General features: G+C 70.3%; 51 protein-coding genes, 1 tRNA gene and 2 pseudogenes (1 of these 54 running past the window's edge). 17 read left to right on the top strand and 37 right to left on the bottom strand.

What is annotated here, in order from left to right; all coding sequences use genetic code 11:
* The first annotated feature begins 139 nt into the window (after positions 1-139).
* Positions 140-213 (top strand) — tRNA-Arg (locus GUY59_RS08350).
* A gap of 202 nt (positions 214-415) precedes the next feature.
* Here GUY59_RS08350 and GUY59_RS50605 read toward each other — a convergent pair.
* Positions 416-1,516 carry an integrase core domain-containing protein gene (locus GUY59_RS50605; protein WP_138206441.1) on the bottom strand — a complete coding sequence of 367 codons (1,101 nt, stop codon included), beginning with the start codon at positions 1,514-1,516 and terminating at the stop codon, positions 416-418.
* Positions 1,517-1,718: 202 nt separating this feature from the next.
* Here GUY59_RS50605 and GUY59_RS08360 point away from each other — a divergent pair, with 202 nt between their 5' ends.
* Positions 1,719-2,018 carry a hypothetical protein gene (locus GUY59_RS08360; RefSeq protein WP_201760629.1) on the top strand — a complete coding sequence of 100 codons (300 nt, stop codon included), beginning with the start codon at positions 1,719-1,721 and terminating at the stop codon, positions 2,016-2,018.
* A gap of 10 nt (positions 2,019-2,028) precedes the next feature.
* Here the strand turns inward: GUY59_RS08360 and GUY59_RS08365 are convergent, their stop codons facing one another.
* The 3 genes from GUY59_RS08365 to metX are packed head-to-tail and all read right to left on the bottom strand — an operon-like array spanning position 2,029 to position 5,035.
* On the bottom strand, positions 2,029-2,511 hold the full coding sequence (locus GUY59_RS08365; RefSeq protein WP_138206443.1) for a CoA-binding protein: 483 nt from the start codon (positions 2,509-2,511) through the stop codon (positions 2,029-2,031).
* Positions 2,508-3,830, bottom strand: a complete 1,323-nt coding sequence (locus tag GUY59_RS08370) for an O-acetylhomoserine aminocarboxypropyltransferase/cysteine synthase family protein (protein WP_138206445.1) — start codon at positions 3,828-3,830, stop codon at positions 2,508-2,510. Before GUY59_RS08370 ends, GUY59_RS08365 begins: the two co-directional genes overlap by 4 nt.
* A gap of 11 nt (positions 3,831-3,841) precedes the next feature.
* Positions 3,842-5,035, bottom strand: a complete 1,194-nt coding sequence (gene metX, locus GUY59_RS08375) for a homoserine O-acetyltransferase MetX (RefSeq protein ID WP_138206447.1) — start codon at positions 5,033-5,035, stop codon at positions 3,842-3,844.
* A 74-nt stretch (positions 5,036-5,109) separates the two neighbouring features.
* Here metX and GUY59_RS08380 point away from each other — a divergent pair, with 74 nt between their 5' ends.
* From GUY59_RS08380 to GUY59_RS08390, 3 genes are all read left to right on the top strand, one after another.
* Positions 5,110-5,658 carry an OsmC family protein gene (locus tag GUY59_RS08380; RefSeq protein WP_138206449.1) on the top strand — a complete coding sequence of 183 codons (549 nt, stop codon included), beginning with the start codon at positions 5,110-5,112 and terminating at the stop codon, positions 5,656-5,658.
* A gap of 39 nt (positions 5,659-5,697) precedes the next feature.
* Entirely contained in the window at positions 5,698-6,906 is a 1,209-nt protein-coding gene (locus GUY59_RS08385; protein WP_138206451.1) for an NAD(P)-binding domain-containing protein, read from the top strand.
* A 178-nt stretch (positions 6,907-7,084) separates the two neighbouring features.
* A complete protein-coding gene (locus GUY59_RS08390) occupies positions 7,085-7,258 on the top strand; it encodes a hypothetical protein (protein ID WP_161714450.1) in 174 nt (57 codons plus the stop codon).
* Between the two features lie 42 nt (positions 7,259-7,300).
* On the opposite strand, the gene GUY59_RS08395 is transcribed toward GUY59_RS08390, so the two are convergent.
* From GUY59_RS08395 to GUY59_RS08435, 9 genes are read right to left on the bottom strand one after another with little or no spacing between them, the layout of a single operon-like run.
* Positions 7,301-8,437 carry an LLM class flavin-dependent oxidoreductase gene (locus GUY59_RS08395; protein ID WP_138206453.1) on the bottom strand — a complete coding sequence of 379 codons (1,137 nt, stop codon included), beginning with the start codon at positions 8,435-8,437 and terminating at the stop codon, positions 7,301-7,303.
* 25 nt (positions 8,438-8,462) lie between these two features.
* Positions 8,463-9,392 carry a pseudouridine-5'-phosphate glycosidase gene (locus GUY59_RS08400; protein ID WP_138206455.1) on the bottom strand — a complete coding sequence of 310 codons (930 nt, stop codon included), beginning with the start codon at positions 9,390-9,392 and terminating at the stop codon, positions 8,463-8,465.
* Positions 9,389-9,619: a tautomerase family protein gene (locus GUY59_RS08405; RefSeq protein ID WP_138206457.1), complete on the bottom strand. Its 231-nt coding sequence runs from the start codon at positions 9,617-9,619 to the stop codon at positions 9,389-9,391. Before GUY59_RS08405 ends, GUY59_RS08400 begins: the two co-directional genes overlap by 4 nt.
* Positions 9,619-13,413 carry a non-ribosomal peptide synthetase family protein gene (locus tag GUY59_RS08410; protein ID WP_138206459.1) on the bottom strand — a complete coding sequence of 1,265 codons (3,795 nt, stop codon included), beginning with the start codon at positions 13,411-13,413 and terminating at the stop codon, positions 9,619-9,621. The genes GUY59_RS08405 and GUY59_RS08410 overlap by 1 nt, the downstream gene beginning before the upstream one ends.
* A complete protein-coding gene (upp, locus tag GUY59_RS08415) occupies positions 13,413-14,072 on the bottom strand; it encodes a uracil phosphoribosyltransferase (RefSeq protein WP_138206461.1) in 660 nt (219 codons plus the stop codon). The genes GUY59_RS08410 and upp overlap by 1 nt, the downstream gene beginning before the upstream one ends.
* Before the next feature lie 10 nt (positions 14,073-14,082).
* Positions 14,083-15,249: a questin oxidase family protein gene (locus GUY59_RS08420; protein WP_138206463.1), complete on the bottom strand. Its 1,167-nt coding sequence runs from the start codon at positions 15,247-15,249 to the stop codon at positions 14,083-14,085.
* Positions 15,228-15,689, bottom strand: coding sequence for a DMT family transporter (locus GUY59_RS08425; protein WP_138206465.1), 462 nt, complete (start codon positions 15,687-15,689; stop codon positions 15,228-15,230). Before GUY59_RS08425 ends, GUY59_RS08420 begins: the two co-directional genes overlap by 22 nt.
* 2 nt (positions 15,690-15,691) lie before the next feature.
* On the bottom strand, positions 15,692-16,156 hold the full coding sequence (locus GUY59_RS08430) for a DMT family transporter (RefSeq protein ID WP_138206467.1): 465 nt from the start codon (positions 16,154-16,156) through the stop codon (positions 15,692-15,694).
* Positions 16,153-16,875: an HAD family hydrolase gene (locus tag GUY59_RS08435; protein ID WP_138206469.1), complete on the bottom strand. Its 723-nt coding sequence runs from the start codon at positions 16,873-16,875 to the stop codon at positions 16,153-16,155. Before GUY59_RS08435 ends, GUY59_RS08430 begins: the two co-directional genes overlap by 4 nt.
* Positions 16,876-17,110: 235 nt before the next feature.
* Between GUY59_RS08435 and GUY59_RS08440 the strand changes: the two genes are divergently transcribed.
* Genes GUY59_RS08440 through GUY59_RS08455 form a run of 4 tightly spaced genes read left to right on the top strand, consistent with a single transcriptional unit; the run spans position 17,111 to position 20,486 of the window.
* On the top strand, positions 17,111-17,881 hold the full coding sequence (locus GUY59_RS08440; protein ID WP_138206471.1) for a GNAT family N-acetyltransferase: 771 nt from the start codon (positions 17,111-17,113) through the stop codon (positions 17,879-17,881).
* Entirely contained in the window at positions 17,878-18,744 is an 867-nt protein-coding gene (locus GUY59_RS08445) for an amino acid ABC transporter permease (RefSeq protein ID WP_236666958.1), read from the top strand. Before GUY59_RS08440 ends, GUY59_RS08445 begins: the two co-directional genes overlap by 4 nt.
* Entirely contained in the window at positions 18,741-19,502 is a 762-nt protein-coding gene (locus tag GUY59_RS08450; RefSeq protein WP_330849148.1) for an amino acid ABC transporter ATP-binding protein, read from the top strand. Before GUY59_RS08445 ends, GUY59_RS08450 begins: the two co-directional genes overlap by 4 nt.
* Positions 19,503-19,520: 18 nt before the next feature.
* Positions 19,521-20,486, top strand: a complete 966-nt coding sequence (locus GUY59_RS08455) for an ABC transporter substrate-binding protein (RefSeq protein WP_138200223.1) — start codon at positions 19,521-19,523, stop codon at positions 20,484-20,486.
* Positions 20,487-21,092: 606 nt separating this feature from the next.
* Here the strand turns inward: GUY59_RS08455 and GUY59_RS08465 are convergent.
* From GUY59_RS08465 to GUY59_RS08475, 3 genes and pseudogenes are all read right to left on the bottom strand, one after another.
* A pseudogene (locus tag GUY59_RS08465) lies at positions 21,093-21,295 on the bottom strand (IS630 family transposase); the annotation flags it as partial.
* Between the two features lie 20 nt (positions 21,296-21,315).
* Positions 21,316-21,900 carry a GNAT family N-acetyltransferase gene (locus GUY59_RS08470; RefSeq protein ID WP_138200222.1) on the bottom strand — a complete coding sequence of 195 codons (585 nt, stop codon included), beginning with the start codon at positions 21,898-21,900 and terminating at the stop codon, positions 21,316-21,318.
* Complete coding sequence (locus tag GUY59_RS08475; RefSeq protein ID WP_138200221.1) at positions 21,897-22,505, bottom strand: TetR/AcrR family transcriptional regulator; 609 nt, start codon at positions 22,503-22,505, stop codon at positions 21,897-21,899. Before GUY59_RS08475 ends, GUY59_RS08470 begins: the two co-directional genes overlap by 4 nt.
* Before the next feature lie 190 nt (positions 22,506-22,695).
* On the opposite strand from GUY59_RS08475, the pseudogene GUY59_RS08480 reads away from it, so the two are divergent.
* Positions 22,696-22,896 (top strand): annotated as a pseudogene (locus tag GUY59_RS08480) (IS256 family transposase); the annotation flags it as partial.
* Positions 22,897-23,209: 313 nt separating this feature from the next.
* Here the strand turns inward: GUY59_RS08480 and lepB are convergent.
* The 5 genes from lepB to GUY59_RS08505 form a co-directional block, all read right to left on the bottom strand.
* Positions 23,210-23,566: a signal peptidase I gene (gene lepB, locus GUY59_RS08485; protein WP_201760630.1), complete on the bottom strand. Its 357-nt coding sequence runs from the start codon at positions 23,564-23,566 to the stop codon at positions 23,210-23,212.
* Positions 23,563-25,362 carry an ABC transporter ATP-binding protein gene (locus tag GUY59_RS08490; RefSeq protein ID WP_201760631.1) on the bottom strand — a complete coding sequence of 600 codons (1,800 nt, stop codon included), beginning with the start codon at positions 25,360-25,362 and terminating at the stop codon, positions 23,563-23,565. Before GUY59_RS08490 ends, lepB begins: the two co-directional genes overlap by 4 nt.
* Positions 25,359-25,898 (bottom strand): TlpA family protein disulfide reductase, encoded by a 540-nt coding sequence (locus GUY59_RS08495; RefSeq protein WP_138200219.1) that lies wholly within the window; start codon positions 25,896-25,898, stop codon positions 25,359-25,361. Before GUY59_RS08495 ends, GUY59_RS08490 begins: the two co-directional genes overlap by 4 nt.
* Positions 25,895-26,410: a MauE/DoxX family redox-associated membrane protein gene (locus GUY59_RS08500; protein ID WP_138200218.1), complete on the bottom strand. Its 516-nt coding sequence runs from the start codon at positions 26,408-26,410 to the stop codon at positions 25,895-25,897. The genes GUY59_RS08495 and GUY59_RS08500 overlap by 4 nt, the downstream gene beginning before the upstream one ends.
* Before the next feature lie 76 nt (positions 26,411-26,486).
* A complete protein-coding gene (locus GUY59_RS08505; RefSeq protein ID WP_161714451.1) occupies positions 26,487-26,642 on the bottom strand; it encodes a hypothetical protein in 156 nt (51 codons plus the stop codon).
* 1,275 nt (positions 26,643-27,917) lie between these two features.
* On the opposite strand from GUY59_RS08505, the gene GUY59_RS08510 reads away from it, so the two are divergent.
* Complete coding sequence (locus tag GUY59_RS08510) at positions 27,918-28,271, top strand: hypothetical protein (RefSeq protein WP_138200217.1); 354 nt, start codon at positions 27,918-27,920, stop codon at positions 28,269-28,271.
* A 738-nt stretch (positions 28,272-29,009) separates the two neighbouring features.
* Here the strand turns inward: GUY59_RS08510 and GUY59_RS08515 are convergent.
* From GUY59_RS08515 to GUY59_RS08525, 3 genes are all read right to left on the bottom strand, one after another.
* Positions 29,010-29,426, bottom strand: coding sequence for a Dabb family protein (locus GUY59_RS08515; RefSeq protein WP_138200216.1), 417 nt, complete (start codon positions 29,424-29,426; stop codon positions 29,010-29,012).
* A 36-nt stretch (positions 29,427-29,462) separates the two neighbouring features.
* The gene (locus GUY59_RS08520) at positions 29,463-30,317 is read right to left on the bottom strand and encodes an NmrA family NAD(P)-binding protein (protein WP_138200215.1); all 855 of its coding nucleotides are present in this window, start codon (positions 30,315-30,317) and stop codon (positions 29,463-29,465) included.
* Positions 30,318-30,379: 62 nt separating this feature from the next.
* Positions 30,380-31,798 (bottom strand): MFS transporter, encoded by a 1,419-nt coding sequence (locus GUY59_RS08525; protein ID WP_201760632.1) that lies wholly within the window; start codon positions 31,796-31,798, stop codon positions 30,380-30,382.
* A gap of 150 nt (positions 31,799-31,948) precedes the next feature.
* Here GUY59_RS08525 and GUY59_RS08530 point away from each other — a divergent pair, with 150 nt between their 5' ends.
* Positions 31,949-32,641 (top strand): TetR/AcrR family transcriptional regulator, encoded by a 693-nt coding sequence (locus tag GUY59_RS08530; RefSeq protein WP_138200214.1) that lies wholly within the window; start codon positions 31,949-31,951, stop codon positions 32,639-32,641.
* Positions 32,642-33,228: 587 nt separating this feature from the next.
* Here the strand turns inward: GUY59_RS08530 and GUY59_RS08535 are convergent.
* Positions 33,229-33,822 carry a TetR/AcrR family transcriptional regulator gene (locus GUY59_RS08535; RefSeq protein ID WP_138200213.1) on the bottom strand — a complete coding sequence of 198 codons (594 nt, stop codon included), beginning with the start codon at positions 33,820-33,822 and terminating at the stop codon, positions 33,229-33,231.
* Positions 33,819-35,915, bottom strand: coding sequence for a molybdopterin-dependent oxidoreductase (locus tag GUY59_RS08540; protein ID WP_138200212.1), 2,097 nt, complete (start codon positions 35,913-35,915; stop codon positions 33,819-33,821). Before GUY59_RS08540 ends, GUY59_RS08535 begins: the two co-directional genes overlap by 4 nt.
* 99 nt (positions 35,916-36,014) lie before the next feature.
* Between GUY59_RS08540 and GUY59_RS08545 the strand changes: the two genes are divergently transcribed.
* Positions 36,015-36,368 carry a hypothetical protein gene (locus GUY59_RS08545; RefSeq protein WP_138200211.1) on the top strand — a complete coding sequence of 118 codons (354 nt, stop codon included), beginning with the start codon at positions 36,015-36,017 and terminating at the stop codon, positions 36,366-36,368.
* A gap of 490 nt (positions 36,369-36,858) precedes the next feature.
* Here the strand turns inward: GUY59_RS08545 and GUY59_RS08550 are convergent, their stop codons facing one another.
* The 3 genes from GUY59_RS08550 to GUY59_RS08560 all read right to left on the bottom strand — a co-directional run bounded on the left by GUY59_RS08550 (position 36,859) and on the right by GUY59_RS08560 (position 39,405).
* A complete protein-coding gene (locus GUY59_RS08550; protein WP_138200210.1) occupies positions 36,859-38,157 on the bottom strand; it encodes an alkyl sulfatase dimerization domain-containing protein in 1,299 nt (432 codons plus the stop codon).
* On the bottom strand, positions 38,154-38,369 hold the full coding sequence (locus tag GUY59_RS08555; RefSeq protein WP_138200209.1) for a hypothetical protein: 216 nt from the start codon (positions 38,367-38,369) through the stop codon (positions 38,154-38,156). Before GUY59_RS08555 ends, GUY59_RS08550 begins: the two co-directional genes overlap by 4 nt.
* A gap of 133 nt (positions 38,370-38,502) precedes the next feature.
* The gene (locus tag GUY59_RS08560) at positions 38,503-39,405 is read right to left on the bottom strand and encodes a LysR family transcriptional regulator (RefSeq protein WP_138200208.1); all 903 of its coding nucleotides are present in this window, start codon (positions 39,403-39,405) and stop codon (positions 38,503-38,505) included.
* 139 nt (positions 39,406-39,544) lie between these two features.
* On the opposite strand from GUY59_RS08560, the gene GUY59_RS08565 reads away from it, so the two are divergent.
* Positions 39,545-40,558, top strand: a complete 1,014-nt coding sequence (locus GUY59_RS08565) for an alpha/beta hydrolase (RefSeq protein WP_201760633.1) — start codon at positions 39,545-39,547, stop codon at positions 40,556-40,558.
* Positions 40,559-40,650: 92 nt separating this feature from the next.
* On the opposite strand, the gene GUY59_RS08570 is transcribed toward GUY59_RS08565, so the two are convergent.
* Positions 40,651-41,502: a helix-turn-helix domain-containing protein gene (locus GUY59_RS08570; protein ID WP_132337904.1), complete on the bottom strand. Its 852-nt coding sequence runs from the start codon at positions 41,500-41,502 to the stop codon at positions 40,651-40,653.
* A 137-nt stretch (positions 41,503-41,639) separates the two neighbouring features.
* Here GUY59_RS08570 and GUY59_RS08575 point away from each other — a divergent pair, with 137 nt between their 5' ends.
* Positions 41,640-42,365 carry an alpha/beta fold hydrolase gene (locus GUY59_RS08575; protein WP_138200207.1) on the top strand — a complete coding sequence of 242 codons (726 nt, stop codon included), beginning with the start codon at positions 41,640-41,642 and terminating at the stop codon, positions 42,363-42,365.
* On the opposite strand, the gene GUY59_RS08580 is transcribed toward GUY59_RS08575, so the two are convergent.
* From GUY59_RS08580 to GUY59_RS08590, 3 genes are all read right to left on the bottom strand, one after another.
* Positions 42,352-43,389 carry an alpha/beta hydrolase family protein gene (locus GUY59_RS08580; protein ID WP_201760634.1) on the bottom strand — a complete coding sequence of 346 codons (1,038 nt, stop codon included), beginning with the start codon at positions 43,387-43,389 and terminating at the stop codon, positions 42,352-42,354. The two genes, GUY59_RS08575 and GUY59_RS08580, sit on opposite strands and share 14 nt — an antisense overlap.
* A 122-nt stretch (positions 43,390-43,511) precedes the next feature.
* On the bottom strand, positions 43,512-44,048 hold the full coding sequence (locus GUY59_RS08585; protein WP_161714452.1) for a DUF3887 domain-containing protein: 537 nt from the start codon (positions 44,046-44,048) through the stop codon (positions 43,512-43,514).
* Between the two features lie 359 nt (positions 44,049-44,407).
* Positions 44,408-44,980 (bottom strand): TetR/AcrR family transcriptional regulator, encoded by a 573-nt coding sequence (locus GUY59_RS08590; RefSeq protein WP_138200205.1) that lies wholly within the window; start codon positions 44,978-44,980, stop codon positions 44,408-44,410.
* Between the two features lie 92 nt (positions 44,981-45,072).
* Here GUY59_RS08590 and GUY59_RS08595 point away from each other — a divergent pair, with 92 nt between their 5' ends.
* On the top strand, positions 45,073-45,981 hold the full coding sequence (locus GUY59_RS08595) for an NmrA/HSCARG family protein (protein WP_138200204.1): 909 nt from the start codon (positions 45,073-45,075) through the stop codon (positions 45,979-45,981).
* 32 nt (positions 45,982-46,013) lie between these two features.
* On the opposite strand, the gene GUY59_RS08600 is transcribed toward GUY59_RS08595, so the two are convergent.
* The 3 genes from GUY59_RS08600 to GUY59_RS08610 form a co-directional block, all read right to left on the bottom strand.
* Positions 46,014-46,589, bottom strand: coding sequence for an NADPH-dependent FMN reductase (locus tag GUY59_RS08600; RefSeq protein WP_138200203.1), 576 nt, complete (start codon positions 46,587-46,589; stop codon positions 46,014-46,016).
* Between the two features lie 128 nt (positions 46,590-46,717).
* A complete protein-coding gene (locus GUY59_RS08605; protein WP_138200202.1) occupies positions 46,718-47,185 on the bottom strand; it encodes a cupin domain-containing protein in 468 nt (155 codons plus the stop codon).
* Between the two features lie 10 nt (positions 47,186-47,195).
* Positions 47,196-48,071, bottom strand: a complete 876-nt coding sequence (locus GUY59_RS08610) for an alpha/beta fold hydrolase (RefSeq protein WP_138200201.1) — start codon at positions 48,069-48,071, stop codon at positions 47,196-47,198.
* Positions 48,072-48,254: 183 nt separating this feature from the next.
* On the opposite strand from GUY59_RS08610, the gene GUY59_RS08615 reads away from it, so the two are divergent.
* Positions 48,255-48,743, top strand: coding sequence for a MarR family winged helix-turn-helix transcriptional regulator (locus GUY59_RS08615; protein ID WP_252374885.1), 489 nt, complete (start codon positions 48,255-48,257; stop codon positions 48,741-48,743).
* Positions 48,744-49,659: 916 nt separating this feature from the next.
* On the opposite strand, the gene GUY59_RS08620 is transcribed toward GUY59_RS08615, so the two are convergent.
* Positions 49,660-56,228, bottom strand: the 3' portion of a protein-coding gene (locus GUY59_RS08620; protein ID WP_138200200.1) for a metallophosphoesterase. It continues 274 nt past the right edge of the window; the window shows 6,569 of its 6,843 coding nt (coding positions 275-6,843); its start codon lies off the right edge, out of view; it ends in the stop codon at positions 49,660-49,662.

Genomic DNA, 56,228 nt, shown 5'->3' on the forward strand with positions numbered 1-56,228 from the left:
CCGATATCCTCCCTGAGGCCTGCACGACCAGAAAGGCCACCAGTCGGTCCTGTTCGTGTGGGGTGTGATCGGGTTGACAGACTGACACGGGGAAAACCTGTGCGTGACATGTCGCCGGATCATGCACAATAAGGCGGGAGCGCCCTTAGCTCAGCTGGATAGAGCACCGGACTTCTAATCCGACGGTCGCAGGTTCGAATCCTGCAGGGCGCGCTTTGGTCATGGTCTGACCTGCGGTTATGTGGCGTCGGATGAGTTCTAGAATTTTCGTCTAGCGGTTGCGTGCTCCGTGCGTGCTCGGTTGCACCAACCCTGCACACACCATGATCATCCGTCGCCCGGTGCCTATGTCTCAAAAGCAGTGGCCCCGCCGCGACGCGAGCAGTGCGCCTGCCGAAAATTCCATCCATGCTGGTCAAGCGGCATGTGTGTACTCGTGGAGGACGCCGCCGAGCCGGTCTCGTCGGCGTACATTCAGGTCGGTAATTCGTGTCGGATGCGTGATCGAATCGGGGACGGTACGCAGCGGCGCTGCTTGGTCCAGGGATTGATGGGCTCGGTGCTGGTTGTAGAAGTCTTCGTACTCGCGCAGGGCGTGCCGCAGGTGGTGTTCGTTCCAGATGAGGCAGCGGTTGAGAAGCTCGTGTCGGCACGACTGCACCCACCACTCCATGATCGAGTTCATGCGCGGCATCCGGATGCCGGTGAGCACGGTCTTGATGCCGGCCTCGGCGAGGATTGTGTCCATGAGGGCGGGGAACTTCCCGTCTCGATCTCGGATCAGATAGCGCGCCCGGCAGCCCGCATCCTCCAGATCCATCACCAGGTTCCTGATCGTCTGGGTGACCCAGCCGGCGGTCGGGTGAGCGGTGGTGCCGAGCACACGGACGCGTCTGGTGGCCTGCTCGATGACCGCCAGGATGTACTGGCGTTGCCCGCTGAGAGTGACAGTCTCGATGAAGTCGCAGGCCAGTAGGGCGTCGGCTTGCGAGCGCAGGAAGTCGGCCCAGGTGGTGGACGCCCGCTCGGGCGCCGGATCGAGCCCCTCCTGCTTGAGGATCTCCCAGACGGTGGACGGCGCGACCTTGATGCCCAACGTGGTGAGCTCTCCGTGAACCCGCCGGTAGCCCCAGCCGGGGTTCTCCCGGACCAGGCGCAGAATGAGGGCGCGGATGGAGCGGACCGTGGGTGGGCGGCCGGGCCGCTTCGGCCAGCAGGTACGGGAATGGCGCCGTCGCAGCAGATCGCGGTGCCAGCGCAGGACCGTGTCCGGCCGGACGAGGAGCCGCAGTCGGCGTAGGACCTCGCGGGGCAGCGAGGTCAGGAGTGCGGCGAGAAGGGCCCGGTCTTCGGGGGCGAATCTCACTCTGGTGTCAGCACCGAGTTGGCGTTCAAGGACGGTGATCTGGTGACGCAGGACGAGAATCTCCACGTCCTTGTCCCGATCGCCCATGGGAAGCAATCGCAGTGCGGCGAACGTGTTCGTGACGGTCAGGTAGGCCAGGCGAAGGAGCACGATTGATCATCGTGCCGCACGCGTTCCGTCTCCTGGGTGGCCGGAGTTCGCACCGCCACGCGAAGTCCTCACATGGTCATGACCTGGGCGGAGGTAATTTTCGGCAGGCGCAGAGCTGATCGATGACATCGTGGCCCGCGGCGGCGACTTTACCGAGCGCGCCGTCCGCCCCCTGGTGGGGCGCGGCCTGAGGGTGCGTGACGTGCTGGAGTCCGTCGGCCGCATCGGGCAGGGCCCGTTCTTCGTGGCCGGCACCCCGGAACGGGTCGCGGACGAGATCGAGCGCTGGGCCGACGAGACGGGGGCGACGGGATTCAACCTCATGCAGTACCTGTCGCCAGGCACGGCCGAGGACTTCATCGAGCTGGTCGTGCCCGAGCTGCAGCGCCGGGGCCGTTACCGCACTTCCTACGAGGACTCGACGCTGCGCGAGCGGCTGCTCGGCCCGGGCCTCGAACGGCTGCCCGCCACCCATCCGGGGGCCGCCCACCGCCGGGGGTGACGGATCGGGGTCACTGGAGCCCGGCGCGGACAGAGGTGATGCGCCGGGTGTTGAACCCGAGCCAGTGCATCCGGCCCACGTAGCGCGCGTGCTCGACCTTGAGACACCGGTCCATGACCACGCTCACGCCGCCGTCCTCGGCGATCCGCGCGCCCTCCTCGTTGATCACGCCGAACTGGCACCACAGGGCCGCGGCACCGATCGCCGCCGTTTCCCGTGCGATCTCCGGCAGCGCGTCCGGGGCGCGGAAGACGTTCACCAGGTCCACCGGAACGGGCACGTCGCGCAGGCTCGCGTAACTGCGCTCGCCGAGGATCTCGTGCTCCCGAGGGTTCACCGGGATGATCCGGTAGCCATGCCGCTTGAGGTAGTAGCCGACGAAGTGGCTGGCCCGCAGCTCATTGCCCGACAGGCCGACGATCGCGATCGTCCTGGTCGTGTGCAGGACGCGCTGGATCGTCAGCGCGTCCTGGTAGCGGTCGAGTCCGGTCATGCCGCGGCCACCTCTCCGACGCGAGCGAAGGCCTGTTCCAGGTCCCAGATCAGGTCCTCGACGGTCTCGGTGCCGACCGACAGCCGTACCGTGCCGGGGCCGACCCCTGCCGCCTGCAGCTCGTCGTCGCCGAGCTGGCGGTGCGTCGTGCTGGCGGGGTGGATGACCAGGCTCTTGGCGTCGCCGACGTTCGCCAGGTGGGACCAGAGCGTCAGCCCGCCGATGAACGCCTGCCCGCCCGTCCGGCCGCCGGCGCAGTCGAAGGAGAATACCGCGCCGGCGCCGCGCGGCAGGTACTTGTCCACCAGCGGCCGGTAACCGCTCTCCGGCAGGCCGGGGTAGGTCACGCCGGAGGCCAGCTCGTGCGACTGGAGGAAGGCCGCGACCGCCAGCGCGTTGCCGACGTGGCGGTCCATGCGCAGCGACAGCGTCTCCAGCCCCTGCAGGAACAGGAAGGCGTTGAACGGCGACAGCGCCGCGCCGAGGTCGCGCAGGGTCTCGGCACGCAGCTTCATCAGGTAGCCGTACTCGCCGAACGTCTCGTGGAAACGCAGCCCGTGGTAGGCCGGCGACGGATCCGCGACCACCGGGAAGCGCCCGTTCGACCAGTCGAACGTGCCCGCCTCCACGACGACGCCGCCGATGCTCGTGCCGTGGCCGCCGATGAACTTGGTCGCCGAGTGGATCACGATGTCGGCGCCCCACTCGATCGGCCGGCACAGGTAGGGGGTCGCGAACGTGTTGTCCACGACCAGCGGCAGCTCGTGCTCGTGCGCGATGGCCGCCACGGTCTCGATGTCCAGCACGTTCCCGGCGGGGTTGCCGATCGTCTCGCCGAAGAACGCCTTCGTGTTCGGCTGGACGGCCTTGCGCCAGGCGTCCGGATCGTCGGGGTGGACCCACGACAGCTCCACGCCCAGCTTGCGCAGCAGATGCTTGAGCTGGTTCACCGTCCCGCCGTACAGCGCCGATGACGACACCACGTGGTCGCCGGGCTGCAGCAGCGTGAACAGCGCCGCCGCCTGCGCGGCGATTCCGCTGGCGAACGCCACCGCGCCGGCGCCGCCCTCCAGGTTCGCCACCCGCTCCTCGAACACCGCGACGGTCGGGTTCATGATGCGCGAGTACGTGTTCCCGTACTCCTGGAGGTTGAAGTACGCCGCCGCGGACTCCGGGTCCTCGAAGACGTAGCTGGTCGTCTGGAAGATCGGCACCGCGCGGGCGCCCGTGTTCGGGTCCGGCCGTTGACCGGCGTGCAGCTGCCGGGTCTCGAACCCGAACTCGCGGGCCTGTTCCGCGCGGGGGAGCTGGTCGGTCACATGAGCCTCTCTCAGACGGGCTGGGCCAGGAACCGGCGGATGATGGGCGTCTGTCGCGCCTCTTCCAGCAGGAAGCAGTCGTGGCCGTACGGAGCCTCGATCACCTGCAGCTCGACGGGTTTGCCGAGGGCGCGCAGCGCCTGCTCGATCTCCTGCGACGCCGCCGGCGGGTACAGCCAGTCGGAGCTGAAGGCGATCAGCAGCGTGCGCGCCGATACGCCTTCGAGCGCCCGCTCGAGCGATCCGCCGCCGTGCTGCCGGGCGAGGTCGAAGTACGTCAGCGCGCGGGACGTGTAGAGGTAGGTGTTGGCGTCGAAGCGCTTGACGAACGAGTCGGCCTGGTGGCGCAGGTAGCTCTCCACCTCGAACTCCGGCTCGGTGAGCGTGTAGCGCAGATCGTCGGAGGACTGCAGCCGCCGGCCGAACTTGGCCTCCAGCGCGGGCGCGGACAGGTACGTGATGTGGCCGACCATCCGCCCGATGCCCATGCCGGCGTCGGGCGCGCGGCCCGTGCCGTAGTAGCGGCCGCCCTGCCAGGCCGGGTCGCGCATGATCGAGTCGCGCGCGATCGCGTTCCAGGCCACGCCCTGTGGGTGCAGCGCGTGCGTGCTGGCGATGGGGATGACGGCGTCGACCTGGCCGGGGAACAGGACCGCCCACTGCAGCGCCTGCATCCCGCCGAGCGAGCCCCCGGCCACCGCCGCGAGCCGTTCGATGCCCAGGACGTCCAGGAACGCGCGCTGCGTGCGCACCATGTCCGCGACGGTGATCACCGGGAAGTCCGGCCCGCACGGCGCGCCCGTCGCCGGGTCGATCGACGACGGCCCGGTCGTCCCGCGGCAACCACCGAGCAGGTTCGTGGAGATGACGAAGAAGCGGTCGGTGTCGAACGCCTTGCCGGGGCCGATCATCCCGTCCCACCAGCCGAGCCCCTTGCCCTGCTCTTCGGCCCCGAAGCCGTCGCGGGTGCTCTCCTCCGGCGGCACCTTGGACAGGCCCGCGGCGTGGGCGTCGCCGCTGAGCGCGTGGCACACCAGGATCACGTTGTCGCGCCGGGGCGACAGGGTGCCGTAGGTCTCGTACGCCACCCGGACCGGGTGCAACTCCCGGCCGCAGTCGAGGTGAACCGGCTCCGGCAGGTCGAGGTGCCGGGTCTCCACGGTGCCGACACTGCCGGCCGCGAGCGTGGTGGCTGGCTGCGACATGGCACTTATGGTAGCCGCCACGGGACGTGTATGGTCAAATACCTACTGGAAATACAGGGAGAGGGTGGTTGGGTATGACCACGGTCGCCAACGGAGTGAACGTACAGGCGCTGCTGGAGGCGCGCGAGGTGCTGAAGGGCGCGCCCGAGGCCGCCCGGTTCGTCTGGCGGGCCTCGTCGACGTGGCGCAACGGCGTGCACAGCACCACGACCGTCAAGAAGTTCTTCGGCCTCGGGGAGGAGCGCAGCCACAAGAGGGAAGCGGTGTTCGAGGCCGACCACCCCGAGGTGTTCGCGGCGGAGGACAACGGCATCACGCCGATCGAGTACCTGCTCGTCGGCCTGGCGAGCTGCCTGACGGCAGGCGTCGCGTCGGTCGCGCAGAACCGCGGCATCCAGCTCCGCTCGGTCGAGGCGACCCTGGAAGGCAGGCACGACATCCGCGGGATACTCGGCGCCGACGCCGACGTGCGCAACGGCTTCAACGACATCAAGGTGACGTTCCACATCGACGCGGACGCCTCCAGGCAGGACATCGAGGCGCTGGTGGCCCAGTCCCAGAAGCGCTCGGCCGTGTTCGACGCCCTGACGAACCCGACGAACGTCACCGTCGACGTCGCCTGAGCCCGGAAGGCCGACGTCATCATCGAGCACGTCACGACCGTGGTCATCGGCGCCGGGCACGCCGGCCTGGCCGCGAGCCACTTCCTGCGCGAACGGTCCATCGACCACCTCGTGATCGAGCGCGGTGAGGTGGCCAACTCCTGGCGGCGCGAACGCTGGGACTCCTTCCGACTGCTCACCCCCAACTGGCAGGGCCGCCTGCCGGGCCACGCCTACCAAGGCCCGGACCCCGACGGTTACATGACCGCGAAGGAGGTGACGCGTTTCATCGAGGGCTTCGCCGTGCGGGCTCCGCTCAGGACCGGCACGAACGTCACGTCCGTACGACCCGCCGCCGGCGGCTACCGCGTGACGACGAGCCGCGGCGAGCTCGCCTGCCGGACGGTGGTCATCGCGAGCGGTGCCTGCAACCGGCCGGTGGTGCCGCCGTTCGGCGAGGCGGTGCCGCCGTCCGTGGAGCAACTGACGCCGTTCGACTACCGCGAACCCGGCCGGCTTCCCGACGGCGGCGTGCTGGTCGTGGGCGCGTCGGCGACCGGCGTGCAATTGGCGGCCGAGCTGCGGCGGTCGGGTCGGCCGGTGATCCTTTCGGTGGGGGAGCACGTGCGGCTGCCCCGCACCTACCGGGGCCGCGACGTGCTGTGGTGGATGGACGCCTCCGGCGTGTGGGACCAGCGCTACGACGAGGTCGACGACCTCGCGCGGGCCCGGCGGCTGCCCTCGCCCCAGCTCGTCGGCACCCCAGGGCGCACGACGCTCGACCTCAACGCGCTGACCTCGATGGGCGTCGAGCCGGTGGGCCGCTTCGCGGCCGTGCGCGACGGCCGGGCGCTGTTCTCCGGCGGCCTGCGGAACGTGTTCTCGCTCGCGGACCTCAAGCTGGAGCGCCTGCTGGACACGTTCGACGCCTGGGCTACCGGCCGCGAGATCGAGCTCGGCGCGGTGGAGCGCTTCGAGCCGACAAGGGTGCCCGAGCCGGCTCGACTACAGCTCGACCTGCGCAGCGGCGAGATCCGTACGGTCGTGTGGGCGACCGGCTTCCGCCCCGGCTACGGGTGGTTGCACGTTCCCGTGGTCGACGAGAAGGGGCGGCTGCGCCACGACGGTGGCGTCGTGGACAGCCCCGGACTGTACGTGCTGGGGCTGCCCCTGCTGCGGCGGCGCAGGTCCACGTTCATCCACGGCATCGAGGCCGACGCCCGCGAGGTGATCGACCACCTCGCTGGTTACCTGGCCGTACGGCGGTGAACGCCGCGAGCTCGAGCAGCGCGCCGGCATCGACCTGCAGGTCCAGATCCTCGACCCGGGCGCGGGGGCGGCGCTCAACCTCATCCTGTCGTCGGGAGCCGCCATCAACTTCGCCCACATCGACGATCCGCGCATCGACGCCTGGCTGAAGCGGGCGGCGGCCAGCTCCGACCAGGCCGTGCGTAAGGACCTCTACGCGAGGATCCAGCGAGCCGTGGACGAGGAGGCCATCGTTCTGCCCCTGTACGTCCCCGCCGACCAGATCGCGGCCCGCAAGAGCGTGAAGGGTCTCGGCTTCGATCCCGCCTCGGGGACACCGGCCGGCGCCTACGCCGTCAGCGTGGACACCTGACGCGCCGGGCGCCCACGCCCCCGAGCACGGGCGCCCGGACCGTCAGATCCCGGCGGTGATCTTCTCCAGCAGGTGTGGCCCGCGCTCCGCCCCCTCGCGGTCGCGCCTGGCCACCTCCTCCCTGATGATCGGAATGACGTGCCGCCCGAAGTCGACGGCGTCGCCGAGCAGGTCGTAGCCCCGGGCGGAGATGATGTCCACGCCCAGGTCGTAGTAGTCGAGCAGCGCCTTGGCCACGGTCTCGGGGGTGCCCACCAGGGCGTTGGAGTTGCCCTCGCCTCCCGTGGCGGCCGACGTTGGCGTCCACAGGGCCCGGTCGAAGCGCTCGCCCCTGGCGGCGATGGCGATCAGCCGCTGCGCGCCGGTGTTCTCCGGGCCGTCCGGCTGGTGGCCGCGCGGGGGCTGCCTGACGGCCCGGCGCGCCCGGATGGCCTCGACCGTGCCGTGTGCCTTCTCCCAGGCCAGTTCCTCGGTCGGGGCGATGATCGGGCGGAAGGCCGCCTGGATGCGCGGCCGGTCGGCTCGCCCGGCGGCCCGCGCCGCCGCCCACACCGACTCGATCTGCTGGGCGGTGTCGGCCAGCGGCTCCCCCCACAGGCAGTGGATGTCCGCCTCCGCGCCGCCGGCGGCGTACGCGGCCGGTGAGGAGCCGCCGAAGGAGACCCCGGGACGCGGGTCCCGCACAGGGAAGACGTCGCTGACGTAGTCGTGGAACCGGTAGTGCTCGCCCTCGTGGTCGAACGGCTCCCTGCGCGTCCACACCTTCTTGACGATCTGGATGTACTCCCTGGTCCGGCTGTAGCGCTGGTCCTTGGTCAGCGTGTCGCCCTCGCGCCGCTGCTCCTGGTCGTTGCCGCCGGTGATGAAGTGGATGGTCAGCCGCCCGTCGCTGATGTGGTCCAGCGTCGCGAACGAGCGCGCGGCGTACGTCGGATAGGACACGTTCGGCCGGTGCGCGAGCAGGATCTGCAGCCGCTCGACCTTGGCCGCCAGCCAGCCCGCGGCCGGCGTGGGGATCGGCGTGTCCGACCCGTAGGCGAACAGGACCCGGTCCCAGCCGTGCTCCTCATGGGCGCGGGCCAGCCTGAGGGTGTAGTCCTTGTCGAAGGAGAGCCCCGATCGGGCGGTGGTCTCCGAGGCGTTGTTGGTGTAGGCGATGCCGAGAAACTCCACGGGCATGTGAGGCGTCCTTGTCGGAAAGTCCTTATCGGAGAGCGGATCGGTGGCGGGCGTGCGCGGCGGCGAGCTCGCCGCCGACTTCGGCCGTGCTGATGAGGACCGCCATGTTGGCCTGCGAGGTCCGCCCGCCGGTGGCCTCGTCCACGGCCCGCATGAGGTACTTGGTGATCGCGTTGCCCCTGACGCCGTCCCGCGCGGCGGCGGCCAGCGCGGCGCGCACGGCGACCTCGGCGACCACGGGGTCCACGGCGTTCTCCGGGCGGGGCGGGGTGGTGATGACGACGGCGCCGCGGCTGCCCGCCGCCCAGTGGTGGTCGACGACCCGGGCGACGACCTCGGGATCGTCGATCCGGTGCGGGCTGCGCAGCCCGCTGGAGGCACAGTAGAAGGCCGGGAAGTCGTCCGACCGGTACGACACCAGCGGCACCCCCTGCGTCTCCAGGTACTCCAGGGTCAGCCCGAGGTCGAGGATGTTCTTGGCCCCGGCGCACACGACCGCCACCCTGGAGCGGGTGAACTGGATGAGGTCGGCGGAGACGTCCATCGTCGTCTCCGCGCCCCGGTGCACCCCGCCGATGCCCGCCGAGGCGAAGAACGGGATGCCCGCCAGCTCGGCGGCCACCAGCGAGGAGGCCACGGTGGTGGCGCCGGGACCGCCGCGCGCCAGCACCACGGGCAGGTCCCGGTTGCCGGCCTTCGGGATGTCGGGGGTGGAGGCGAACCGGTCGATGTCGGCCGCGCTCATGCCGATCAGCAGCCGGCCGCCGTCCACGCCGATCGTCGCGGGCACCGCCCCGCCGGCCCGCACCGCGGACTCCACCTTGACGGCGGTGGCGGCGTTGTCCGGGTACGGCAGGCCGTGCGTGATCACGTTCGACTCCAGCGCGACCACCGCCCGCCCCTCGGCCAGCGCCTGCGCCACCTCCTCGGTGACCACCAGCGGGATGCCGCTCAACGGCGGTACTCCGGGGCCTTGATCAGCAGGTCCGGACGGGCGGCGATGCGCGGCTCGTACACCGTGGCCGCCCAGTCATCCGGATCCACCGGTTCGAGCGCGATGGACACGGCTCCCTCGTAGGTGCCGAGCTGTTCCACGACCACCGCGGTCAGCGCGTCCGCCAGGCGCCGCTTCTGCTCCGGGGCGAGGTCGAGGGGGAAGTGCTGGATGGTGACGTGCGGCATCACGACTCCTTCGTGCTCGTGCGGCCGGTGTTCGTGCCCGTGCGGATGACGCGGGCGAGCTCGGCCACGCCGGGCTCCCTGAGCGCGCCGTAGTGGTCGGCGGCCAGCTCGAACACCTTCCCGTCGATGTGCGGCTGCTCGTCGCCGGCGGCCCTGATGACGGTCACCGGCGCGGCGAGCCCTTCGAACGTGTACGGGAAGGCGTAGGTCCTGGCCACCAGCCGGGCGACCCGGCGGATCAGCGGCCGGTCCAGCTCAGGCAGCAGGCCGTGCACGAAACCGGTGAAGCTCTCCTCGTCCCTGGCCTGCTCCAGGCAGCGTTCCAGCCCGGGGCCCGCGACGGCGCCGGTGAAGACGGAGTAGAGGATCGTCACGTACTCCGGATTGGCGTAGGACGCCACGCGTTCCCGGCTCCCGGCCCCCACGCGGGGGTTGCCCGGGCAGATCAGCACCACCTCGTCCACGTGCTCGCCGGCGCCTTCGAGCTGCCTGGCCGCCTCGAAGGCGACGCGCGCGCCGAAGGAGTACCCCCACAGCGTGTACGGCCCCCGAGGCCGCACGAGCCGGATTTCGGCCACGTCCGCGGCGGCCATGTCCCTGATCGACGGGTAAGGCTCCTCGCCGGGGTTCAGCCCGTACGCCTGGATCCCGTGGAACGGCCGGTCGTGCGCGGCGTGGCGGGCCAGCGGCCGCAGGTTCATCGGGTAGCCGCCGAGCCCGGGCCAGCAGAACACCGGCGGGCCCTCTGTGACGCGCCCGAGGGACACCAGCCGGGAGGACGGCGCCGCCTGCCCGGCGTCCACGCGCGCCGCTAGCTCGGCCAGCCTGGGCGACTCGAACAGCGCCTGGAAGGGCAGCCGCGTGCCGAACTCCCTGTTGATTCGGTTGGTCAGCGCCACCGCGGTCAGCGAGTTGCCGCCGGAGGCGAAGAAGTCGTCGGCCGCCGACACCTCGTCGTACTTCAGCACCCGGCCCCACTCCGCGGCCAGCCACCGCTCGGTCGCGGTCGCGGGCGGCGCGTGCGGGGTGGCCGGTCGCGGCCGGGCCAGCTCGCGCAGCGCGGCGGCGTCCACCTTGCCGTTCGCCGTCAACGGCAGCGCGTCCACGAGCAGGACCCGGTTGGGCAGCATGTAGTCGGGCAGCAGGTGGGCCAGCTCGTCCTTGATCAGCTCGGCGGGGCCCTTCATGTGGACGGCGTCCTCGCGCATGTCCTCGCCGGCGATCTGCCCGGCGCTGACCCGGCCGCCCAGGGCGAAGTACATCGCGCGCGGGGACCCCAGGCCCGCGCCCTCGAGGATCTCCGCCACGCGCCGGGCCGCGGGCATGGGGTGGCCGCTCTTCGAGCTGTATCCCGACGACATCAGGCCGAGGCCCAGGCCGTTGCGCTGCAGGTGGTGCAGCCGGGCGCCGAGCACGACGTAGGCCAGCCACGGCCGCGTGTCCCTGGCCAGCAGGGCCAGGCCGAAGGCGGCGCGGTCGTACACCTGCTGGTTGATCGCCACGACGTGCCGGCGCAGCACGAGCTGGTCGGAGACGCGCTCCAGCGTGCCGCGGCGATGCCGGTACCAGCCTGCCGGCAGGCCCGCCACGCGGCCGGGATGCGCCTGGAGGAGGACCTCGACGTCCCCGGCGCGCGTCGCGGCGTCGTGCGGGCGGATCTCGAACGTGCCGACGTAGTGGTCGTGCGGCTCGACGCCGAGCCGTTCCCACGCCGAGGCGACGCGGTCCAGCGGGCGAATGTCCAGCCCGTACGCGGGCAGCACGTCCTCGAACACGCCCACCATGTGACCGGCCTCGAACTCGAGGACCTCGTGCAGGTTCTCCCGGTAGACCGGCTCGATCGCCGCCCGCCTGCCGGACAGGTGCACCCTCAGGCCGCCGTCCTCGGGCAGCCGGGCCGCGCCGATGCGGACCAGGGCGTGGTCCGCGGCGTGGTAGTAGTACAGCCCCGACGCCAGGCCCGCCACGCCGGCGCTCTCCACGTAGAGCTGGGTCGCGTACAGGGCGCCCGGTGAGGCGTAGGCGTACTTCGGCAGCAGCCGCTCGTCGCTGCGGAACTGGCCGAACCAGCGCAGGATCCGCCCGAGCTCGTCGAACCCGAGCTCACCGGGGTTGCGGGCGCGCGCCGGCCTGGCGGGCGGCGGGCCGAGCAGCGCCAGCAGATCCGCGCGGGTGACCGGTCCGCCCTCGTAGAACCGGTAGGTCTTGCGGGCGAAGACCGCCCGCCGCAGCTCGGCGGGCTCGTCGCGGTGCGGCAGCGCCACCATGGGACGGCCCGCCAGGTCCGGCCTGAGCCCCGCGCCGGCGAGCTGCGCGCGGACCTGCAGGCGGTCGGCCTTGGAGCGGTGATGGGCCGAGTGATGGCTCTGGTCCATGAGGGCGGCCTCGCGGGGATCCAGCTCCGCGCACAGGACCAGTTGCGGGGAGCGGGTCCTGTCGTCGGTCACGACGACCGCCGCCGCCCGCCGCACCCAGGCGTGCCGCTCCGCGGCCAGCGCCACCTCGCCCGGCTCGATCCGGTGACCGCGCAATTTGACCTGGTCGTCCGCGCGGCCGGCGAACTGGAGCGTGCCGTCGGCGTTCCAGTACGCCAGGTCGCCGGTGCGGTAGAGCCGCTGGGTCGGGACGAACGGCGAGGGGATGAACCGCTCGCGGGTCTGCTCGGGCCGGTTCAGGTAGCCCCGCGCGAGCTGGGCGCCGCCGATGTACAGCTCACCGGTCTCCCCGATGTCCACGGGGGCGAGGTTCGCGTCCAGGACGAAGCAGTGCGTGTTGTCCACCGGCACCCCGATCGGGAGCGTTCCGTCTCCGTCGGCGGCCTGCCCGGGATCGACCACGTGAGCGGTGGCGTTGATCGTGCACTCGGTGGGGCCGTACAGGTTGATCAGCGAGGCTCCCGGCAGCGCGGCGAAGAAGTCCCTGGCCAGCCGCTTGGTCAGAGCCTCGCCGCCGGAGAAGACCCGCGTCAGCGCGGCGCAGCGCGCCAGCCGCCCCGTTTCCACCAGCGCTTCGAGCAGCGTGGGCACGCACTGCAGGGTGGTGACGTCATAGGCGGCCATGGTGTCGATGAGGGCATCCGGGTCGCGGTTGCCGCCCGGCGGAGCCGTGACGACCCGGCTGCCGAACGCCGGCGCGAGAATCTCCCACTGCGCGGCGTCGAAGCTCGCGGGCGTCTTCTGCAGCACCGTGGTGTGCGGGCCGACGTGGCCGCACGTGTGCAGCCAGCGTAACTGGGAGGTGATGCTGTGGTGCTCGATCAGCACGCCCTTGGGCCGGCCCGTGCTGCCGGAGGTGTAGATGACGTAGGCGAGGGAGCCGGGCCGCCAGGCCACCTCTCCTGGCCACTGCCCGCCCTCACCGGCCAGGCTGACGATCCGCGTGCCCGGCGGCGCCAGCTCCGACGCCTCGCGGACGAGGTGCGGCTGGGTGACGACGACGGCGGCCCGGCTGTCCTCGATCATGAAACGGACCCGATCGGGCGGGTAGTCGGGGGACAGCGGCAGGTACGCGGCCCCCGCCATGAGGATCCCCCAGACGCCGGTGATCAGGTCGGCCGAGGGCTCGGCGTACAGTCCGACGCAGTCGTCCGGGCCCGTGGACAGCCGTCGCAGGCGGGCCGCCAGCCGGCCGGCGTCGCGGACGAGCTCGCGAAAGGTGAGGCTGCCACCGGCTCCGGTGACTGCCACCGCGTCGGGCCGGTGCTCGGTCTGCTGGAGCAGGAGGTCCGGCAGGCAGGCTCCGACGCCGACGGGCGCTCGGGGACCGGCCGGCCGGGCGGAAGGAACGGTGATCATCATGCTCCTGGATTGGTGGTGCCGAAGTAGCGGTCGCCGAAGTCGCCGATGCCCGGGATCATGAAGGCGTTGTCGTTCAGCCGCTCCTCGATCGAGGAGACGACGATCTTGACGTGCGGGTGCGCCTCGGTGACGGCGCGGATGCCCTCGGGTGCGGCGATGAAGTCGATCAGAACGATGTGCTCCTCCCGCACGCCGGCCTTGAGCAGCACGCCGATGGCGGCGTTGGCCGATCCGCCGGTGGCCAGCATCGGCTCCAGGAGAAGGACGTGGCTGCCGGCGATGCCGGGCGGCAGGTGTGAGTAGTACAGATGCGGAAGCTTGGTCTGCTTGTCCCGCTGAATGAGGACCTTGCCGATGCGGATGCCGGGATGGATGTCGCGTAACTCGGCCTCCATGCTCTCCCCGGCCCTGACCACGGCCACGGCACAGATGTCCACGGTGTGCCGCAGCCCTCGGTAGGTGGCGCCCACCGGCGTGGTCACGTGGTGCTCGGTGAAGGGGAGCTGGTCGAGCCCGGCCTCCAGCAGGAGGCGGATGATGCGGCGGGAATGCAGGACGAAGGCGTCGAGCCCGGAGTGCCGGTCGCGCACGACCGTGTGCAGGGCGCGCAGCTGGCTGGTCTGCGGGAGCAGATGGAGGTTGTGCTGGGCAGGCATGGCGGTCCCGTCAGGCGGTGGGCGGCTCGTCGAACGAGGGCGGGAGCTCGGGCGTGGCGGTGAACTGGCCGGCGGCGACCCGGTAGATCGAGCGGTGACCGGTGCGCTGCCACACCCGGCGCAGCACGTACACGAGCTTGGGATTGTGCTCCTCTTCCTCCAGGACGGCCCGGCCCACGATGGTGTCCCAATCGCCGGCGTCCTCGTCCACGGCTCCGGAGAAGATCCGGTGCAGGGCGGCGAGCTTGGCGCGGTGGGGGAAGTCGCCGCCGGAGAAGACGGTGCCGAGCAGCCCGATCCAGAAACAGACGGCGGCCTCCCGCCGCTGCTCGGCCGGCAGGTGCCGGGCGATCCGCTCCACCGCGTACAGCGAGGTGATCAGGTGCAGGAGCACGAAGTCGCCGGGACGCGACAGGTAGAGCAGGGTGACCGCGTAGTACAGCGGTTCCCAGCTGTCCTTCCGCGTCCACGCGGGTGTGTCGTAGAAGAGGGGATGGCCCTCGCTCAGCGTGCGGGCGATCCGGAACTGCAGGCCGGAGCGGAGCAGCTCCGGGTGGATGCGGCCGTCCTCGACCGGGGAGGTGTCGGCGAGGATGCGGGCGACCCAGTGGATGAGCTCGTCGCGATGCTCGTCCCACACGCCGGCCAGTCGTAGCAGTGAGTCCACGGGCGCGCCGTCCTCGCGCGGCGGCCGTGCCCGTTCTGGATGGCAGGTCGAGTACGAGAAGGCCAGGTAGGCCAGCCCTTCGATGGCCATCCACCGGTGGCCGATGTCCAGTGCCCAGCCGAGATGGATGGTGGCGTGCGTGAACGAGCCCGTCCAGCCGGGCAGCAGCCTGGGCACATACCGGCGCAGGACCTTCTCCAGGCCGAGCTCCTGCTCGCGCCGGTCGAAGAAGTCGCAGTAGGACCAGAAGCTGGTGCGCTGTCCCAGGTGCTCGCGCCAGTTCTCCTCGGTGATGCGGACCTCGTCGGGCGTCGGCGGCTCCAGGCCGAACCCGTACGAGGTCAGTTTCGCGTACGCGTCGTAGTACGCCTTGATGCCGGCGGCCGGCACGCCCAGCCCGGCCAGGGCCACGACGGCGTGCTTGGCATGGTTGGTGAGATGGCCGTTGAACTCGATGTGGTAGGTGCGGTCGTCGAGAAGGGCGTCGATCACTTCTTTTCGGTCGGGCACGGGTGGCTCTCCCTCTGCCGGAGGCTGGCTGTCAAGCGGGGCAGGCCGAGCCCCAGGAGCACGAGCACCACGCCGGCCAGCCGGATCGGCGCCGGCAGCGCGCGGTGCTGAACACAGTCGATGACCACGGCGGACAGCACCTGCCCGCTGATCACCAGCACGGAGGCGTTCATCGCTCCGAGCCTGGGGAAGACGTAGCTGTTGACCGCGACGAACAGGGCGCCGAACACCCCGCCCGCGTAGGCGGCGACGGGCGCGTCCGTGACGTCCGGCCAGGTGCGCAGGACGAGCAGGATCACGCTGAGGAACGCGAAGCCGACCACGTGGTTCCACACGGACGCCCGGAACGCGCCCTTCCGGGTGCTCAGCCGGCCGTTGACCGTGCGGCTCGCGCCGATGAGGACGCCGTTGAGCAGCGCCAGCACGACGAAGAAGAGCATGGTCACGCTCCGCCGAGGACGATGAGGACGCTGCCGGCGAGCACGCACCCGGCCACCGCCAGATCCATCGGCGTGAACCGGCGCCTGGGGGTGTGCAGCAGGCCCATGTGGTCGGAGACCGTGCCGAAGAGGATCTGGCCGGTGAGCATCAGGGCGATGGTGCCGGCCAGGGCGAGCTCGCTGTTGACCGCGATGGCCGACAGGACGACGACGAGGGCGCCGGGGATGCCGCCCAGGTAGTACCAGAGCGGCGTGCGGCCCTCGTTCTCGCCGGGGGTGGCGGCCGGTGCGCGCCGGGCGAGGGCCAGAACCAGAAGCGACGCCACCACGGCCCCGAGCCCGTGCGCGGCCCAGGAGGCGTACAGGGCGTCGGTGTGGCCGGCGAGCACGGCGTTGGCCTGGGTCATGAGCGTGAGCAGGACACCGCCGGCGATCGCGAGCGACCAGTCGAGCGCGCGCCCGCTCATCGGGCCGGTTCCCCCGCTTCGGGCCGCACCGCGGGGTCGTGTGGCTCCGCGCCGTGCGCCGGCTCCGCGCTCAGCAGGGCGACGACCTCGGCGAACGTGCCGGCGATCCAGGTGGGACCGGCGAGGGCCAACTCGTCGGCGCCGTGAACGCCGTACGTGACGGCGATCGAGCGCATGCCCGCCGCGTTGGCCATGTGGACGTCGTGCGCGGTGTCGCCCACCATCACCGCGTGCCGCGCGTGCACGCCGAGCGTGCGCAGGACCAGCAGCCCCGACTCAGGATCGGGCTTGGGCCTGCTGACCTGGTCCGCCCCCACCACCAGGGCGAACCGGTCCCGCAGGCCCGCCGCCCGCAGCAACGCGTCGGCGCTGGCGTGAAACTTGCTGGTCGCCACGGCGAGGGTGCCGCCCCTGGCGCGCAGCATGTCTAGCCCCTCGGCCACGCCGGGGAAGACCAGCTCGCCGGCGCGCGGCAGGATGATCTCCTTGAACAGGTGCTGATAGTGCCGGATCCCTTGGGCCACCAGCTCGCCGTCCGGTGCCGCGGCCAGCAGGTCGCCGAAGGCCCGTTCTAGCGGGAGCCCGATCGTGGCGCGGATGACCGCGGGCCCCGGCGCCGCCACGCCCAGCGCGCCGAACGCCCCGGTGAAGGTCTCGACGATCGCGCGCGGGGTGTCGACGAGCGTTCCGTCGAGATCGAACACGGTCAGGTGACTCATGACATCCTCTCCGGCTATTGGAGCTTCAAGGTAGGAAGAGATTTGCCATAAATCAAGTGGGTAATATGGGAAATCTTAATTGCCTACTAAACTAGTAGGTCTTGACGGTTATAGGAGGCTGTGCTGAGCTTGGGAGCGGCAGACGGACGTGAGAAAGGCTCCGGCTCATGCTTGTGGAGTTGCTCGGGATCGATGGGGCCGGTGACGGTTCCGGCTCGGCGGATCGGGCCGCCGCATGACCGCGCCCACCTTCCCCACGGCCTCTGACGGGTTTCGTCCCTTACCGGTCGCGGAGGCGGGCTCCGGCTTCGGCGTACTGGACGACCCGGTGCGGGCCTCGCTGCTCGGGGCGCACGCGCATCTCGCGGAGCGGCGCGGCCGGGTACTGCGCTATCCCGGCGACGTCGCGCCGTTCCTGTCGATGCCGCACGACGCGGGCCCGGCCGACTGGCGGGACGCGGCGGCGCTGGTGGGCGAGGGCGGCGAGGTGCCGCTGACCGGGCCGGCGGTGGTGCCGCCCGCCGGTTGGAAGGAGGCGAGGAACAACCCAGGTGTCCAGCTCACCGGCGAGCGCGTCGCCGGGGCGCGTGACGCCGGCGTGGTGCGGCTGGGGCCGGCGGACGTGCCGAAGATGCTGGACCTCGTCGAGCGGACCAAGCCGGGCCCGTTCCGGCCGCGGACCGTGGAGCTGGGCGTCTACCTCGGGATCCGGCTCGGCGGCGCGCTGGTGGCGATGGCGGGGGAGCGGCTGCATCCTCCGGGCTGGACCGAGATCAGCGCCGTCTGCACCGATCCCGCGTACCGGGGGCGGGGGCTGGCGACCCGGCTGGTGCTCGCGGTCGCCGCGGGCGTCCGGGCGCGTGGAGAGACGCCGTTCCTGCACGCCTCCGCCACCAACACGCCGGCGATCCAGCTGTACGAGCGCCTCGGCTTCCGGCTGCGGCGCACCACCGAGTTCCGTACCGTACGGGTCCCGGCACGCGACCGGATCGAGGGCAGGCCATGATGCTGCCCGAGGTCGAGGCCCGTGCCCGCCAGAAGGCGGAACGGCCCCTGGAGGTGGTGACCGCCCGCCGTCCGCTGCGCTGGCTGGCCGCCGTCGGGGTGCTGGTCGTGCTGGCGATGGTCGCCAGCGCTCTGATCACCAATCCCGCCTGGGAGTGGGAGGTGGTCGGGCAGTACCTGTTCGCGCCGTCGGTGGTGCGTTCGGTGCTGCTGACGCTGGAGCTGACCGTGCTCGGCATCGGGCTCGGCTTCGCGCTCGGCACGGTGCTGGCGCTGATGCGGCTGTCGCCCAACCGGCTGCTGTCGTCGGTGGCCTTCGGGTACGTGTGGTTGTTCCGGTCGGTGCCGCTGATTCTGCAACTGCTGTTCTGGTACAACCTGGCGTTGCTCTATCCGCGGTTGTCGGTCGGGGTGCCGTTCGGGCCGGAGTTCTTCGACTTCGGCACCATGGACCTGATCGGGCCGCTCACGGCGGCGGTGCTCGGGCTGGCGCTGCACCAGGCGGCCTACGCGGCCGAGATCGTCCGCGGCGGCCTGCTGTCGGTGGATTACGGCCAGCACGAGGCCGCCGCCGCCCTCGGGCTGCCCCCGGCGCGGCGGCTGTTCCGGATCATCCTGCCGCAGGCCATGCGGACCATCGTGCCCAACGCGGGCAACGAGATCATCGGCCTGGTCAAGGGCACCTCGGTGGTCTACATCATGGCGTTGCCCGAGCTGTTCTACCAGGTGCAGGTGATCTACAACCGCAACGGCCGGGTCATGGCCCTGCTGCTGGTCGCCGCCCTCTGGTACCTCCTCCTCACCACTGTCCTGTCACTCGTCCAGCACTACGTCGAACGGCACTACGGCAAAGGGCGGGCATGAACGCGATGGTCGAGCTGCGCGGCGTGCACAAGAGCTTCGGCCCTCTGCACGTGCTGCGCGGCGTGGACCTGGACGTGGCCAAGGGCCAGGTGCTGGTGCTTCTCGGCCCGTCGGGGTCCGGCAAGTCCACCCTGCTGCGCACGATCAACCACCTGGAGAAGGTGGACCGCGGCTCGGTCCGCGTGGACGGGCGGCTGCTCGGCTACCGGCAGGCAGGCGACCGCCTGCACGAGCTGCCCGAACGCGAGGTGCTGCGACAGCGCACCCAGATCGGCTTCGTCTTCCAGTCCTTCAACCTCTTCCCGCACCTCACCGTCAAGCAGAACCTCATGGAAGCACCCCTGTCGGCGCAGCGCAGGCCGCGCGCCGAGGTCGAGCCGCTGGCCGAACGGCTGCTGTCCCGGGTGGGCCTGGCCGACAAGGCCGACTCCTACCCCCGCACGCTCTCCGGCGGCCAGCAGCAGCGGGTCGCCATCGCACGCGCACTCGCCCTGGAGCCCAAGCTGCTGCTGTTCGACGAGCCGACCTCCGCGCTCGACCCCGAATTGGTGGGCGAGGTCCTCGACGTCATCAAGGACCTCGCGCGTGGCGGCACCACCATGATCGTGGTCACCCACGAGATCGGGTTCGCCCGCGAAGTGGCCGACACGGTGGCCTTCATGGACGCCGGCCGTCTCGTCGAGCTCGGCCCGCCCGCCCAGGTCCTCGACGCCCCCGCCCACGAGCGCACCCGCGCCTTCCTCGCCAAGGTCCTCTGAACCCCAAGGACGCCAGACATGCGTGCTTCGTCCCTGCTCCTCCTCGCCGTCGCCGTCCTCGCCGCCTGTGGCGCGGAACCGGCACCCGACGCCCCCACCGCCTCCGCCCCCGTGGTCGCCGGCAAGAAGATCAACCTGAGCCCGGACCAGAACCGGGTGCGGACCGGGAAGGTCGCGGACATCGCGGCCGAGGTGCCCAAGGAGATCGCCGCCGACGGCAAGCTCACCGTCGGCTTCAGCGCCAGCGGCTCGCCCCCGCTGGTCTCCCCGGCCACCGACGACACCACCCTCATCGGCGTGGAGACCGACCTCGCCCAACTCGTCGCGGACGTGCTGGGCCTGGAGTTCACCCCGCAGTCGAGCTCCTGGGAAAACCTGTTCCTGGCCGCCAAGTCCGGCAAGTACGAGGCCGTCTTCAGCAACGTCACCGTCACCGAGGAACGCAAGGACACCTACGACTTCGCCACCTACCGCATCGACCAGCTCGCCTGGCAGGTGCCCGACACCAGCCCCATCAAGGCGATCAACGGACCCGCCGACATCGCCGGGTTGCGCGTGTCGGTCGGCTCCGGCACCAACCAGGAGAGGATCCTGCTCGACTGGGACAAGCAGAACCGCGCCGCCGGCCGCGAACCGGCTGAGATCCTCTACTACGAGAAGTACGGCGACGTGCTGCTCGCCCTCAAGTCCGGCCGCGTGCAGGCGTACTTCGGCCCCAACCCGAACATCGCCTACAACATCGCCGTCAGCGGCGGCTCCCGCATCGCCGGCACGTTCTCCGGGGCAGGGCCAGACCTGCAGGGACTCATCGCCGCCATGACCAAGCAGGACAACGGCCTGGTGCAGCCGCTGAACGAGGCCCTGAACACGATCATCAGGAACGGCACGTACAAGCAGGTGCTCGAACGGTGGGGGCTGGCCAACGAGGCCATTCCCGAGTCGCAGATCAACCCGCCCGGCCTACCCCGCCAGCCGGCCTCGTGAACGGCTCGGCCGCGTGCGCGCCCCGAACGCACCTGCGTGGCCGCGCGTCGATCGGCTCAAAGGATCTTGACTCCGGACCAGTCGAGCCCGTCAAGGTTGACGACGATCATTTCCTTAGTCCTGCGAGCGATGACTACGACGGCTTCGTCTCTGGGTCGGAAAACTTCGGCGAGCCGCTTGACTGCGTAGGCGTCGTCCCAGCAGACGGCGGCTTCCCAAGCGGCCGACGCCTGAGCGGCGATGTCGTGCGCGGCGGCGTCGGGGCGATTCGGACCTGTCAAACCCGGTGAGACGTCAGGCTACTTGCGCGCTTTGTGGTGAGGTGTCGGTCTCGGAGATCACGGGTGGCTGGTTGATCCACACCTTGGCCGGCAATGCCGGTGGGTAGGGTCGCCGGCCGCGGAACCGTTCCGGATGCGCCTACAAGGCCGCGTGGAGGGTTCGCCGCGCCGGCCTTGTCCAGAGGGCGGGCCTGGCCTGCGTCATCCAGCACGCACGACTCGACAATCCGTAATCTTCCAGATCAGGGGCACTCTTTGCTATCTAACCGATCATCCGATTTGCTAGTGCTGTGACCGGAAATGATCACCGGGTTGGGTGAGGGGTTCAGGCTGCCGGTGTGACTGGTCGGCCGCCCAGTGGATGCCCTTCTCGCTGCGGATGCGGGCGCGTTCTCGGCGTTGGGCGGCCAGTACGTCGGGGTGACGGGCGTGAGCGTTGCGCCAGCGCAGGCAGGCATGCAGGGCCCGGGTCTGGACGGTGTGGTCGGGGCCGTCGGAGTTGGCCAGGGTGAACTGGCGTAATGGTCCGATCATTTCCGGTCACAGCACTAGCCGAGCCGCATGGATACATAGTCGGTGAACCCCGCGCGCCGGGCGAACCTGACGGGGCGTCGCTGGTACTCGGTGAACCCGAGCTTGGCATAGAGGCCGAGTGCCGGGGCGTTGGTGCTCTTGATATCGCGGAGCACGTATTCGTCGAAGTCGGGAAGGGCGAGGATGTACTGCATGAGGGCAGTCGCCACCCCGCGCCCCTGGTAGGCGGGCGCAGTCGTGACGAAGCCGATCTCCGCCAGGCCGGGCCGCGCTTCGTCCGGCGCGCCGAGGAACTGGGAGCGCACGACGAGGTGGCTGATCGTGCCGTGAACTGTTCCCAGGTGGCGTCGGATCTCGGACCAGCGTGGGGCGAAGCACTCCTGCGTTCCCACGGTGACAGAGGCAATGGCCGCGGGCTCGCCCTCCACGAGGGCGACGTAGAACCGGTTGAGCAGGATCATGTGCTTGAACGCATTCGCGAGTTTCTGCGGATCGGAGGAGAAGAACGCGAAGTCTTCGGCGAAGCCGCGGACTAGCACCTCGGTGATCCGCCGTCGATAGTCCTCGCCCAACTCGTCGCCGCGCTTGATCTCGATCACTCGGACATTCCTTTCGTGAGTAACCTCAGCACAATGTCGACGTCGGGGACGGCGAGCTCGGCACCGAGGGCGAGCCGCATCGTCGTAAGACCGCCGAGGGTGGCGAAGTAGCACGCCGTGATCTCTGCCGGATCGCCGCTGCCGAACTCGCCGGCGGCCTGGCCGCGCCGCACGAGCTCCTCGAAGGCGCGCCACATCGAGCGGTGTGCCCCAACGATCCGGTCGACCGTGCCGGGCGGTGTGTCAGTGGTGACCCCATGGTTGACGACGACGACGAACTCGGCAGCGCCATCGTCAGCCGTGACGCCGGCCAGAAAACGAGTGGTGAATGCGCGAACCAGGGCGGACGGCCGCCCTGGTCCTGAAATGTCGGCCGCGAGCGTGACGAGGCCGGCGACGGCCTGGTCGAGCAGATCAAAGTACAGTTCGTCCTTCGTGGCGTAGTGACGGTAGATCGACCCGACACTCACGTCCGCTTCGAGCGCGATATCGCGGATGGTCGACGCCGCAAACCCTCGGCGGGCGAACACCCGAACGGCGGCCGTCTGGATGACCTCGCGCGTCGCCGCTCGCAGCGCCGCATTCTGTTCGGCAGTGCGCGGCATGGGCCCTCCCTGATGAAATGAACGTATGTTCACCCTACCAAGGAGATTCGGTACTCGTTGATCAGTCCTGTGACGGTCCATCGGCGGTGGATCCGGGAGGTCATGTCGATCCCCTCGCTGGAATCGTGCAATGGCGGGCGGAGCGAACGGCTTGGTCGCGTCCGAGATGCGGGGTAAATGTGAACGAGCGTTGATCATCCAGACTGCCGTGGAAGCCGAGGTGGACGCCTTCCTCGGCCGTGCCCGTTACCAGCGCGCCGCTGCCGTCACCGCTGAGGGCAGCAACGACGAGGAGAGCACGGTACGGCCCGGTTACCGCAACGGGCACTGCCCGACCACGGTCAAGACCACCGGCGGGCCGATCACCATCGCCCGGCCGAAGCTGCGCGGCATCGCTGGCAGTCTGCGGGCCAGCGCGGACAGCACGCGCTCACTGTGCCCGGCCTATGCCCGGCATCGCCTTTGAGGGGCGGGCTGGAAACCAACACCAGCCTATGAGGATCTGGAGTACCGGGCTCGCATGTATGTTTCCAGGTCTGCGCCGGATCTCCTAGGCTCTGGGCGGTTCTCGGAGGCACGCAGGGCAGGCCGTCTCGAAACGGTCCCCGCTGACGACGCCGTCATCTCCTTGAGTGGGGATCAACTGTCGAACATCACGCGGGCCAGCCTGTGGTGGCTTGGGCTTGGGCAGCACCTCATAAGGCCTACACCGATCGACCCAGACGGCCCACGGGGACGGTGGCGAGGATGTCGCGGCAGTCGATCAGGCCCAGGTGGCGGGAGTCCTGTGAGCGAGCATTGTCCCCGGCCACCGCGACATGCCCGGCCGGCACGTGTGACAGGTCCGGCGGCGCCGGGACGAGCCAGTCCGGCAGCGGGTCTCCGGCGACCGCGGCGACCCGCTTGATCCGGTGCGGCGGCTGCTCGTCCGCCACACGGAACACGATCACCTCGCCGCGCCGCGGGTCACGGCGTATCCGCCGCGCGAGCAGGCGCTGGCCGTCCCGCAAGGTGGGCGACATGCTGTTGCCCCGCACGACCACCCTGAACCACCCGATCACCGCACCCTCACATCCTGGTAGCCGCCGGCCTGGAGGCGGAACAGCCGGGCGTACTCGCCGCCCGCGTCCATCAGTTCGTCGTGACTGCCCTGCTCGGCGATCCGTCCGCCTACCAGCGTGACGATCAGCTCCGCGTCGCGCAGCACGGACATCCGATGGGAGATCAGCAGCCGAGTACGGCCCTCCGTGTGGCGGCGCAGAGTGCTGTGCACACGGTGCTCACCCTCGGCGTCCAGCCCCGAGGTCGGCTCGTCGAGCACGATCAACTCGGCGTCGGTGCGCATCAGGCAGCGCGCCAGGGCCACCCGCTGCCACTGCCCGCCGGAGAGCGTCACACCGGCACGCTCACCGTCGTCCGTGTGTGTCCTGGACAGTACGGTGTCATAGCCGTGGGGAAGCGCCGCCACCGTGTCGTCGGCACGAGCCGCCCGCGCGGCCGCGACGATGCGCGACCGGTCGTCGAGGTGCTGGACCTGACCGATGCCGATGTTCTCGGCCGCGGTGAGGTCGTAGGTCATGAACTCCTGGAACACCACGCCGATCCGCGCGCGCAGGGCCGTGACGTCCAGCTCGCGGATGTCCACGCCGTCCCAGGTGATCGTGCCGCGCTGCGGGTCGTAGAACCGGCACAGGAGTTTCACCAGCGTGCTCTTGCCCGCGCCGTTGACGCCGACGAGTCCCACGGCGGCGCCGGCGGGGATGGTCAGGTTCACCCCGCGCAGCACCCACGGGCCCTCCTCGCCGTACCGGAACCAGACGTTCCGCAACTCGATGGTCGCCGACGCAGGAGGCGTGCCCGTGCCGACCGACAGGTCGTCGGCGGTGCCGACGACGTCGAGATAGTGGCCGAACATCCGCGCCGCGCGAGCGGTCTCGCCGAGTTGGAGCACCACGGTGGACAGCCCGGTCTGTACGCCGGCCACCGCACCGAGGAAGAGCACCAGGTTGCCGACCGAAGAGCTGCCGGTGACGACGTTCGTGGCGACCACGACCGTACCCGCCGCGGTGACGGCGGCGCCGAGCAGCGCGAGGCCGCTCTGCACCAGTGAGCCTCGGCGTGACACGGACAACCGTGCGCGCGAGACCGCCGTCAGCGAGTCGATCATCCTGGTGTGAAGGAGCGTGCCCAGGCCGAAGAGCCGGATCTCCTTCGCGGCGCGTACATCGGTGAGCAGGGCGCGGTAGAACAGGCGGCGCCGGTCGGTGGACACCCACGCCTCCTCCGCCGCCACCTCGCGTCGCGCGGTCGCCAGTCTGGCGAGGACGGCGACCAGCACTGAGGCGAGCAGCAGCAGGGCCATCGGTGGCCACACCACCAGCAGCGCGCCCGCGAAGCTGGTGAGCAGTACCACTGAGCGGACCAGCTCCTGCGCGAACTGCGAGACCGTGGTGGGCGCTTCCTGTGCCGCCTGCTCGGCGAGCCGCAGCCGGTCGTGGAACGCGGGATCCTCGATGTGCCGCAGTCCCGGCAGGGCGGCGACCCGCTGGAACAGCCGGCTCTCCACCGTCACAGTGACCCAGTGCTGGACCACTTCGCCGACGTAGCCGGTCAGATAGAGCAGTGCGATGGCCAGCCCGCCGACGATCGCCGAAGCGATGGCGAGGAACGCCACCCGGCCCGTGTCCGCCGCACCGGAGGTGAGCTCGTTGACCAGCAGCATCGTCAGCCACGCCCCGCTCGCGGGCGCGGCGCCCGCGAGCACGGTGAGCGCCAGGGTGGTCGTGGCGGCCGCGGGCGCGGACCGGAACGGCAGCGCGAGCGCCGACATGCCGGCGCGAAAGGTCGAGCGGGTCATGCCACCTTCACCGAAGCGCCGGCGGCGTCCGCGAAGTCGCTGATCCGGGTGCCGGACGCGGTCACCACACCGCTGTGCGTGTGCAGCAGCGTCGGGAACGCGACGACCTCGAACGCGGTCAGCACGGGGTCGTCAACCCCGATGACCGCGACTCTGCCGAGGGTGCCGAGCTTGGCGATCAGCCGCGCGGTGGCGTCGGGAGCGTCCGGGTCATCGTGCATGAAGGACACGAAGCGGGCCGTCGGCGGAGAGGCGGCGAGCGCGTCGGACAGCATTCGGCACGGTCCGCAGCCGACCTGGAAGAACCCGACGTGAACCGGGCCGTCGAGGTCCGCCTCGGTGATCGCGGCGCCGTCGGTGTCGATGACCGAGAACGGGCGGACGACCGTGCCGGGCCTCGGCAGATGCGGGTTGTGGGCGGGGGCGCCGCCGTTCTGCGGCAACTGGCGGATCCTGGTGACCAGCGCGAAGGTGAACAGCAGATGTATCGCGACCACGGCGGCGAGCAGGACGACGGCGGTGGTGAGCAGAATCAACGGGTCCTCCGGGCGGGAACAAGAAGGAACGCGACGTCCTCCCAGCGGGTCGTGAGCAGCCCGAGAAACGCTCCGGCGACCAGGGCGATCAGCATGGCGGGTGCGGACGTGGGCAGGCCGCCGGCGATGGCACCGGCGACGGCGACGGCGATCAGCAGACCGTTGCGGACGAGGTGCTGTGGGCCGAGCTGGCCGCCGCCCGCGCCGAAGCACTGGCATCGTACGGACTGCCGGGCGAAAATCGCACGGCCGATGCCGGCGCAGAACGCGATGAGGAGCACGGCCACGAGGGCGTAGCCGGCGAGCCGCGTACCGGGGACGGCGAGCAGCACCACGGCGGCGGCCTCTACTGCGACGACCGCGACGGCGGCCGGACCGGCGGGCAGCCACCGTGGCCCGATCGCCGCGACCGAGTCGCGGAACTCGGCGAACTCCCGCCGGGCGCGCGTCTTACTCACGACCGCTGCGAAGAAGACGACGGCGAGCAGCGCACGAGCGAACAGGTCGAGCACGGCAGCCTCCGGGGTGGTGACAGAGGTTGGCGGGGCGCGAAGTGGCGTCCCGCCAACCGCCTCGGTCAGTGTGAGATCAGCGGCAGCCGGACGCCTTGGAGGAGCAGACGCCGTAGCAGTTGTACTTGTAGCCCTTCTTGCAGCACTCGGGCGGCACACAAGCACCTGCCTCGACCTTCGGCAGCACCATCCCGACCAGACGCTCACCGGCCTGCTGCACGAGTCGCTTCATTCCAGCTCCTTCCCATTACCAAGAACTGCGGACGCCGACCAGAAGATACGTCGTCCCGGCACCACGGTGACGACGGTTATCGCATCGTCCACTTCGGCCAGAACTCTGCACTATTGCCACTCCTGGCGGCACGACAAAGGTGCCTTGTTCACGAACAAGAGTCAAGAGGGCCAAGTCAGGATATTGCGTTGCTGCGCACGAAGCGGCCGGGTGACGGTGGTGCCGTACGGTCCACCAGCTGCAGCTCGGAGGCCGTTTCGGTGATATCGCCGCGCATCGTGTACACGTATATGGCGATTATATGGCGCGTCTGATAGCATTACCGGCGGTCGGGAGTGGCCGTACCGGCGTGTGTGTGCAATACGCGGACGCATTCGGTTGATAGGCGCGCGGGACGCGTCCGTCGCAGCGGTGCGAAACTTCGTGTCTATTTAGCGTACGGCTATTATGAAAGTGGCGGAGAAAGAGGCGGCGCCAGAGCGTTCAGCGCCCCCGCGCCGCGGACCTTGCGCCCCGGCTGCCGCGACGGGAGCACGGGCGAGCGCACCGAAGTGCGCCCGCCGAAAATCCATCCAGGCAGGTGAATGTTCGTGGAGGATGCTGCCGAGCCGGTCTCGTCGGCGTAGGTTCATGTCGGTGATCCGGCCGGCATCGATGATCGGGTCCGAGAGCCGGGAACCGCCCCTCCCGATCTCGGAGTAGTAAGCGAGCGCGGGCGCTCGCATCGTCCGGGCCCTCTACCAGGTTCCTCATAGCCTGGGTGACCCAGCTTGCGCTCGGGTGAGCGGTGGTGCCGAGCACGCGGACGCCCCTTCATGGGTGCGGATCCGAATGCTCGCGCGGGGTCGCCATGTGACACCGATCCCTCAAGATCGCCAAGTGTCGCTGGAGTGCCAGGCGACCCGGTCCGGGCCACCCGCGATCTCTCGCGCGGCTACAGCGAGAGATCGCGCGTTGCGAAATGATGGTTGCCGCCATCGGCGAGACACATCGGCAGCTACTCGATAGGACGCTGTGGATCGGCCGGCACGTTGAGACTCGGCATGTCGAGTAAGGCCTTATTGAAACGCACTCCGCTTTCGTGCTCGATGATGGCCAAGAAGAGGGCGGTGGCGTCCGGTTCTGGCTCTCTGTCGTCATAGAGAGGTGCGAGGAGTTCCGTGTACGGTGTCAGAGGGCCGAGAAATCTTGTCCAAGGTGTGAGCTCATTGGCGAGGGGCTTCGGGACACTGCACCTTCCCTTCGGCGTCTCGGTAGCGCGCATACAGGGTGCTGTTGCCCTCGATTTACTCCAACCATCCCGCGATCCGCAATCTTGGACGGCGTCGGGTCTTCCAGATCAACTTCTGGGGAGAAGTGGGTGAAGGACTTGAGCCGTTGCACCTCCATCACGACGGCGAACTGATCGATGACGTCATGCCGCCGTACGAGGAAGGCGGATATATGGCCCTCCCCGACTACCGGTCTTTCACGACCGGGCTGGAGCTCGATCCCGACACTGAACTTGAGCAGGATGTCCATACCTTGTTGTGCTTGGTGGGCCGGATCACGGGACGTTTCGCTGACCGGGAATGGTGGACGGCAACCCGCGCTTTCCACCGCATCCCTCGCGAGGCGTGGGAGAAATGACAGCCGGGTGCCGGGCCGTTCGCTTGGCTGCGCACCCGTTCGGCGGCGAACAATTAGTCATCACCGCGCTGACCGGTCAGGTGCCATCGGTCGCTGATGCGTTCGATTTCCCACGGGCGTAGCTCTTCCGCAGTGACTGGTCAAATCAGGCTGTGAGGGTGTTTCCGCCCTGGTGACGGCTGTCCAGAGTGCGCGACTTTCTTGGGCGGCTTGTGTCTCACATGGTGTGAGGTTGTAGTCAGAGGGTGCATCGTGAGAATGGCGGAGCGGGGGTACGGGGCCGGGCGCACTGTTCCTCTTTCTGTGGCCGGGCCTCTCAATTTCGCTGCCCAGCTCGGGATTATCGCAATTTTGGGACGAATGGGGGGAGGCCATTTATGTGCGTTCTCTGTATCAGCCTGTCAGCCTCATCGTCCTTGCCCTGAGTGTGGGTTTCGCGGTCTGTAACCAGGTCGCCGCCGCGATCAGCAAGGGGGCCGGGCGTCCCCAGGACGTCATGTCGAACGCCGCCAGCCTGGCCAGGGTATGGCTCGGGCTCGGCGCGGCCCTGTACCTGGGCCTCGTGGTCGCGGCTCCCTTCCTGCCTGGCCTCCTGCATGTGGACGCCATCCGCACCGCGCGAGCGAGCCCGTCCCGGGTAGGGGGCTCGCACACCTGCCCGGGCACGTGGATCACCGACCAGAACGCGACCCCGACCCAGGCGCGTGAAGCGCGGGCCGGAGTCGCTTGGGTTTGTCGTCAGCCGGCGTTGTGCGGCGGGGCGGCGCTGCCGGTGTATTCGGGGAGTTCGGAGACCAGGGCGGCGATGTCGGGGATGGTGGCGTACCGCCGGCGGTGGATTTCGGCGATCTTCGTGCCGATCTCCGGGTCCGGGTCGTCGGTGATGTCGAACGAGGCGAACCTGTCGACCAGCGGCAGCCCGTTGCGGTCCACCTCGAGGTGGGCCGGGTGGTTCATCATCTCCTCGTAGCCTTCGAGGTTCTCGATCACGGAGATGGAGCCGTATGCGTAGTCCCCGCCGTAGTCGGGGCCGACGACGTGCGACTTGATGGCCGGGATGGCGCGGGCGGCCTCGCGCATGCTTTCCAGAGCGGCCTGCCGGTCCGATTCCGAGACGCCGGGCTTGGGGGTGAAACGGATGCAATGGTAGATCATCGAAACTTTCCTTTCTGCTGGTTTCCGTCCGGGGTGTCACGCCGGGCGGAACGCGGGGGCGAAGTCGCGGGCGAAGTCGGAGATGTCGCGCGCGGGGCGTCCGGTGAGATCGGGAACGGACGTGTGCACATCGGCGGCCTCGCCCCTGGCGTAGTGGGCGTAGTCCTCGACCAGGCCCTCGAGCTGCCAAGGCGGAAGAATCCCGGTCAGTGCGGCGGTGAACTGGTCGGCGGGTGCGTCGTGGAAGGTGATGTCCCGACCGGTGGCCACGGAGAGCGCGTGGGCGATCTGGTTGTGGGTCACGGCGCTGGGACCTGTCAGGGTGTAGATCTGGCCGGTGTGCCCCGTGCCGGTCAGGACGACCGCGGCCGTATCCGCGATGTCCCTGGTGTCGATCGCGCTGACGGCGGCGTCGGCGATGGGCGCGGCGAACCAGCCCTGTGCGATGGTGCCGGCGAAGCCGAGCAGCGCCTGCAGGTAGAGGTTGGGGCGCAGCACGGTGTGGTCGAGGCCGAGCCGCTGGAGGTGTGCTTCGACTTCGGCGTGCCAGCGCAGGAACCGCACCGGGGAGTCGGCGCGTGCCGCGTACTGGGAGAGCAGCACGAGCCGGTCCAGACCGACGTCGCGGGCGGAATCGGCGAACTGGATCTGGAGGGCGGCGGCGTCGGGCGCGGAGGGGCTGTTGAGGAACGCCGCGTCGACGCCTTTCAACGCGGCGGCGACCGATGCCCGGTCCCGCAGGTCGGCGACGACGTTCTGGACGCCGGGGAGGGCGCGGTCGGGGTTGCGGATCATGGCGCGGACAGTGACGCCACGGGCCTGCAGGGCGGGAATCAAGGCGGATCCCACGGTTCCGGTCGCGCCGGTAACGAGGACGGTGGGGCTTTTCATCACGGTGTTCCTTCCTGTGGTTTCGCCGGGGCCCGTTCCTCGGCGGGGGTGGTGGTCCCGGGTCAGCGCGTCCCCGCGGAGGCGGGGGCCGGCCGGGTCTTGGCGGTGAAGAAGAGCGACAGCCCGAGGGCGATGAGGATGAGCGCGGCCTGCCCCAGGAACGCGGTCGTGAACGCGATGTCCTCCCCGGCTCCCGCGGCGCCGATGGCGATCCCGGCCAGGGCGGCGAGCCCGACCGCGCCGCCCAGTTGCTGTGCGGCGTTGACCAGCCCGCTGAGCAGCCCCGATTCGTCTTCGGCGCTGTCGCGCACCGCCATCGCGGTGGCGTTGACGGCGCCGAGCCCGAGGCCGGCCCCGATCAGCACGAACGCGCCCAGCAGAGTGAGGGAGAAGCCGCCGGCCGTCCGGTCCAGCGCCAGCCACACGAAGCCGGCGAGCAGCACGACGAGGGCGACCGGCAGCGCGCGGGCCAGCCCGATGCGCTTGGCCAGCGGCGGCGCGGCGGCACTGCCCACGATGATCATGAAGGCGATGGGGAGCTGGGTCATCCCGGCCGTCAGCGGGCTCATCCCGAGTACCTCCTGCTGGTACTGCGGCAGGAAGAAGAACAGGCTCGTCAGCGTGCCGCCGATCAGCAGCACCACCACGTTCGCCAGGACCACCGGCCTTCTGCGGAAGACGCCGAGGGGGACCAGCGGGTGCGCGGAGCGTTGCTCGACCTTTACGAACGCGGCCATGGCGACGAGGCCGACCGCGAGGCCGGTGACGGTGCCGGGCGTGTCCCATCCGGCCTCGGAGGCCGAGACCATGCCCAGCGCGAGGGCGGAGATCGCGATGGTGATGGTGATGGCGCCGGCAAGGTCGAACCGGCCGGGCCTGCCCGGCGCCGGCGGTGCCGAGCGCCACACGATGATCGCCCCGATGACACCGAACGGCACCGGGGTCACGAACACGGCCTGCCAGCCGAGCATCCCGGTCAGCGTTCCGCCGAGGAAGACGCCGACGAGGCTGCCGGCGCCCGCGACGGCGCCCCAGATGCCCATGGCACGCGTGCGTTCCGCGGACGAGGAGTACAGAGCGAGGACGAGCGAGAGCGCGGCCGGTATCACGACCGCGGCCCCGATTCCCTGCCCGATCCGGCCGGCGATCAGCATGGCGCCGCTGGTGGCCAGCGCGCACCAGGCCGAGGCCGCGAGGTAGACGGCCATCCCGGCCAGGAACACCTTCCGGCCGCCGAGCACGTCGGCAAGACGGCCGCCGAGCAGCAGCAGACCGGCGAACGCCACCAGGTAGGAGTCCACCACGATCGTGAGCTCGGGGGCAGTGAGCGCCAGTCCCTCGCGGATCGTCGGCCCGGCGAGGTTGACCATGGCGGCGTCCAGGATGACCAGGAACATGGCCGTCGCCACGCCGGCCATCGCCACTCCACGCGGCGCCTTCGGGTGGCCGTCCGCCCTGGGGCGCGTTACTCCGTTGCCCATCACTCGGTCTCCTTCGTTCAGAGCACTGCTCTTGGTTGTTATAAGCTCTAACACAACGGAGCATGTATCACGATCGCGTGCTATGTCAAGATGTGCTTTAAGTGCTAGCGTTGCGGAAGCTCATTCGTGGACGTGGAGTGGAGGTCCGTGATGGCCACAGGACAGCGCCGGAGCTCGATGCGGGAGCGCTTCCGCGAGCAGGTGCGGGAGGACGTCAAGGCCGTCGCCCTCGAGCAATTGGCCGAGGGCGGGGCCCAGACGATCTCGCTCAACGCCATCGCCAAGCGGCTCGGGGTCTCCGGCCCCGCCCTGTACCGCTACTACGCCAATCGCGACGAGTTGCTCAACGAACTAGTGATCGACGCCTACCATGACCTGCGCGACGCGCTGGCCAGCGCGTCCGCCGGCAGCGCCCGCGTCCGCCGCCCCGAGCAGCGGATGCGCGAGTTGGCCCACGCCTACCGCCAATGGGCACGCGAGCATCCGCACCGTTACGAGCTGCTGTTCAGGCCACCGTTCCCCGGCTACGACGCGCACGCCGAGCCGATCGCCGAGGCCGCCTCGACACTCATGCTTCCCGTACTCGACGTCCTGGACGGCAACGAGGACGATGACGTCCAGTACGTCGTGCGCGTGTGGTCACGCATGCACGGCATCGTCAGCCTCGAACTGGGCGGTGCCTACACCGCGATGGACATCGACGCCGACGCGCTGTACGCCGATGAGATGCAAACGATCACTGAACGCTACCACCGCGAGCCTGAGGCTCCGGATGGGGTAGATGTGGTGGTCAACCACGGAGAGGTGCGTGGCGGGGGCGGACCCGGTGATCCTCAAGGGTGATGTTCCCGGGGCTCTTCCGCGCGGCTCAGTGTGTTCATTTTCGGGCGCGGAGTCTGAAAGCGGCGGTTCTGGCTCACGTGGCCAGGGCATCGCGTCCGGCCAGAGGACTGCGGTCTGCCATCTCGTACGCGTGGCGAACACACGGTGTTGGTGCCCGTAACCTATGCGCGTCTCAGACTGCGTCACTCGAAGTGCAACTCCAAGGACACTATGTTCCGATGCCAACCAGAAGGTCGAGCGACTTCGCCACCCCAGGCCTGGTGCGGACGATGAGGGATCCTGCGGCGAGGGCCACCCCGAGGATGTACCCGCCCGCCAGACAGGGGACGAGTTCGGGGCCGCGGCTGACGCCATAGACCTTGACCACGAAGATCGACAGAGTTGGTCCAGCCAGCCCGACCGAGCAAGCTCAACACGATCACCATTTTCCTCCCCATGAAATCCTCTCCTCGGGCCTAGCCTGCGGCGAAGGACAGCAGGGGTGTGTCAGGGGCAGGTCGTCGCGGTGGGCAGCACCGCCATCACGCGGGCAGCGAAGCGCCATGGCGGGCGGTCTCCTCCTGGTGTCCGGACGTCCCGCGCTGGTCTCATTCGCGGCCGGGCTCCTGTTCGCGGGCGGCCGGTGGGACGCCGCGGACGATCGTTTCGGCGGCGTAGCGTAGCCACGTGCCGCCCTCCGAGGCGGGGGATGGGCGGGCGAGGGCGGCGAACAGCACGCCGTCGAGCTGTGCCACCAGCATGCGTGCCGCGTTCTCGGGGTCGGGAACCCCTGCCGCCCGCAAGCCGTCGGTGGCCATGCGGAGGAAGCGTTCGGCGGCGGCGTCGAGTTCGGTGCGGAGCGTGGCGCCGGCGGCGGCGTCGAGGTACAGCGCCATTCTGGCGCGGGTGCGTGTCCTGGCCGGGCCGAGCCAGTGTTCGAGCAGGCCGGTCAGAGTGGCGGCGACCTGTTCTCTGCCGCTCCACGCGCTGGGCGGCAGCCGGACTAGCGAGGCTTCGTCGAGTTCCAGCATGCGCCTCAGCACCGCGTCGAGCAGCGCGCGCCGGGTGCGGAAACAACTGCTGGTGCTTCCTGGCGGCAGTGCGGCCCGGGCGTCGGCGGCGCGATGGGTCAGGGCGCGCATGCCGTGTTCGGCGATGACGTCGATGGCGGCGTCGGCCGCTCGTTGCGCGCGTGTTCTCATCGGTGCCGCTCCACGGTGACCGGCACCCCGTTGAGCACCGCCGTGCCGCTGACCTGGTCGAGATGGGCTGGGTCGGTGAGGGCGTTGACGTTGGCGCCGGGCACCTGGCGGGCGACCGGCAGCTGTACGCCGGGCAGGTCGTGGCCGTAGCCGTGCGGCAGGCTGACCGTGCCGGGCATGAGATCGTGGCCGGTGCCGAGCTGGACGGTCAGTTCCCCCGTGGGTGAGGTCACGGTGACGAGGTCGCCGTCGGCCAGTTCGCGTGCGGCCATGTCTGCGGGATGCATCAGAAGGTGGTGGCGTGGCTTGCCCTTCACCAGCCGGGCGGAGTTGTGCATCCAGGAGTTGTTGCTCCGCAGGTGCCGGCGGCCGATCAGCAGCAGGCCGCCTGGCGGCTCCAGCAGTTCGGCGGCGGCCGCTCGTACGGCCGCGATCAGGGACGGGGGAGCGGCCGGCACGCGTTTGCGCGGCGTCTGCAGCCGCCGGGGCAGGCTGGGCCGCAGCGGGCCCAGGTCCAGCCCATGCGGATGGCGGCGCAGCCTGGCCAGCGACAGACGGTAGGGGCCGGTACGCAGGCCCAGGTCCACGATGCGCTCCGGCCGCATCCGCAGCATGAGAGCGGCCTGCCACGGCCGGGGCCGGATCAGTCGCCCGTACCTGCGGCCCAGCTCGCGGAAGATCTCCCATTCGTGCCGCGCGCCGGGCTGTCGCGGGAAGACGGCCGGCACGTACCGGGCGGTGTCGCGGACGGCGAGCAGGTGGAAGATCAGGTCGTAGTGGTCGCGTTCGAGGGGTTCGGTCGGCGGCAGGATCACGTCGGCGTGGCGCGTGGTCTCGTTGACGTAGAAATCGACGCTGGCCATGAATTCCAGCCCGGCCAGGGCCTCGTCCAGCGCGGGCCCGGCGGGCGTGGACAGCACCGGGTTGCCCGCCACCGTGAGCAGGCCGCGTACCTGGCCGGGCCCCGGCGTGCGGATCTCCTCGGTGAGCACCGCGACGGGCAGTTCGCCACCGAACTCGGGCAGGGCGCGCACCCGGCTGCGCCACCGGCCCTGACGGCCCGGGTCGATCTGCCTGGTCCTGATCGGATCGACGGCCGGCCGGGTGAACAACGTGCCGCCCGGCCGGTCGAGGTTGCCCGTGACGATGTTCAGCAACTGCACGCCCCACTGACACAGCGTGCCGAACCGCTGCGTGGACACCCCCATCCGGCCGTAACAGGCGGCGGACGGGGCGGTGGCGAACCCTCTGGCCACCCGGCGGACGGTGCCGGGCTCGACCCCGCAGACAGCCTCCACCCGTTCGGGGGTGAAGGGTGTGAGGACGTGGCGGACCTCGTCGAGGCCGTCCACGTACGCGGCCGGCCGCGCCAGTCCCTCCTCCAGGATGACCCGTACCATGCCCAGAATCAGCGCCGCGTCGGTGCCTGGCCGGACGAAGTGGTGCTCGCCGCCGAGCCTGGCGGTCTCGGTCCTGCGCGGGTCGAACAGCACCATCGTGCCCCCGCGCGCCAGCAGTGCCCGGATCCTGCGCCCCATGCCCGGCGCCGACATCAGGCTGCCGTTGGACACGGCCGGGTTCGCGCCGAAGACGAGAAAATAGTCGGTGCGATCGAGGTCGGGGATCGGCAGCAGCCACTGGTTGCCGTAGAGCAGCCGCGCCACCACCTGATGCGGAAGCTGGTCGACCGAGCTCGCCGAGAACCGGTTGCGCGTGCCGAGCAGGCTCGCGAACGCCGGCGCGTGCGTCATCGCGCCCAGGCTGTGCGTGACGGGGTTGCCCAGGTAGAGCGCGACCGAGTCCGCGCCGTGCCGTCGTCTGAGCCGCGCGAGTCCGTCCGCGACCAGGTCGAACGCCTCCTCCCACGAGATCTCCCGCCAGCCGTCCGCGGTCCGCCGCACGGGGGCGCGCAAGCGGTCGGGGTCCTCCCGCAGGTCGGCCAGAGCCAGCGCCTTGGGGCAGAGGTGCCCGGCCGACAGGACGTCGTCCTCATCGCCCCGGATGTCGACGACCCGGTCGCCGGAGGTGGTGATACGCAGGCCGCACATCGCCTCGCACAACGTGCACCTGCCGAGCCTGATGGTCTCCTCCATGCTACATTTGTAGCAGCAATCCGCTACAGGTGTAGCAACCGCCCTCGGTGAGTGGAGACGGTCGCTCCAGATGAGCACAGCCACGGAGCCGGATTTTCGTTGGCAGTGCATGTGCCGCTCGCTGAGAACCCGAACAGGATGCCGTGGTTCGCGTCGGGCAACCTCTCCGTCCCTCACACCGACGTGCGAACTCCGCTGTCCGTGCCGGCCCCCACCGCGCCGCCGCCCGGTATCCACCTGGAGTCCGTCTCCACCTACTCGTTCAGCGGAGCCGACAGCATCGGCGTCTACGGCCGCCCCGGCGACGTGCTGCACGGACGACTGCTGACGGCCCTCTACCACGCCAGCGCCGACTGGGCGGCCGCGCAACCGCGCGGGGGCCGCCCACTGCGCGGCGGCCCGGCGGAGGCCGAGATCTGCGGAACGCCCCCGCATCGGTGCATCACTTGGTAGGTCCGGCCGTCCGGCGCCCCGGAACGCGTCTTCTACGGGGTGCTCGGGCTCGGCCTGTCGGACGGCGAGCTCATCCGGGCCGCGAAGGCACTCGTCCAGAACGGTCCGCGGCCGACGATCGGCTCTGGAGATCGAGCGCCAACCTGGTAGGCGGCCGGCCAGCGTGACGCTCGGGCCGCCATCGGTGCCCGGCGGGCGAAGGTGGTTCGCCGTCGCCGAGGTAGTCGATCCGTTCTCGCCCGTCCTCGACGAGCTGGTGTAGAAGTCGCACCTGGAGCCCGAACGACGAACGTTCGGAAACGTGAGACCAGGATCGCTGGTGTCACACGCCTGCTGAGACCGTGGAGCGCACATGTCAAGAAGGCACTGGCCGACGATCCCACCCGATTGAGCGACGAACTCCGCGCCGGCATCGTCTGATCAGAATCGTCCTGGTTCGACCAGGGTGCGTCTGAGGCGCCGCGAGCGCGGGGAAGCGTGGATCACGGCTTCAGCTCGCCGGCCGCGTCGCCGGCTCGGCACTTTCATCGGGGCCGGTCAGGACGTTCCGCGATTCGGTCTCGGCCCAGCTGAAGATGCCGGTCGACATGGTGCTGCGCTCGTGGGCGGCGCGGAGCGCGTAGACCTCGGCGCGCGCGGTGTGGACGGCTCTGTCCTGCGGGGCGGCGTCGCCGGCGAGCTGGGCGAGGTGGCAGGCCAGCCGGTGCTCGCCGGCGCGGGACAGCTCCAGTGCGCGGTCGGCCAACACCTGGGCGCCGCCACTGAGCGCGGCGAGTTCGGTGGCGAGGGCGGCGTCCGTGGCGGGCTTGAGGTGGGCGGGGTTACCGTCGTACCAGCCGGCGAACTGGCGCCATACGTTGCGGACGATGAATTCCGGCTCGTCGTAGAGAGGCTGGAGGTAGTGCAGCGCGGCCAGATCGTCCGGCACCCGCACCCTGTGCAGGGTTTCGACCGGTGTCGCGCCGTCGTTGAGGCAGGCGAGTGTCTGGTCGATGAGGGTCTCCAGGTAGCGGGCGGTGTTCTCCAGAGCCTCGCGTACGCGATCGGCGCCGGCGACGGGGATGCCGTGGCTGCCGAGCATCAGCTCGGCGTCGAGCGAGGCCATCCAGTGGAGAGCGGCGGCCCAGTCGACGGGGTAGCGCTGCACCTTCTGCGGGTTGCCGGCGTTCGGGGAGACACCGAGGAACAGGTCGCCGGGGAAGAGGATCCGCTGCCGGGGGAGCCAGCCGACCACGTGGTCGTCCGTCTCGCCCCGGTGGTGGGTGAGTTCGAGGCGGAGGCCACCGGTCTCGATCGTATGGGCGTCGGAGAAGGTGACGTCCGGTTCCCGGAACTCGGCTGGCCAGACGAGGTGCGGCACGCGGAACTGACGGCGGTTGATGATCGTGTTGTAGCCCTGCGTGTCGGCGTAGCGCCGGAAGCGCGCGAGAACGTTGTCGTGCGCGATCACCTGCGGGCGCGGCACGCCGCGGGCATCGGCGGCGGCGTCGAAGGGGCCCAGCCCGCCGACGTGGTCGACGTGACCGTGGGAGTAGACGGCGTGGGTGACCGGCCCCGAGTCCCAAGCGGTCACCTGCTCGTGCAGCTTGCCGGCGAGCATTTCGACGCCGGTGTCGAAGAGCAGGAGCCCGTGCTCGTGGCGGAGGGCGAAGGCGTGCCCGAAGCCGGGCACCATCAGCACCCCACCGGCGACCTCCTCGGCGTCGGCCATGGTGAGTTCCATCAGGGAGGCCGGCTCGCGCCGGGCGGCCCACATCTCATCGGCCAGCTTGAGGATCGAGGGGGTCATGACGGGTCCTTTCGACAGGGAGCCACCACCCGATGGTCCAGTGCGGGGCCGGTGGCGTACAAGTCCTGCCGCACGGCGAGGCGTACGGCCATGACGGGGAAGGGGGCCGCCGCCGGCAGCGACGGCTTGCATGACAGCGCGCCGACCAGCGTGAGCCAGAGATGACCCAGTGGCACGAGGTGGCTCACCCGCAGCACGGCCCAGGCGCTCACGCTGCGAAAGGCCACGATCGAGGTCGACAGCATCTCCGCCGCGGCCGCCGGCATCAACGAGGCCGCGCCATGACGGAGAAGGGGTGATGGGGTCCGGGCCCCGGCCGTTCGTCGCGCCGTTTTCACATGCCGCTCACCTCTCCACCGGCTGCTCACTGCCTGTGAGGCGATTCAGGGCGGCCTCGCGGAAGGGCGTGAGCAGGGGATTGTCATCGCCTGATCGAGTGGCGAGGGCGACCTGGCCCGGCTTCACGCCCTCCAGGGGGATGCTGGTGAGGCCGGGGTGGAGGGTCTCCGCGCGTAGGCCGGCCGAGACGATGGCCACGGCCTGCCCGGCCGCGACGATTTCGAACTTCTCCTCAGGTGCCTCGACGAGCGGGCCGTCCGGCGCGGGACTGCCGTCCGGTCGCGGGTCGATCCGCCAGTAGGCGTTCCAGGCCCTGTCGGGCAGGCGCGGCAGGGTTTCGTCACCGATGTCGTCGAGGGTCACCTGCTCCTTGCCGGCCAAGTGGTGGTCGTGGGCGACGAGAAGGACCCGCGGCTCGTCGTAGAGCATCGTCACGCTGAGCCCGTCGTCACGGAGCGGCAGCCGGCACACCACCACGTCCACCCGGCGCTCGAGCAGCGCGGCGCGCGGTTCGTTCCAGGCCAGCTGCGCCACGCGTACGTCGGCGCCGGGATGCCGATGACGCAGTTCGCGCACCGCGGGCATCACAGGCACGTTCAGGGTGTGCCCGACCAGGATCCTGCTGGGGCGGGCCGCGGTGCGAGTGGCGGCCACCGCCTGCGCCGATGATCGCAGCAACGCCTTGGCGCGGGGCAGGAACACCTCTCCCGCTTCGGTCAACCGGGTGCCGTGCGGGGTGCGGTCCAGCAGGAGGACGCCGAGCTGCCGCTCCAGGCCGCGGATCTGGCGGCTCAGGGAGGGCTGGGTGATGTGCAGGGCTTCGGCGGCCCGGCCGAAGTGCCTGTGCTCGGCGACGACCGTGAAATAGCGCACTGATCGTAGGTCCAGATCCGGCGCTGATTCGGCCATGCCTGCAGCATAGCCCCGTGGTTGACGTCGGGTGATGCCTCGAACGTATGACGATGCCGCGCAGGCTTTGGACTTCGCGCGCCCGCGCTTCCGACGATGGGACAGCACGGACCCGCCGTTCTGGAGGATGGAGAGCCACATGCCTGAAACGACTCGCCGCGCTGTGCTGGGAACGGCGGCCGGACTGTCAGTTGTCCCGCTCCTGGCGGGTACGGCGAGGTCCGCGTCGATGGCCCCCGACGAGGACGAGATCCTGCAGCAGATGGCCGACGCGTTCGGCCGGCAACTCCGCTCGCCGATCATGCACACGCCGGGGGAGCGGGGCCTCGACTACGAGGACGTTACCTTCCAGGCCGTTGACGGCGTGCCCATCGAGGGCTGGTTCATCCCTGCTCGGGGATCCAGCAAGCTGATCATCGCCAATCACCCGATGGGATTCAGCCGGGCCGGGCTGCCCGGTCAGCTGGAACCGTGGAAGTCGATCTGGAGTTCCAGCGGCAACGACATCGAGGTGGACCTCGTACCCGACTACAAGATCCTTCACGACGCCGGGTACAACGTGCTCGCCTACGACCTGCGCAACTACGGCCTCAGCGGAGCCGCCAACGGCGGCATCGCCTCCAGCGGGATCTTCGAGTCGCGTGACGTCCTCGGCTCGCTGCGGTACGCACGCGAACGCCGGGACACGCGAAGCATGCGGATCGGCCTGTTCAGCCGCTGCCTGGGATGCAGTGCCACGTTTCACGCGATGACCAGGGATCCGCGGGCGTTCGACGGCGTGCGCTGCCTGGTGGGGCCGCAACCGGTCACCATGGAGGTCATCATGGCGCGGCGGCTGGTCATGGCGGGCGTGCCCGCGGACCGCATCGACGAGCTGGAAAGGCGGGTGGTGCTGCAAACCGGCATCCCGTTCGCGGCGCGGCAGCCACAGCAGTGGGCCAAGGGGGTCCGGGTCCCGACGTTTCTCTACCAGGTGCACGACGACATGCTGACCCACCCGAGCGACGTACAGACGATGTTCGACAACATTCCGGTCGCCGACAAGAAACTCCAGTGGATCCGCGGTACCGACCGCCGCTTCGACGGCTACCTGGAGTTCCAGAAGCGCCCACAACCGATGCTGCAGTGGTTCCAGTCCCACATGGGGTCCTGAGAGGGCTCGTCGATTCGGGGCTGGTGGTGGAGGGGCGCGGACCAGCTGGGATGGTCCGCGGTTGCCGGCGGTGGTGAGGTCGGGCTCGGTTGTCAGCACGGCTCCGGACGACGTCGGGGCTCGGCGGTGCGCGTGATGGATGCGAGCAGCGTCAGCTTTTCGGCACTACCGGTGCCCGGGTCCGGGTGGAGGATGACGAGCGTCTGACCTGGCGCGCCGCTGACCCCCAGTCTCTCCCGGTTCAGCCACAGCTCACCGACCTGGGGATGGTCGAGGTGCTTGGGTGCGCCTTCGCACGTGTTGACGTCGTGGCGGGCCCAGAGTCCGCTGAAGCGAGGGCTGAGGAGGGAGAGCTCGCCGACGAGCTCGATGAACCGGGGGTCGTCGGTGTCGGTACCGACGGACTTGCGGAAGCCGGCGACCATCCCCTGCACGGCGTCCTCCCAGTCCGGGAACAGGGCCTGCTCGGCGGGGTCGAGGAACACGTCCCGCAGGCGGTTGCGCCCGGCCACGAGTCGCGGTGACAGAGCGGCCGCCGGTGCGTTGGCGGCCAGGACGTCGAAGTAGCGGCCCTCCACGTACGCGGGCAGATCGAGCGTGCCGACGAGCTTGGCGACGCCCGCGGGAACGGACTCCTTCTTGGGCCGCCGCCGTCGCCGCCGGGGTTCCCCCGCCCCGAGACGGAGCAGGTAGGCCGTCGCGTCGTCATCGAGCCGCAGCACGCGGGCGAGGGACTCGAGGACCTGCGCGGAGGGGTTGCGGTCGCGGCCCTGTTCCAGGCGCAGGTAGTAGTCGGCGCTGATACCGGCGAGCATCGCGACCTCCTCCCGGCGCAGGCCCGGCACCCGGCGTACGCCCACTGAGGAGATGCCGGCCTGTTCAGGAGTGACGAGCTCCCGGCGGGCGCGTACGTAATCGCCCAGCAGGTTGGATTCGTCGCTCATGCCCCCACGGTAATGCGCATGCCTTCGTGCGTGCCTGGTCCCCTCACTCCCAGGATCGCGGGGATCCTGGCTCCGCCGGCGGGCAAGCGGAAGCCTCACCTTCTGACGAAGGCGGCGACACAGGAAGGAGCTACGCCATGTCTACATATTTGCTGGTACACGGGGCCTGGCACAGCGGGCGATGCTGGGAGCGGGTGGTCCCGCTGCTGGCCGTGGCCGGGCACCGGGTGCTCGCGCCGTCGCTGACCGGCTACGGCGACAAGGCGCATCTGCTCGGCCCCGGGGTGGGGCTGGACACACACGTCGACGACGTCGTCGAGCTGATCACAGAGCAGGACCTCACCGACGTGATCCTGGTGGGCCACAGTTACGCCGGGCTGGTCATCTCCTCCGCCGCCAACCGGATCCCGGATCGGATCTCCCATCTGGTCTATCTCGACGCGATGGTCCCAGAGGACGGCGAGAACGCGGTGGACGTGCAGCCGGTGACCCAGGCCCTCATCGACCGCGCCGCGGAGTCCGCGACGCCCTGGCGGATCCCCCCGATGCCCGAGTTGCCGCCGCCCTTGGGCCTGTTCGGGGTGAGCGACCCGGCGGACGTGGCGTGGCTGCGGGCGATGTTGTCGGACCAGCCGGTGCTCTGCCTCCAGCAGCCGGTCCGGCTGGACGACCCCGCCGTGCGTACGATCGCGCGGACGCACATTCACTGCGTGGCCGGCGTGCCGGAGGGCATCGAGCGGCGGCCCGTCCCGGCGATACAGCCCAACGGCAGCCCGGCGCAGGTGTGGGAGCTGGAGACGGGCCACGACTGCATGATCACCATGCCGGCCGAGCTCACCGATCTGCTGCTCAAGCTCGGCTGACGAAGGCCTGGAGCGCCTGCGTGAGCCGGGACGAGAACGGCAGGGGATCGCCGTAGCGGTTCGTGGTCCGGCTCGGATCCTCCTTGAGTACGTGGCTGACTCCGGTCAGACGGACGAGGTCGGTGTCGGCCGGGGCCTTCTCCAGCCCGGCGGCCAGGTGTTCGACCTCGTCGCAGCTGACCTGGATGTCGGCGTCGCTGCAACTCAGCAGGACCGGGGTGCGCGCCTTGAGGCCGGCGGCCAGCTCGGGCGGGTTCAGGCGGTCGGCCTCGGACAGGTACTTCGCGTTCGCCGGGGACAGCAGGTTCGACAGCCCGCCGGGCAGGTTGGCCGGGACCGTTCCGTCGGCACGCAGCGACGCGACTGCCTTCGCCATGGCATCCTCGATCTCGGTCGCCTGCGCCTTGGTGATCAGTCCCGCCTGCAGCTGGGCTCTGATCTGGGCGGTGATCTGAGCGCTGATGACGTCGAGGTACCGGCGGCTCAGCGGTTCGAGCAGTCCGAGGCTGTGCACGGGCGTGGTCGCCTTCGTGGCGAGCAGAAGGGCGAAGAGCGCTCCCTCGCTGTGCCCGATGACCGTGAGCCGCCGTTCGTCAACGCCGGGCCGCCTGGCCAGGAAGCTCAGCGCCGCTGTGGCTTCCCGTTCGAACGCGCCGACACCGACGTCGGCGGCCTTGGACGCGTACGGCCCCAACCCCGTCTTGCCGCTGCCCAGCTTGTCGTAGCGCAGACTTGCCACGCCCTCGACGGAAAGAAGCTCGGCCATCGTCTTCAGGGTGTCCATCCCGCCGAGTTGAGGGGCGTTGCCGTTGCGGTCGGTGGGGCCGCTGCCCGCGATCAGCAGCACTGCCGGGGCGGGTTTCCCTTGGCGGGCCGGATGGCGCCAGGTGCCGTGCACGGTCATTCCGTTGACGGGGAAGCTCACCTCCTCCTCGATGAAGCGGGTGCCCGAGGGGGAGGCGGCGGCCGCGGGGACAGCGGTCGTGGAATCGGCGGGCGTGGCGGCCGTTCCGCATCCGGTCATCGCGAGAGCGAACGCGCACAGGCACGCGCCCAGGCGCGATGAATGGTTGTTCTGTGCATGCGTGAGTGCACGTCTGACCATGGCAGTGTCATTCCGTTTCTTACGTTCTTCAGAGGAGAAGGTCACAGAGTGCTGGGTGGTGTGAGGTAGAACCCGGACACCTTGCCGTCGCGGTCGTAGGAGACGCGGGCGGCCAGGTCGCCCGCTTCGAAGGACAAGGGGACGTTCACCACGGTGTGATCGCCTGCCTGATGGACCGCTGGTTCCCCCATGCCTTCGTATCCGCCTACCGTGCCGATCACCTGCGCCCAGACCGCGGCCAGGCGGGCCGGGCCGAGGTCGGCGGCCATCGTTTCGTCGAAATCGCGGCACGCGTCCTCCCAGCGGGTCTCGATGAGGTCCGCGATCAGGGCGGCCGCACGGTCGGAGGCGTCGGGCATGATTTTCTCGGTCATGGGTGTCCCCGTTCTCGGGTCGAGTGGCCGGCTGAATCGCTGGAACGCCGCCTGCCGGCTGGAGCCCAGCACGTCGCCGATCTCCTGCCAGGTGTGCCCCGCCGTGCGTGCCCTGGCGACCTCGGCCCGCATGGCGTGATCGACGAGACGCGCGAGAGCATGGGCGGCTGCCACCGCGTCCAGCGGGGTGGGCGTGGTGCTCAACTGCTCCATCAGACGCCGCGCGGCTTCCTCCAGGCCCGTTGCCGCCGGTGTTTCCGTTGCCTCGTAAATATGCCCTTGACGAGGCAACGGTGTCAAGCTTTCTTTTACGTGCTCCCGGCGGTCTCGTGCACGCCGCGCCGCGCTGCGGCAGGTCGAGTCGCAGTACTCACGTCTCCTTCCCTGGCCTGACCTGGAAGGAAGTGCCCTTCCGCAGTGTCGGCAGGCCTGGGTGTCGTGCGGTTCCATGCCGATGCTCCCTGATATCGTGCCACTGTCATTGGCACGTAATGCTACGGGAGAACAGCACGAAATACACCTGGCGACCTCGTCCGGGCGTCCGATCCGGCCGGCGCGGTACGTCAGTGCCCGGGTTGCGGGCTCAGGCCCGTCACCGCGAGCCGGAACAGCCGCTCCGCTTTGGCGGCGGGATCGGGATGGTGCTCGGTCGTGGAGACGATCCCGATGATCAGCGCGATCAGGTCGGCGACGGTGACGCCTTCCGTCACCGCGCCGTCCCGTACGGCACGGCGCAGCAGCGGATCGCCCGCCTTCTCCATCATCGCCGAGCAGGTGTTCTCGTACACCGAGCCGGACTCGGCCCCCTCGTACGACAGGGCCGCCGCGAGCCCTCGCGCCGCGACGCAGTAGGAGACGACGTCACCGAGCCAGCTGAGGAGCGCCACGCGGCTGTCGTCCTCGCTCGCGAGTTCGTTCGCGCGGGCGCACAGGGACTCGATCCGCTGGCGGGAGACCGCTTCCAGCAGTGCGCGGCGGGTGGGGAAGTGGCGGCGTACGGTGGCCGAGCCCACTCCCGCCACGCGGGCGATCTGCTCCAGGGAGGCTCCGGCGCCGTGCGCGGCCACCTCCTCCTCGGCCACGGCGAGGATGCGGGCGTGGTTGCGCCGGGCGTCCGCGCGCTGGCGGTCGGGCATGGCGTCATCTCCAGGTTGCTAAGCGGCGGGGCCCGCCGTATCGTATCGCACAGAAAACGGCGGACCCCGCCGTTTATGTCCTAGGGAGTGTCATGCCCGCACCATCCGCGCCCGTTCTGGTCACCGGCGCCACCGGCAAACAGGGCGGGGCCACCGCCCGCGCGCTGCGCGCGGCCGGCGTGCCCGTGCGCGCCCTGGTCCGCGACCCCGCCGCCGACCGGGCCAGAGCCGTCGAAGCGCTCGGCGCCGAACTCGTCACCGGGGACCTCCATGACCGCGAATCGCTGATCCAGGCCGCCAAGGGCGCTCGCGCCGTCTTCTCCGTCCAGATTGCCCCTCTGACCGCCGGCGCTTTCGACTTCGACGCCGAGGTGGCCCAGGCCGTCAACCTCATCGAGGGTGCGAAGGCCGCGGGAGTGCCGCAGTTCGTGCAGACGTCCACCAGCGGCGCCGGCCGCCACACCGAGATGCCCGGCGGGGAGGCGGTGGCGCTCACGCTGAACGCCAAGGCCGCGATCGAGGAGCACGTTCGTACGGCCGGCTTCCCCCACTGGACGATTCTCAAGCCGTCCTATTTCATGGAGAACTTCCTGCCGTCCATGGCGTTCCTGTTCCCGCGCGGCGTCGCGGGCGGCCTGGTGAGTGTGATCAAGCCGCAGACGCGGGTGTCCCTCGTCGCGACCGACGACATCGGCAGGGCGGCCGCCGCGGCCATCACCACGCCGGAGCGCTTCGACAGGGTCTCGCTGGAGCTGGCGAGCGACTATCTGCCGATGACGGAGATCGCCGCGATCCTCTCCCGCGCCCTGGGCACGCCCCTGTCCGCGCCGGACATGACCGAGGAGCAGGCGCTCGCCGCCGGCATGCCGGCGATGGGCGTCTCGCACAAGTGGCTGAACGCGTCCGGTTCGCCGGCCCGTCCCGCGTACGCCAGGGAGTTCGGCCTCTCGCTGACCGGCTTGGAGGAGTGGGCACGGGAGCACCTGCGGCCCGAGGCATGACCCGCTGAGCGGCGGCCTGGCCCTGGCCGGGATCAACGGTGGGAGGCCACGGGGGCGGGGATGCGGTGGCGGCGGATGTGCGCCAGGAACGCCGCCATGTACGCGGACAGGAACCGGTTGGTCAAGGCGACCGTGACCGTTCCCTTCTCGTCGATCAGCCCATGGGTGAACTGGATGTAGGCCTCGGGCTGGCCCATCACCGGCATGTCGGCGAAGGCGAGGATGGTCCTGAGATGTTGCTGGGCGACCGCGGTGGAGATGGAGCCGGGCGAGGTGCCGATCATCGCTGCCGGCTTGCCGTCGAGCACACCGGATCCGCGCGGCCGGCTGGCCCAGTCGATGGCGTTCTTCAGCGCCCCGGGAACGGAACGGTTGTACTCGGGGGTGATGAACAGGAGGGCGTCAACGGATGCGATCGAATCTTTGAACTCCTGGGCTGACGGCGGGTGGCTCGGGTCGAGGTCGCGGTTGTACAGGGGCAGCGCGTCGATCGGGATCTCCACGAGAGCGAGCTCGGCCGGCGCCAGGCGGCACAGCGCGAGCGCGAGCCTTCGGTTGATCGAATCCCGCGAGAGGCTGCCGACGATGTAGCCGACGGTGTGAGTCATGGTGCTCCGTTCGTGGTCAAGGGTCATGGCACGCGCAGCCGGTGGTGTGCCGGTGTCTTCGGCCGCTCCAGTGACGCCGATGGCGCGGTCGCCTGTCGTGGCACTCATCGGGGCACTCATCGGGGCACTCATCGGGGCGGGCCGACGATGATCTGGCCGTGGGCGTCGGCCGCGGCGGCCAGTACGTCCTTGGAGAGCTCGAAGTTCTCGGGTCTCGGCGTGGACAGGTCGCGTCCGCCTTGCCGGAACATGTCCTCGATGCCGGCAGGTGTGGCGATCAGCAGCAGGTCGGCGCGCTCGGAGGTGACGCGGTAGCCGTGCGGGATGTTGCGGGGCAGGTAGACGATGCCGCCTTCGGACAGTTCCAGCTCCTCCTCGCCGACCCAGAGCCGGGCGGTGCCCTTGATCAGCATGAAGACTTCGTCTTCACGGGTGTGCAGGTGGAACGGCGGAGCCTCGCCCTTGGGAGCGTCGAACCGCCCGACGGTGAGCTGCCCGCCGGTGGCGGCGGCGTCCAGCAGGACGGAGAAGGTGCTCCCGTCCAGCCATTCCAGCTGCTGTTGCTGCTCGGGCTGGGCCAGGTACGGAATGCTCATGGGTTCTCCCTCAGGTCAGGAAGGCGGTCAGGTGCCGGGCGAGGTCGTCGGGGCGTTCGTCGGGAACGAAGTGGCCGCTGTCCTCGACGACCGCCGAGGTCAGGTGCGGTGCGATCGGGCGCAGGGCCTCGGCCAGCCGGGCGCCCGCGTTGTGCTCGCCGCCGACGGTCAGCACCGGCATCGGCAGGCCGCCCCCGCCCTCGGCCCAGGCCCGGTTCGTCCGCCCGTCCTCAAGCAGGGTGCGGTAGTGGCCGAAGCTCGCGCGCAGAGCCTCACGCCCGGTATAGGAGGCGGTGATGGCGGTGATCTCCTCCGGCGGGAACGCGCCGGTCACGTGGGCCAGCCGGTTGAACCACCACGTGAGAAAGGCGTGCTCGGCGCCCTCCAGGATGACTTCCGGCACGTCGGGCGTCATGAACAGACCGAAGTGGAAGGAGCCGCCCGTGGCGGGGTTCATCGCGCGTTCCAGCCCGAATCCGGGGACAGCCAGCTCCACCAGGGCGAGCCTCGCGACCTCCTGCGGATGGCGGCGGGCGTAGGCGAAGGCGACCATGCCGCCGATGTCGTGCCCGACCAGGCGCACCTCGCCGGTGACGCCGAGCCGGTGCAGCAGGGCGCGCATGTCCTCGGCCTGGCCGTCCTTGTCGTAGCCGTCGTGGGCGTGGCTGCTGTGGCCGAGGCCGCGCAGATCGGGCGCGATGACCCGGTATCCGTGCTGGGCGAGGATCGGCATGACGTGCCGCCAGGCCCGCCAGGTCTGGGGCCAGCCGTGCAGCAGGAGCACCGGTGCGCCCGAGCCGCCGATCACCGCGTGCAGGGTGATGCCGTTGGTGGTGACGGCGGTGTGCTCGAACCCGTCGGGCGCCTGGCCGTACGGCGTGCTCATGATGCCGCCGTGTCGTCGGGTGTGAACGGGACCATCGTGGTTCCTCTCGCCGCGGGTGGGGCGTCGCGCCCGGCCCGGAACAATCGTGTGGCTAGCCACACGAACTGTACGCGCAGATTTACGTGGCTGGCAACATAAGTTAGGGTTCGGGTGGGCCGCCACAGCTCCGAGGAGATCAACGCCGTGACGAACACGAAGCCACCACACGCTGCCCGCGCCGGACGCCTGAGCTTCGCCGTCTTCGCGCTGGCGCGGGCCCACCGGGCGACGGCCGCGGCCATGCTCCGTGCCCTCGGCCTGCATCCCGGCCAGGAGTTGCTCCTGATGCAGCTGTTCGAAAGGGACGGCCAGACGCAGTCCGAGTTGCTGGACAGCGTCGGCCTGGACCACTCCACCGTGTCGAAGTCACTGCGCCGGATGCAGGAAGCCGGCCTCGTCACCCGCCGGCCCAACGAGGACGACCGGCGGGTGCTCAACGTCTGGCTCACCCACGGCGGCCGGGCGATGCGTGAACCCATCGAGGCCATGTGGGCCACCCTGGAGGAGGTGTCCACTCGAGACCTGGACGAAGAGGCGATCGCCTCATTCATCGCCACCGCTCGCACGATCGAGAGATCGGTCGGCCACCACGGCCGGAAGGAGGCCTCGCGGGAAACGCGGGGCACCACCTGAACGAAGCCGGCCCCGCGCGACGGCGTCAAGGCTCACCGTGTGACCCCCGAACATGGCGCGGCAGGTCCCTTGCCGGAACGCCGGCGACCGTCGACGAACCACGACATGCGGCGGACAACGCGCGCACATCCTGGACCGACCCCGGTGCGTGATGAAAGAGCCACGCACGATCCCACCCCAGGACGTTCGTCGGGCCGCTCGCCCCCGCCGGGGAACTGCGCTGGCAGAAGCTCAGCTCGGGCCGCTTCGCGGCACGCGAGGTCGAGGTGGTGGACGTGTGGGTCGCCCGGGCCAGGGAGATCGCGGTCGGCGACCGGGGTCCGGACCGGCGAGGGCGCCACCGCGACCGACCTGGAAGTGGTCGGCCTCGTCGAGTCGCCCTCCGCCTCGGCCCAGGCCTCGATGTACGTCACCTGGCCCAACTGCTCGGCACCGTGCTCGGGGTCGCGTTCGCCTGGGCCGGTCACGAGACGATCGCGCGGGCGGCTCTCGACCACGCCGCCCTACGGGTGCCCTGGCCGTCACTCGGCGTCGTCGTCCTCATCGCCGCCCAGGCCGGGTCCTCGCCGCTGTCCTCCGTCATGCCGGGCCGCCCGGGTGACTCCGGCGGCCGGGCTGTCCCTCGACTGAACCCGCGGCTGCCGGCTTCGCGCCGAGGCCGGCCGGGAGGTGTCCATCAGCACCGGGTCGCCGACCGTCGGATCGGCCCGAAAGCCTCCTTGCTCCAGCCACATCGTCCCGGTGCACACGATCGCCACCCACCACTGATCCCGATCCGACCGGCGGATCAAGCGCACCATCCCTCGAAACGGCCGGCAGGAGACGGATACGAGCTGCGCGCCGGCCCAGGTGTGGGCACGATCGCCGGACCTGAGGCAGACGGTCGCGACGATCGGGCCCACCACCACATCCGGGGTCAGGTCAGGGGACGCCAGGGGCCGTGCGGGTTGCCCGGCTCCTGGTTGCGGGTCCACCACGCGGCCTCGTACCGCTGCCCGCGGTGCTCCACCACGTCACCGGCCTCGAAGACACGGGTCGGTGTCCAGACGGCGGTGCCGTCGCCGGTCGCGGCGATCTCCTGCCACGGCCCGTTCGGGTCGCCCGGCTCCTGGTCGCGGGTCCACCACGCCGCCCGCCAGACGGCGCCGCGGTAGGTCACCTCGTGGCCCGCCGTGTACACGGTCGCGGCGTCCCACGCGGGCTGCGCCGGCGACCCCGCCACGGTGAAGGTGCTGACGGCGCTGCGGGTCACGTGCCCCGCGGCGTCGCGCAGCTCGACGTACCACTCGTAGGAGCCGCCGCCCCCGAGGTCGTCCAGCACCACCGAGACCTGCTCGGCGCCGACCGCCGTCCGCACGTCCCCGACCTGCTGCCGCGCGCCGGCCGCGAAGGTGAGCGACTCGGCCGTGAGAGTGCGCGTCGTGCTGCCGCCCAGGTCGATCTCCAGGGCGAAGTTCTCCGTGTCCGCGCCGTGGAAACCGGGGATCGCGCCCTTGGGAACCTCGTGGTGCCAGTTCCCGTCGGACGTCGCCCTGCCCAGCAGGGGCGACCAGGTGTTGAAGTACATCAGGTCGTTCTCGGCGTCGACGCTGATGTGCTTGAGGTACTCCTGCCCGCCGTAGACCCGCGACTGGTAGTCGGTCAGTACGCCGTACGCACGGTTGCCGCCCGCCGTCTCCCGGGAGGCGACGCCGGTGCCCGCGATGTGGCCGCCCAGCACCAGTTCGACGTTCGGGTACGGATCGACCAGTTCCCTGGTGACGTTGTCGTTCGACCAGCCGTTGACGCTCTGGTTCACCGAGTTGTGGTTGGCGAGGATCACCGCGTGGTCGGGGTGATCCTCGATCACCTTCTTCGCCCAGGCCAGTCCGGGGTCGCCGGCGTTGTCCGCGGAGAAGAAGCCGACGGTGAGCAGCAGGAGCTTCGCCCCCTCGATCTCGGCCGTGTAGTAGTAGTTGTCGATGTCGTCGCTGCCCCCGAACCGCCAGGGGCTGCCTTCGAGACTCTTCTCGAACCGCTCCATCGGGAAATACTTCGGCAGCATGACCCGGCCGTTGCGCGCGTCGGAGTAGTCGTGGTTGCCCCACGAGATCATGTAAGGCAGGTCCGCGTCCTCCAGGGCTCGCGCCGACGGCTCGGCGTTCACCCACTGGTACTCCTGCGACAGGTACTCCCGGTTGACCCAGTCGCCCGCCTGCAGCACCAGCTTGGTCTTGCGCTTGTCCGCGACGTCGGCGACGTACCGGAACTGGTGCGTCATGAGATCGGGCGTCGCCTGCGCGTAGAGCTGGGAGTCCGGCACGTGGTCGAACGCCCAGTCGTACCGGTCGGCGGTGGGCGGCGCCTCGATGTCGTCGCCCTCCTGTCCCGGCAGCGTGGTCAGGCCGCGCCAGACCAGCAGGTGCAGCTTCCCGCCGGCGACGGCGTTCTCGCCGGCGCGGGCGGTCACGTCCAGCTGGACGGCGGCGCCGGACGGGTCAGAACCGGAGTCCTTCATGAGCCAGCGGCCGGCCGCGTGGTCGTACACGTGGGCCGAGACGGTGCGCTCGTCCCCTGAGCCCGTCCAGGTCAGGTGGAACTCCTGCTGCTCCGCCTGCTCGCCGGTCAGCGAGATCTCATAGATCTGGTACGGGTTCTCGTTCGTGCCCACCGTCTTCGGCAGCAGTTTCCCGCTGACGGTGCCGCTGCCGGGGGTCAGCGCGTCGGGCAACCGGTCAGGGGTGGTCCCGCTGCGCACCACGACGTTCGACTCGTCGAGCGGGACGGCCGGGCCGGCGTAGAACCTGGCCTCGACCCGTTCGCGGTCCTTGGTCCGCGGCGTCGCGCTCAGCGTGACGCCGGCGTCCGGCCCGGAGGCCGAGGAGGCGTCGTCGCTCACCTTCGGCGCGGCGGGCGCCACGGTGTCCTTGACCGTGAGCGGCACCTCGACCGGCTTGGCCACGTCGCCGGCCTTGCCTCCCGGACCTTCGGTGGCGCTCACCGTGAGCGTCTGCTCGCCGGTGGCGTTCACGGGCACGCGGACCGTGAACGCCCCGGCGTCGACCTGCTCGGTGTGCACCTGCTCGCCGGCGACCTGCGCGGTGAGCACCGCGCGCCGGCTGACCGTGCCGGTCACCTCGACCAGGCCGGCTTCCAGCGTGCCGCCCGGCCGCGGGGTTCCGACCATCAGGGTCAGGCGCTCGTCCGCCCGCTCGACCCGCTCGCCGAAGCTCACGGCGTCGCCGAACAGGTTCGCGTACCGGAATGCCTCGAAGGCGGGCGTGAACGCCACGCCCGCGATCTGCACCTCGTCGACCACGCCGCGGAACGGCGACCTGAGGCTGCCGTCGTTCGTGTAGTAGTCGCCGACCGTCGTCTGCACGGCCGGATCGGAGAACGTGCTGCGGTACTCGACCATCTGGCTGTGCACCTCGCGGCCGTCGACGAACACCGAGTACGTCATGCCGTCGTAGGTCTGGGTGACCAGGTGCGGCCCGCCGTCGGCGGCGAAGCCGAACCGGTGGGTCAGGTCGGCGTCGGCGAACTCGAAGCTGTTGCCCGCCAGGCGCGTGCCGACCTGGCCATCCTCCGGCCGGATGCCCTGCCAGAAGGTGTGCCGCCCGTCGCCGGTCGCGCTCTCCTTCGCGACCACGGGCGCCGCCGAGCCCAGCGCGGCCAGGTCCTCCTCGGTGAGCGCGTACACGCCGCTGATCGTGATGCGGTCGTACCCGCCGCCGACGTCGCCCGGGTACTGCAGGCGCGAACCCGCGAACCGCGTCTGGCCGGTGCCCCGCTCCGAGACGGCGGTGGCCAGACCGTCGCCCACCACGAGCCCGGCCTGCCGGCCCGTGGAGTCGGTGCGGCGCTCGCCGCTCGCGGTGTCTCCGCCGAAGTGCTCGACCAGGGAGTACGCCTCGCCCCACACGGCCGTGGGGTCGTTGCCGGGCGCCTTGCCGCCGAAGTAGGCCCACACCTGCCGTGCCGACCTGGCGGGCAGGCTCGGCATCCGGACCCACACCGTCGAGGTCTTTCCCGGCTGCCAGGTCTCCACCTCGAACGGCACGGGCGCGCCGTCGGCGGCGAAGAAGGCGAGCTCGTCCCGCCCGACGTCGGGCGCCGACGGGATGCGGAGCTGCACCGGCGTGCCCGTGAAGTCCGACGCGGTGTCGTTGCGCACGGTGACCGCCTGGCGGGCGGTCGCGTCCGGATCGGCCCAGGCCACGGTCTTGCCGTCCGTGGACACCAGGCCGCGCAGCTCGCGCAGCCGCCGCTCGGCGGCCTCCAGGCGCGGCAGCCCGGTCAGGGCGCCGCGCTGCGCCTCGGTGAGCGCGTCGACGGCGTCGCGCGCCGCGCCCACAGCCTTGGCGTCCTCCAGCGTGACGTCGCCGGCGTCGGGCAGTTCGGCGATTCCGGCGGCGACAGGGGAGATCGCGCGGTCGATGCCGAAGCCCTCGAAAAGGCGCGGCACGCCCCGGTCGCGGATGTCGTAGACGTTCACCGTGAGGCGGTCGGCGGTGACGGTCACGGCCGTGAAGTTCTCGCCCGCCTGCTCACCGGTACGGTCGAACAACCGCAGGTACGGCTCCAGGTCCACTCCCTGCGGGTCGGTGGCCTGCGTGTAGTGCTTGGCGCCGGCGGTGTTCGGCAGGAAGTAGATGCTGCCCTCGGGATCGACCGCGTACTCGATGCGCTTGCCGTTGCGGACCTCGGTGATCCTGGTGGTCTTGACCGGGCGGGCGCCCTCCACCCCCTCGGGGTCGGCGGCCAGCACCTTGGACCGGCTCATCACGTGGTCGTGGCCCTGCAGCACCAGGTCGATGTCGAGCTCGTCGATCACCGGCACGAGGGTGCGGCGCATCGCCATGACGTCCTCGTCGTCCAGGTGGTTCGCCGTCGTGTAGGTGCCCTTGTGCATGGCCAGGACCAGCCACCGGGCGCCCGCGGCGCGCGCGGCCTGGGCGTCGGCCCGCAGCCAGTCGAGCTGCTCCTTGGAGATGCCCTCGGCGCCGCCCTCGTTGGTGTTGAGCACCATGAAGTGCGCCCGGTTGTAGGTGTAGGAGTAGTACACGCCGTCGCCCCGGTCCTGGTCCTGCGGGCCCTCCAACGTGAAGTGGTCGGCGAACGCGTTCGCGGCCGCGTCGTGGTTGCCCGACGCCGGCGCGAGCGTCGTGCTCAGCAGGCTCGGCCGGGCGGAGTCGAGCAGGTCCTTCCAGTCCTGCTCACGGCCGCCGTCCTCGACCACGTCGCCGTTGTGCATGACGAACTCCGCGTCCGGCACGTGCTTGAGCGCCTTGGCGATGGTCTGCGCCGAGAGCTGCGCCTCGGCCAGGTTCTGCGACTGCGTGTCGGTCAGGTCGACGAACGTGAAGTCCTCGTCCCCGCCGTCCGCCGTGACGAACGTGCCGGTGGCGCTCCACACCTGCTCGGCCGCGTCGCCCACGCGGTAGTAGTAGGTGGTGCCCGGCCGCAGGTCACGGGCGACGGCGCGGTAGAAGGTCTCCCCGTCCTCGCTCTCCTCGCGCTCCGCCTCGACCGTCACCGTGGCCGAGCCCTCGGGGAACTCGCGGTCCGTGCTCAGCACGGCGACGGCGCTGCCCGTGTCCAGCGTCGAGTACCAGGTGAAGGCGCGCCGCGTGCCCGGGTCGCCGTAGAAGGTGGTGGTGATCCGGTTCGGCGCCTCGTCCGAGGAGACGTACTTCGGCACGGGATGGCCGAGCTCGGCGTCCCAGCTCCACTGGCCGGCGAAGTCCCAGCCGAGGGCGGTGTAGGTGGCCTGACGGGCGAGCGTGTCGGCCGTCGAGTCGGTTCCGTGCTGGTTCTTGGTGCCGGGCCCGGAGACCGTCCGGCCGCCGATGGCGATCTCACTGCTCGCGAGGTTGTCCTGCGCGGCCCAGCCGTCGTACCCGGTGTAGCCGACGATTCGGCCGGCGAACCCGTCGATCCTGCCCGTGTAGGCGATCGTGCCGGACAGCGCGACGTTGCCGGTGAACACGCTGCCCGCGCCCGGGTTGCCCGGGTAGGCCACGACGTACGCGGCGTCGATGCCGCGGGTGCCGTTCGCGCCGCCGTCGGCCGCCACCGTGAGGTCCGCGTCGACGAGGTTGTCGCGGACCGTCACGCCGTTGTTCGTGTACGACACGAGGCCCGCCGGCATCCGCTGCGCGCTGATCGTGGCGCGCACCCAGTTGCCGGTGACAGAGCCGCCGCGCAGCTCGGCCACCAGGCCCGCCACCTTCTCGGCGCCGGTGGCCTTCAGGTCGGCGTCGCGCACGGTGTTGCCCGTCAGGGTCGCGTCGGTGGCGACGACGGCGAGCCCGGCCACGAACCCGGCGCGTGTGCCGCCGTCAGCCTTGACGCCCGCCAGGGTGAGCCCGCGGATGGTGCCGCCGTCGAGCCGCCGTACGAGGCCGAGCCGGTCGGCCTCGCCGCCGGCGCTCTCCTGCGGGGCGTAGACCAGGCCGCTGACCGTGTGCCCGGCGCCGTCCAGCACGCCCTCGAAGCGGTTGATGCCGCCGAACGGCTCACGCCCGGCGAAGTCGAGGTCGGCGGTCAGGACGAAGTGCCGCTCGCCGGTGTAGCGCGCGTTGCCCGCGTTGAGCTGGGCGGTGAGCAGCTCCAGGTCCTCGGCGGAGCCGATCTCGTACGGCTGCTCCGGGGTGCCGCCGCCGAACAGCCCCGGGGTGTAGCGCGGCACCGGGTGGCCCAGCGCGTCGTCCCAGCGCCAGGCGTTGACGAAGTCCCAGCCCAGGCCCTCGTACGTCGCCTGCTGGGCGAGCTGCTCGTCCGTGGCGTCCGTGCCGTGCTGGTTCTTGGTGCCGGGCCCGGTGACCGGGTCGCCGCCGATGGTGATCGCGGCGTTGGCCAGGTTGTTCTCGGCCGTCCAGCCGTCGTAGCCGGTGTAGCCGATGACGCGGCCGACGAACCCGTCGACCTTGCCCTCATAAGCGATCGAGCCGGACAGCGCGACGTTGCCGGCGAACGTGGAGCCGTTGGGCGTGCCCGGGTAGCCGGCGATGAGCCCCGCGTCGTTGCCGCGCGTGCCGCCGTCCCCGCCCGGCACGACCATTGTCAGGTCGGCCGCCACCAGATTGTTCCGGACCTGGGAGTCCTGGTTGACGTAGGCGGCGATGCCGGCGGGCATCTCGCCCGCGCTCAGTGAGCCGGTCACGAGGTTGTCCTCGGCGGTCCCGTTGTGCAGCTCGGCGACGATGCCGCCCACCTTCTCGGCGCTGTTCGCCGTGAGCTGCGCGCCGGTCACGGCGTTGCCCGTCAGGGTGGCGTCGGTGGCCACGACGGCGACGGCGCCGATCCAGCCGCCGGTGCTCGTCCCGGCGTCGGCCCGCACACCGGCGAGGGTGAGGTTCCTGACCGTGCCGCCGTCCAGCCGGCGGACCAGGCCCAGGCGATCGGCCTCGCCGTCCGCGGACGCCTCCCGTACGAACCGGATGTCGCTGATTGTGTGACCCGCGCCCTCCAACATGCCCGTGAAGGAGTTGATGCCGCCGA

It is taken from the genome of Nonomuraea sp. K271, from assembly GCF_009908215.1.
GTDB classification, from domain to species: domain Bacteria; phylum Actinomycetota; class Actinomycetes; order Streptosporangiales; family Streptosporangiaceae; genus Nonomuraea; species Nonomuraea longispora.

Coding starts and splice junctions, on each gene's coding strand:
- GUY59_RS08365 (WP_138206443.1), bottom strand. CDS start 2,511: ATGACCGGACTCGACCGCTACCAGGACGCGCTGACGATCCAGCGCGTC.
- metX (WP_138206447.1), bottom strand. CDS start 5,035: ATGTCGCAGCCAGCCACCACGCTCGCGGCCGGCAGTGTCGGCACCGTG.
- GUY59_RS08380 (WP_138206449.1), top strand. CDS start 5,110: ATGACCACGGTCGCCAACGGAGTGAACGTACAGGCGCTGCTGGAGGCG.
- GUY59_RS08395 (WP_138206453.1), bottom strand. CDS start 8,437: ATGCCCGTGGAGTTTCTCGGCATCGCCTACACCAACAACGCCTCGGAG.
- GUY59_RS08405 (WP_138206457.1), bottom strand. CDS start 9,619: ATGCCGCACGTCACCATCCAGCACTTCCCCCTCGACCTCGCCCCGGAG.
- GUY59_RS08410 (WP_138206459.1), bottom strand. CDS start 13,413: ATGATCACCGTTCCTTCCGCCCGGCCGGCCGGTCCCCGAGCGCCCGTC.
- upp (WP_138206461.1), bottom strand. CDS start 14,072: ATGCCTGCCCAGCACAACCTCCATCTGCTCCCGCAGACCAGCCAGCTG.
- GUY59_RS08425 (WP_138206465.1), bottom strand. CDS start 15,689: ATGCTCTTCTTCGTCGTGCTGGCGCTGCTCAACGGCGTCCTCATCGGC.
- GUY59_RS08430 (WP_138206467.1), bottom strand. CDS start 16,156: ATGAGCGGGCGCGCGCTCGACTGGTCGCTCGCGATCGCCGGCGGTGTC.
- GUY59_RS08435 (WP_138206469.1), bottom strand. CDS start 16,875: ATGAGTCACCTGACCGTGTTCGATCTCGACGGAACGCTCGTCGACACC.
- GUY59_RS08440 (WP_138206471.1), top strand. CDS start 17,111: ATGACCGCGCCCACCTTCCCCACGGCCTCTGACGGGTTTCGTCCCTTA.
- GUY59_RS08445 (WP_236666958.1), top strand. CDS start 17,878: ATGATGCTGCCCGAGGTCGAGGCCCGTGCCCGCCAGAAGGCGGAACGG.
- GUY59_RS08450 (WP_330849148.1), top strand. CDS start 18,741: ATGAACGCGATGGTCGAGCTGCGCGGCGTGCACAAGAGCTTCGGCCCT.
- GUY59_RS08455 (WP_138200223.1), top strand. CDS start 19,521: ATGCGTGCTTCGTCCCTGCTCCTCCTCGCCGTCGCCGTCCTCGCCGCC.
- GUY59_RS08475 (WP_138200221.1), bottom strand. CDS start 22,505: ATGCCGCGCACTGCCGAACAGAATGCGGCGCTGCGAGCGGCGACGCGC.
- GUY59_RS08490 (WP_201760631.1), bottom strand. CDS start 25,362: ATGACCCGCTCGACCTTTCGCGCCGGCATGTCGGCGCTCGCGCTGCCG.
- GUY59_RS08505 (WP_161714451.1), bottom strand. CDS start 26,642: ATGAAGCGACTCGTGCAGCAGGCCGGTGAGCGTCTGGTCGGGATGGTG.
- GUY59_RS08515 (WP_138200216.1), bottom strand. CDS start 29,426: ATGATCTACCATTGCATCCGTTTCACCCCCAAGCCCGGCGTCTCGGAA.
- GUY59_RS08520 (WP_138200215.1), bottom strand. CDS start 30,317: ATGAAAAGCCCCACCGTCCTCGTTACCGGCGCGACCGGAACCGTGGGA.
- GUY59_RS08525 (WP_201760632.1), bottom strand. CDS start 31,798: ATGGGCAACGGAGTAACGCGCCCCAGGGCGGACGGCCACCCGAAGGCG.
- GUY59_RS08530 (WP_138200214.1), top strand. CDS start 31,949: ATGGCCACAGGACAGCGCCGGAGCTCGATGCGGGAGCGCTTCCGCGAG.
- GUY59_RS08535 (WP_138200213.1), bottom strand. CDS start 33,822: ATGAGAACACGCGCGCAACGAGCGGCCGACGCCGCCATCGACGTCATC.
- GUY59_RS08540 (WP_138200212.1), bottom strand. CDS start 35,915: ATGGAGGAGACCATCAGGCTCGGCAGGTGCACGTTGTGCGAGGCGATG.
- GUY59_RS08550 (WP_138200210.1), bottom strand. CDS start 38,157: ATGACCCCCTCGATCCTCAAGCTGGCCGATGAGATGTGGGCCGCCCGG.
- GUY59_RS08560 (WP_138200208.1), bottom strand. CDS start 39,405: ATGGCCGAATCAGCGCCGGATCTGGACCTACGATCAGTGCGCTATTTC.
- GUY59_RS08565 (WP_201760633.1), top strand. CDS start 39,545: ATGCCTGAAACGACTCGCCGCGCTGTGCTGGGAACGGCGGCCGGACTG.
- GUY59_RS08570 (WP_132337904.1), bottom strand. CDS start 41,502: ATGAGCGACGAATCCAACCTGCTGGGCGATTACGTACGCGCCCGCCGG.
- GUY59_RS08575 (WP_138200207.1), top strand. CDS start 41,640: ATGTCTACATATTTGCTGGTACACGGGGCCTGGCACAGCGGGCGATGC.
- GUY59_RS08580 (WP_201760634.1), bottom strand. CDS start 43,389: ATGACCGGATGCGGAACGGCCGCCACGCCCGCCGATTCCACGACCGCT.
- GUY59_RS08590 (WP_138200205.1), bottom strand. CDS start 44,980: ATGCCCGACCGCCAGCGCGCGGACGCCCGGCGCAACCACGCCCGCATC.
- GUY59_RS08595 (WP_138200204.1), top strand. CDS start 45,073: ATGCCCGCACCATCCGCGCCCGTTCTGGTCACCGGCGCCACCGGCAAA.
- GUY59_RS08600 (WP_138200203.1), bottom strand. CDS start 46,589: ATGACTCACACCGTCGGCTACATCGTCGGCAGCCTCTCGCGGGATTCG.
- GUY59_RS08605 (WP_138200202.1), bottom strand. CDS start 47,185: ATGAGCATTCCGTACCTGGCCCAGCCCGAGCAGCAACAGCAGCTGGAA.
- GUY59_RS08610 (WP_138200201.1), bottom strand. CDS start 48,071: ATGAGCACGCCGTACGGCCAGGCGCCCGACGGGTTCGAGCACACCGCC.